This window comes from Sporosarcina sp. FSL K6-5500 (genome assembly GCF_038005665.1).
GTDB classification, from domain to species: Bacteria; Bacillota; Bacilli; order Bacillales_A; family Planococcaceae; genus Sporosarcina; species Sporosarcina psychrophila.
The window spans coordinates 2,468,207-2,525,518 of the sequence record NZ_JBBOTP010000001.1 but is presented as its reverse complement, the minus strand read 5'-3'; the positions used below and the strand labels follow the sequence as shown (position 1 = coordinate 2,525,518).

66 protein-coding genes, 1 tRNA gene and 1 other annotated feature (2 of these 68 only partly in view) are annotated in these 57,312 nt (G+C 41.8%); of the genes, 17 read left to right on the top strand and 50 right to left on the bottom strand.

The window, feature by feature from the left end; translation table 11 throughout:
* The 5 genes from MKX62_RS12110 to clpP all read right to left on the bottom strand — a co-directional run.
* Positions 1–755, bottom strand: the 5' portion of a protein-coding gene (locus tag MKX62_RS12110; protein WP_082786484.1) for a sugar-binding transcriptional regulator. It extends 280 nt beyond the left edge of the window; 755 of the gene's 1,035 nt are visible here — the first part of the coding sequence; the start codon lies at positions 753–755; the stop codon falls past the left edge of the window.
* A 136-nt stretch (positions 756–891) separates the two neighbouring features.
* Positions 892–1,119 (bottom strand): glutaredoxin family protein, encoded by a 228-nt coding sequence (locus MKX62_RS12105; protein WP_340741513.1) that lies wholly within the window; start codon positions 1,117–1,119, stop codon positions 892–894.
* A 96-nt stretch (positions 1,120–1,215) separates the two neighbouring features.
* On the bottom strand, positions 1,216–2,016 hold the full coding sequence (locus tag MKX62_RS12100; protein WP_067206005.1) for a TPM domain-containing protein: 801 nt from the start codon (positions 2,014–2,016) through the stop codon (positions 1,216–1,218).
* Positions 2,013–2,591: a LemA family protein gene (locus MKX62_RS12095; protein ID WP_340741512.1), complete on the bottom strand. Its 579-nt coding sequence runs from the start codon at positions 2,589–2,591 to the stop codon at positions 2,013–2,015. Before MKX62_RS12095 ends, MKX62_RS12100 begins: the two co-directional genes overlap by 4 nt.
* Before the next feature lie 179 nt (positions 2,592–2,770).
* The gene (clpP, locus tag MKX62_RS12090) at positions 2,771–3,391 is read right to left on the bottom strand and encodes an ATP-dependent Clp endopeptidase proteolytic subunit ClpP (RefSeq protein WP_067206000.1); all 621 of its coding nucleotides are present in this window, start codon (positions 3,389–3,391) and stop codon (positions 2,771–2,773) included.
* A 190-nt stretch (positions 3,392–3,581) separates the two neighbouring features.
* On the opposite strand from clpP, the gene MKX62_RS12085 reads away from it, so the two are divergent.
* From MKX62_RS12085 to MKX62_RS12075, 3 genes are all read left to right on the top strand, one after another.
* Positions 3,582–3,653: transfer RNA gene (locus tag MKX62_RS12085), tRNA-Arg, on the top strand.
* Positions 3,654–3,793: 140 nt separating this feature from the next.
* On the top strand, positions 3,794–4,000 hold the full coding sequence (locus tag MKX62_RS12080) for a hypothetical protein (RefSeq protein ID WP_340741511.1): 207 nt from the start codon (positions 3,794–3,796) through the stop codon (positions 3,998–4,000).
* A gap of 193 nt (positions 4,001–4,193) precedes the next feature.
* A complete protein-coding gene (locus tag MKX62_RS12075; RefSeq protein WP_340741510.1) occupies positions 4,194–4,775 on the top strand; it encodes a hypothetical protein in 582 nt (193 codons plus the stop codon).
* Positions 4,776–4,972: 197 nt separating this feature from the next.
* Here the strand turns inward: MKX62_RS12075 and lysS are convergent, their stop codons facing one another.
* The 13 genes from lysS to hprK form a co-directional block, all read right to left on the bottom strand.
* Positions 4,973–6,433: a lysine--tRNA ligase gene (gene lysS, locus MKX62_RS12070; protein WP_340741509.1), complete on the bottom strand. Its 1,461-nt coding sequence runs from the start codon at positions 6,431–6,433 to the stop codon at positions 4,973–4,975.
* 98 nt (positions 6,434–6,531) lie between these two features.
* Positions 6,532–6,800, bottom strand: a binding site (T-box leader).
* 597 nt (positions 6,801–7,397) lie between these two features.
* Complete coding sequence (locus tag MKX62_RS12065) at positions 7,398–7,655, bottom strand: HPr family phosphocarrier protein (RefSeq protein WP_067205987.1); 258 nt, start codon at positions 7,653–7,655, stop codon at positions 7,398–7,400.
* A gap of 36 nt (positions 7,656–7,691) precedes the next feature.
* Positions 7,692–8,639, bottom strand: a complete 948-nt coding sequence (whiA, locus tag MKX62_RS12060; RefSeq protein ID WP_149582292.1) for a DNA-binding protein WhiA — start codon at positions 8,637–8,639, stop codon at positions 7,692–7,694.
* 25 nt (positions 8,640–8,664) lie between these two features.
* Positions 8,665–9,648, bottom strand: coding sequence for a gluconeogenesis factor YvcK family protein (locus MKX62_RS12055; RefSeq protein WP_340741508.1), 984 nt, complete (start codon positions 9,646–9,648; stop codon positions 8,665–8,667).
* Positions 9,649–9,652: 4 nt separating this feature from the next.
* Positions 9,653–10,543 (bottom strand): RNase adapter RapZ, encoded by an 891-nt coding sequence (rapZ, locus tag MKX62_RS12050; protein WP_067205982.1) that lies wholly within the window; start codon positions 10,541–10,543, stop codon positions 9,653–9,655.
* A complete protein-coding gene (locus tag MKX62_RS12045; RefSeq protein ID WP_067205979.1) occupies positions 10,540–11,022 on the bottom strand; it encodes an NUDIX hydrolase in 483 nt (160 codons plus the stop codon). Before MKX62_RS12045 ends, rapZ begins: the two co-directional genes overlap by 4 nt.
* A gap of 196 nt (positions 11,023–11,218) precedes the next feature.
* The gene (trxB, locus tag MKX62_RS12040) at positions 11,219–12,169 is read right to left on the bottom strand and encodes a thioredoxin-disulfide reductase (protein WP_067205976.1); all 951 of its coding nucleotides are present in this window, start codon (positions 12,167–12,169) and stop codon (positions 11,219–11,221) included.
* 779 nt (positions 12,170–12,948) lie between these two features.
* Positions 12,949–14,469: a tetratricopeptide repeat protein gene (locus tag MKX62_RS12035; protein ID WP_067205973.1), complete on the bottom strand. Its 1,521-nt coding sequence runs from the start codon at positions 14,467–14,469 to the stop codon at positions 12,949–12,951.
* Positions 14,470–14,554: 85 nt separating this feature from the next.
* Positions 14,555–15,079 carry an acyltransferase gene (locus MKX62_RS12030; RefSeq protein ID WP_067205970.1) on the bottom strand — a complete coding sequence of 175 codons (525 nt, stop codon included), beginning with the start codon at positions 15,077–15,079 and terminating at the stop codon, positions 14,555–14,557.
* Complete coding sequence (gene ppaX / locus MKX62_RS12025) at positions 15,076–15,729, bottom strand: pyrophosphatase PpaX (protein ID WP_187046675.1); 654 nt, start codon at positions 15,727–15,729, stop codon at positions 15,076–15,078. The genes MKX62_RS12030 and ppaX overlap by 4 nt, the downstream gene beginning before the upstream one ends.
* Positions 15,722–16,666 carry a nucleoside recognition domain-containing protein gene (locus tag MKX62_RS12020; RefSeq protein ID WP_067205966.1) on the bottom strand — a complete coding sequence of 315 codons (945 nt, stop codon included), beginning with the start codon at positions 16,664–16,666 and terminating at the stop codon, positions 15,722–15,724. The genes ppaX and MKX62_RS12020 overlap by 8 nt, the downstream gene beginning before the upstream one ends.
* 15 nt (positions 16,667–16,681) lie before the next feature.
* Positions 16,682–17,491, bottom strand: a complete 810-nt coding sequence (lgt, locus tag MKX62_RS12015; RefSeq protein WP_067205964.1) for a prolipoprotein diacylglyceryl transferase — start codon at positions 17,489–17,491, stop codon at positions 16,682–16,684.
* A 30-nt stretch (positions 17,492–17,521) separates the two neighbouring features.
* Complete coding sequence (hprK, locus tag MKX62_RS12010; protein ID WP_338653539.1) at positions 17,522–18,448, bottom strand: HPr(Ser) kinase/phosphatase; 927 nt, start codon at positions 18,446–18,448, stop codon at positions 17,522–17,524.
* A gap of 206 nt (positions 18,449–18,654) precedes the next feature.
* On the opposite strand from hprK, the gene MKX62_RS12005 reads away from it, so the two are divergent.
* Complete coding sequence (locus MKX62_RS12005; RefSeq protein ID WP_340742576.1) at positions 18,655–18,783, top strand: N-acetylmuramoyl-L-alanine amidase family protein; 129 nt, start codon at positions 18,655–18,657, stop codon at positions 18,781–18,783.
* 400 nt (positions 18,784–19,183) lie between these two features.
* On the opposite strand, the gene MKX62_RS12000 is transcribed toward MKX62_RS12005, so the two are convergent.
* The 6 genes from MKX62_RS12000 to MKX62_RS11975 all read right to left on the bottom strand — a co-directional run bounded on the left by MKX62_RS12000 (position 19,184) and on the right by MKX62_RS11975 (position 28,003).
* Positions 19,184–20,386 (bottom strand): DUF4097 family beta strand repeat-containing protein, encoded by a 1,203-nt coding sequence (locus MKX62_RS12000; protein ID WP_338653541.1) that lies wholly within the window; start codon positions 20,384–20,386, stop codon positions 19,184–19,186.
* A gap of 184 nt (positions 20,387–20,570) precedes the next feature.
* On the bottom strand, positions 20,571–23,444 hold the full coding sequence (uvrA, locus tag MKX62_RS11995; RefSeq protein ID WP_338653543.1) for an excinuclease ABC subunit UvrA: 2,874 nt from the start codon (positions 23,442–23,444) through the stop codon (positions 20,571–20,573).
* A 7-nt stretch (positions 23,445–23,451) separates the two neighbouring features.
* Positions 23,452–25,434: an excinuclease ABC subunit UvrB gene (gene uvrB / locus MKX62_RS11990; protein ID WP_338653544.1), complete on the bottom strand. Its 1,983-nt coding sequence runs from the start codon at positions 25,432–25,434 to the stop codon at positions 23,452–23,454.
* Positions 25,435–25,591: 157 nt separating this feature from the next.
* Positions 25,592–25,828: an IDEAL domain-containing protein gene (locus tag MKX62_RS11985; protein ID WP_067205951.1), complete on the bottom strand. Its 237-nt coding sequence runs from the start codon at positions 25,826–25,828 to the stop codon at positions 25,592–25,594.
* A 230-nt stretch (positions 25,829–26,058) separates the two neighbouring features.
* Complete coding sequence (locus tag MKX62_RS11980; RefSeq protein ID WP_067205948.1) at positions 26,059–27,270, bottom strand: ABC transporter permease; 1,212 nt, start codon at positions 27,268–27,270, stop codon at positions 26,059–26,061.
* Complete coding sequence (locus MKX62_RS11975) at positions 27,254–28,003, bottom strand: ABC transporter ATP-binding protein (RefSeq protein WP_067205945.1); 750 nt, start codon at positions 28,001–28,003, stop codon at positions 27,254–27,256. Before MKX62_RS11975 ends, MKX62_RS11980 begins: the two co-directional genes overlap by 17 nt.
* Before the next feature lie 305 nt (positions 28,004–28,308).
* On the opposite strand from MKX62_RS11975, the gene MKX62_RS11970 reads away from it, so the two are divergent.
* From MKX62_RS11970 to MKX62_RS11950, 5 genes are all read left to right on the top strand, one after another.
* On the top strand, positions 28,309–28,734 hold the full coding sequence (locus MKX62_RS11970) for an HIT family protein (RefSeq protein ID WP_067205943.1): 426 nt from the start codon (positions 28,309–28,311) through the stop codon (positions 28,732–28,734).
* A gap of 113 nt (positions 28,735–28,847) precedes the next feature.
* Positions 28,848–29,372 carry a tryptophan transporter gene (locus MKX62_RS11965; RefSeq protein ID WP_067205940.1) on the top strand — a complete coding sequence of 175 codons (525 nt, stop codon included), beginning with the start codon at positions 28,848–28,850 and terminating at the stop codon, positions 29,370–29,372.
* A gap of 349 nt (positions 29,373–29,721) precedes the next feature.
* Positions 29,722–30,084 (top strand): YtxH domain-containing protein, encoded by a 363-nt coding sequence (locus tag MKX62_RS11960; protein WP_067205937.1) that lies wholly within the window; start codon positions 29,722–29,724, stop codon positions 30,082–30,084.
* Between the two features lie 347 nt (positions 30,085–30,431).
* The gene (locus MKX62_RS11955) at positions 30,432–31,040 is read left to right on the top strand and encodes an HTH-type transcriptional regulator Hpr (protein WP_340741507.1); all 609 of its coding nucleotides are present in this window, start codon (positions 30,432–30,434) and stop codon (positions 31,038–31,040) included.
* A gap of 60 nt (positions 31,041–31,100) precedes the next feature.
* Entirely contained in the window at positions 31,101–31,286 is a 186-nt protein-coding gene (locus MKX62_RS11950) for a hypothetical protein (protein ID WP_067205932.1), read from the top strand.
* An 84-nt stretch (positions 31,287–31,370) separates the two neighbouring features.
* Here the strand turns inward: MKX62_RS11950 and MKX62_RS11945 are convergent, their stop codons facing one another.
* Positions 31,371–31,472 (bottom strand): YjcZ family sporulation protein, encoded by a 102-nt coding sequence (locus tag MKX62_RS11945; protein WP_082786481.1) that lies wholly within the window; start codon positions 31,470–31,472, stop codon positions 31,371–31,373.
* Between the two features lie 144 nt (positions 31,473–31,616).
* Here MKX62_RS11945 and MKX62_RS11940 point away from each other — a divergent pair, with 144 nt between their 5' ends.
* Complete coding sequence (locus MKX62_RS11940; protein WP_340741506.1) at positions 31,617–32,528, top strand: peptidylprolyl isomerase; 912 nt, start codon at positions 31,617–31,619, stop codon at positions 32,526–32,528.
* 911 nt (positions 32,529–33,439) lie between these two features.
* Here MKX62_RS11940 and yhaM read toward each other — a convergent pair.
* The 7 genes from yhaM to MKX62_RS11905 all read right to left on the bottom strand — a co-directional run bounded on the left by yhaM (position 33,440) and on the right by MKX62_RS11905 (position 41,341).
* Positions 33,440–34,378: a 3'-5' exoribonuclease YhaM gene (gene yhaM, locus MKX62_RS11935; protein ID WP_338653546.1), complete on the bottom strand. Its 939-nt coding sequence runs from the start codon at positions 34,376–34,378 to the stop codon at positions 33,440–33,442.
* Positions 34,375–37,275, bottom strand: coding sequence for an ATP-binding protein (locus MKX62_RS11930; RefSeq protein ID WP_340741505.1), 2,901 nt, complete (start codon positions 37,273–37,275; stop codon positions 34,375–34,377). Before MKX62_RS11930 ends, yhaM begins: the two co-directional genes overlap by 4 nt.
* Positions 37,276–37,284: 9 nt before the next feature.
* Positions 37,285–38,505 (bottom strand): metallophosphoesterase family protein, encoded by a 1,221-nt coding sequence (locus MKX62_RS11925; RefSeq protein ID WP_340741504.1) that lies wholly within the window; start codon positions 38,503–38,505, stop codon positions 37,285–37,287.
* A gap of 92 nt (positions 38,506–38,597) precedes the next feature.
* Complete coding sequence (locus tag MKX62_RS11920; protein WP_340741503.1) at positions 38,598–39,863, bottom strand: ABC transporter permease; 1,266 nt, start codon at positions 39,861–39,863, stop codon at positions 38,598–38,600.
* On the bottom strand, positions 39,856–40,755 hold the full coding sequence (locus MKX62_RS11915; protein WP_340741502.1) for an ABC transporter ATP-binding protein: 900 nt from the start codon (positions 40,753–40,755) through the stop codon (positions 39,856–39,858). Before MKX62_RS11915 ends, MKX62_RS11920 begins: the two co-directional genes overlap by 8 nt.
* A 74-nt stretch (positions 40,756–40,829) precedes the next feature.
* A complete protein-coding gene (locus tag MKX62_RS11910) occupies positions 40,830–41,141 on the bottom strand; it encodes a hypothetical protein (protein ID WP_340741501.1) in 312 nt (103 codons plus the stop codon).
* Between the two features lie 2 nt (positions 41,142–41,143).
* Entirely contained in the window at positions 41,144–41,341 is a 198-nt protein-coding gene (locus MKX62_RS11905; protein ID WP_067205914.1) for a helix-turn-helix transcriptional regulator, read from the bottom strand.
* A 182-nt stretch (positions 41,342–41,523) separates the two neighbouring features.
* Between MKX62_RS11905 and MKX62_RS11900 the strand changes: the two genes are divergently transcribed.
* Entirely contained in the window at positions 41,524–41,709 is a 186-nt protein-coding gene (locus MKX62_RS11900) for a YhzD family protein (RefSeq protein WP_340741500.1), read from the top strand.
* 99 nt (positions 41,710–41,808) lie between these two features.
* Positions 41,809–42,213 (top strand): methylglyoxal synthase, encoded by a 405-nt coding sequence (gene mgsA, locus MKX62_RS11895; RefSeq protein WP_067205909.1) that lies wholly within the window; start codon positions 41,809–41,811, stop codon positions 42,211–42,213.
* A gap of 305 nt (positions 42,214–42,518) precedes the next feature.
* On the opposite strand, the gene MKX62_RS11890 is transcribed toward mgsA, so the two are convergent.
* The 5 genes from MKX62_RS11890 to MKX62_RS11870 form a co-directional block, all read right to left on the bottom strand.
* The gene (locus MKX62_RS11890; protein ID WP_338653554.1) at positions 42,519–43,298 is read right to left on the bottom strand and encodes an enoyl-CoA hydratase; all 780 of its coding nucleotides are present in this window, start codon (positions 43,296–43,298) and stop codon (positions 42,519–42,521) included.
* Between the two features lie 140 nt (positions 43,299–43,438).
* A complete protein-coding gene (locus tag MKX62_RS11885) occupies positions 43,439–44,944 on the bottom strand; it encodes a coproporphyrinogen III oxidase (RefSeq protein WP_067205904.1) in 1,506 nt (501 codons plus the stop codon).
* Between the two features lie 112 nt (positions 44,945–45,056).
* A complete protein-coding gene (locus MKX62_RS11880; protein WP_067205901.1) occupies positions 45,057–45,404 on the bottom strand; it encodes a YlbF family regulator in 348 nt (115 codons plus the stop codon).
* A gap of 12 nt (positions 45,405–45,416) precedes the next feature.
* Positions 45,417–46,574 carry a DUF445 domain-containing protein gene (locus MKX62_RS11875; RefSeq protein ID WP_335339515.1) on the bottom strand — a complete coding sequence of 386 codons (1,158 nt, stop codon included), beginning with the start codon at positions 46,572–46,574 and terminating at the stop codon, positions 45,417–45,419.
* Positions 46,575–46,637: 63 nt separating this feature from the next.
* Positions 46,638–47,030: a ferritin-like domain-containing protein gene (locus MKX62_RS11870; protein ID WP_067205897.1), complete on the bottom strand. Its 393-nt coding sequence runs from the start codon at positions 47,028–47,030 to the stop codon at positions 46,638–46,640.
* Between the two features lie 71 nt (positions 47,031–47,101).
* Between MKX62_RS11870 and MKX62_RS11865 the strand changes: the two genes are divergently transcribed.
* Both MKX62_RS11865 and MKX62_RS11860 read left to right on the top strand, forming a co-directional pair.
* On the top strand, positions 47,102–47,305 hold the full coding sequence (locus MKX62_RS11865; protein ID WP_067205894.1) for a YheE family protein: 204 nt from the start codon (positions 47,102–47,104) through the stop codon (positions 47,303–47,305).
* A 53-nt stretch (positions 47,306–47,358) separates the two neighbouring features.
* Positions 47,359–47,511: a hypothetical protein gene (locus MKX62_RS11860; RefSeq protein ID WP_156475954.1), complete on the top strand. Its 153-nt coding sequence runs from the start codon at positions 47,359–47,361 to the stop codon at positions 47,509–47,511.
* A 35-nt stretch (positions 47,512–47,546) separates the two neighbouring features.
* Here MKX62_RS11860 and MKX62_RS11855 read toward each other — a convergent pair whose 3' ends face one another.
* On the bottom strand, positions 47,547–47,783 hold the full coding sequence (locus MKX62_RS11855; RefSeq protein WP_187046664.1) for a hypothetical protein: 237 nt from the start codon (positions 47,781–47,783) through the stop codon (positions 47,547–47,549).
* A 266-nt stretch (positions 47,784–48,049) separates the two neighbouring features.
* Here MKX62_RS11855 and MKX62_RS11850 point away from each other — a divergent pair, with 266 nt between their 5' ends.
* From MKX62_RS11850 to MKX62_RS11840, 3 genes are all read left to right on the top strand, one after another.
* Entirely contained in the window at positions 48,050–48,250 is a 201-nt protein-coding gene (locus tag MKX62_RS11850) for a hypothetical protein (protein WP_340741499.1), read from the top strand.
* 89 nt (positions 48,251–48,339) lie between these two features.
* Entirely contained in the window at positions 48,340–48,939 is a 600-nt protein-coding gene (locus MKX62_RS11845; RefSeq protein WP_340741498.1) for an Ltp family lipoprotein, read from the top strand.
* Between the two features lie 318 nt (positions 48,940–49,257).
* Complete coding sequence (locus MKX62_RS11840; protein ID WP_340741497.1) at positions 49,258–49,887, top strand: hypothetical protein; 630 nt, start codon at positions 49,258–49,260, stop codon at positions 49,885–49,887.
* 53 nt (positions 49,888–49,940) lie between these two features.
* Here the strand turns inward: MKX62_RS11840 and MKX62_RS11835 are convergent, their stop codons facing one another.
* From MKX62_RS11835 to MKX62_RS11780, 12 genes are all read right to left on the bottom strand, one after another.
* The gene (locus tag MKX62_RS11835) at positions 49,941–50,276 is read right to left on the bottom strand and encodes a hypothetical protein (RefSeq protein WP_340741496.1); all 336 of its coding nucleotides are present in this window, start codon (positions 50,274–50,276) and stop codon (positions 49,941–49,943) included.
* A 70-nt stretch (positions 50,277–50,346) separates the two neighbouring features.
* Entirely contained in the window at positions 50,347–51,177 is an 831-nt protein-coding gene (locus MKX62_RS11830) for a peptidoglycan DD-metalloendopeptidase family protein (RefSeq protein WP_340741495.1), read from the bottom strand.
* The gene (locus MKX62_RS11825) at positions 51,170–51,535 is read right to left on the bottom strand and encodes a hypothetical protein (protein ID WP_340741494.1); all 366 of its coding nucleotides are present in this window, start codon (positions 51,533–51,535) and stop codon (positions 51,170–51,172) included. Before MKX62_RS11825 ends, MKX62_RS11830 begins: the two co-directional genes overlap by 8 nt.
* Positions 51,519–51,857: a hypothetical protein gene (locus MKX62_RS11820; RefSeq protein ID WP_340741493.1), complete on the bottom strand. Its 339-nt coding sequence runs from the start codon at positions 51,855–51,857 to the stop codon at positions 51,519–51,521. The genes MKX62_RS11825 and MKX62_RS11820 overlap by 17 nt, the downstream gene beginning before the upstream one ends.
* 35 nt (positions 51,858–51,892) lie before the next feature.
* Positions 51,893–52,276: a hypothetical protein gene (locus MKX62_RS11815; protein WP_340741492.1), complete on the bottom strand. Its 384-nt coding sequence runs from the start codon at positions 52,274–52,276 to the stop codon at positions 51,893–51,895.
* Positions 52,277–52,278: 2 nt separating this feature from the next.
* Positions 52,279–52,548: a hypothetical protein gene (locus MKX62_RS11810; RefSeq protein WP_340741491.1), complete on the bottom strand. Its 270-nt coding sequence runs from the start codon at positions 52,546–52,548 to the stop codon at positions 52,279–52,281.
* Positions 52,549–52,609: 61 nt separating this feature from the next.
* Complete coding sequence (locus tag MKX62_RS11805; RefSeq protein ID WP_340741490.1) at positions 52,610–52,813, bottom strand: XkdX family protein; 204 nt, start codon at positions 52,811–52,813, stop codon at positions 52,610–52,612.
* Entirely contained in the window at positions 52,813–53,022 is a 210-nt protein-coding gene (locus MKX62_RS11800; protein ID WP_340741489.1) for a hypothetical protein, read from the bottom strand. The genes MKX62_RS11805 and MKX62_RS11800 overlap by 1 nt, the downstream gene beginning before the upstream one ends.
* Before the next feature lie 15 nt (positions 53,023–53,037).
* Complete coding sequence (locus tag MKX62_RS11795; protein WP_340741488.1) at positions 53,038–55,305, bottom strand: glycoside hydrolase family 78 protein; 2,268 nt, start codon at positions 55,303–55,305, stop codon at positions 53,038–53,040.
* A complete protein-coding gene (locus MKX62_RS11790; RefSeq protein WP_340741487.1) occupies positions 55,292–56,356 on the bottom strand; it encodes an RNA-directed DNA polymerase in 1,065 nt (354 codons plus the stop codon). The genes MKX62_RS11795 and MKX62_RS11790 overlap by 14 nt, the downstream gene beginning before the upstream one ends.
* Before the next feature lie 258 nt (positions 56,357–56,614).
* On the bottom strand, positions 56,615–56,962 hold the full coding sequence (gene avd / locus MKX62_RS11785; RefSeq protein WP_340741486.1) for a diversity-generating retroelement protein Avd: 348 nt from the start codon (positions 56,960–56,962) through the stop codon (positions 56,615–56,617).
* A gap of 25 nt (positions 56,963–56,987) precedes the next feature.
* Positions 56,988–57,312, bottom strand: the 3' portion of a protein-coding gene (locus MKX62_RS11780; protein WP_340741485.1) for a hypothetical protein. It continues 47 nt past the right edge of the window; only the last 325 of its 372 coding nucleotides appear in the window; the start codon falls outside the window, past its right edge; its stop codon occupies positions 56,988–56,990.

Genomic DNA, 57,312 nt, shown 5'->3' with positions numbered 1-57,312 from the left:
TTACGCATAATTGCCATTGTTTGCGCGTCGCCTACTCCATGCAGAACACAATCTGTTGTGTCATAAAGTTCAAGCATTTTCAAGACGGAAGGTTCTTTTCGGAACGCTTCATGGGCTTCTTCGCTTAACGACTCTGGATAATAAAATGTACTATACGTACCTCCACATGCCGAGGCGAATGAGGCCGCAATGACATTCGCTTGCAATCCAATATCATCTCCTACACCGCCTCTTGCAGCGATGAATAGCAGATTATTGGTACCGCTAAATTTTTCGATATGAAGTGGAATCGATGCAATTGTACTTCCTCCAGTGACGGCGACTACTTTGCCCTCGTCAATTTTAGAAGAAAATTGTTTCGCTGCCTCCATACCAAGTAAGCTTTTCGAAGCGGTATCGGTATCGCAGTTACCTGCAACAACTTTGACTGATTGAATGCCAAGGAATTCCATTAGTCTCTTTGCAATAGACGTACGTCCCGACCAGTCTTCCATTGAAGACTCAAGAGCAAGTAAGACAGTCAATCCTTCAGTGGTGATTGAAGCTCCGTCTTTTGCAATAGTAATCAGATTTTGACCCCTTAGCGTATCCATCATGGTCCGCGTTTCCCGCTCCGATAAACCAGCCATCTGACCGAGTGGACGCCTTCCAATTGGACCAGCCATTTTTACAAGCTTTAATATCCGATATCTTTGCTGCATTAACTCCATCATTTCTGGTACGAGTTTACTCTGTGCATCCATCAAAACGTCCAATGGCTGCCCTCCTCTTTACCATAGGGACATATAACGACCCTACATACTGAATAGCGTCCCACATAAAGCAAAAAAATATTTCTAACTTCATTATAGCTCTTTTCATTCGACTTTACAAACAATACAGCATTAATTATCAGAATAAATCAATGATATCAGCGTAGCCAATTGACCCGTAAAGTATAACATCGCCATCTTTTTCAATGACAGGAATCAAAAACATATATTTCTCATGACTTTCATCATCAGTTTCTATATCTACTTTCGTCCACGTCAGCGGGAAATCCTCTTGGACAAGTTTCATCATTAATTCAGCTTCATCACAAAGGTGACAACCTGGTTTTGTGTAAAATTTCACATGCACTCTAATGCACCTCACTACCTCTATAATACCCTCATTATAAAAGAATAATGGGCGGCATGCACAGGATATTGCCTGTGCATGTCACCCGTTATTTTTTTACCAGCTTCGGCCTGCTCCGCCACCACCGCCGGAACCACCGCCACCGAAACCACCAAAGCCGCCGCCGGAATTACCGCCACCACTTCTGCCCCCAATAGAACCAGGGAAGAAAATTGGCCCTCCGCTACGCCGTCCGCCCGAACCGCCTCCGCCTCCTCGGCCTCCTCTATTACTGATAACACGGAAGACAATGTAAATAATGATGAAAAGGATGACGGGGAATGGAATACCGAATCCCCCATCACTTGAGTCGGAATCTATAGTTGTGACGGGCACATCCGCGCCATCCCAGCCATATTCAGCTGCGATTTCATTGTAGAATGATTTATATGCTTCCATGATCGCCATGTCAGGCTGTTGCTTATTCAAATAAGGAACAGCTACTTCATCCATTATACTTCCGACTTTTCCGTCCGGAAGGGCACCCTCTAATCCATACCCGACCGATAGTTCGAAATGTCGTTTACCATCGGAATTTTTCTCTGTTGTAACAACTAGCAAAGCTCCGTTATTTTTTTCCTTATTGCCTAATTTAAATTCCCTAAGCTTCTCTACTGCATATTCCTCAACTGGCTTATCGCCTATGCTCGGGAGGATCAATACCGCAAGTTCCGCTGTCGTAGCATTATTTAATTGAATCCCATATTGCTCAAGTTCCGCTTTCTGTTCAGCGGACAACACATTCGCAGTATCTTGAACGACCGGAACAGCAGCATCAGCCGAAAACACTGCTGAGTTTAACGATGTAAAAACAATCAGACATGCCGTCACCAGTATGCGGACAGCTTTTCTAATCATTCCTTGTCATCTCCAAAATCGACATTCGGCGCTTCATTTGCAGCTGCATCGGCTTTAAAGTATTCCTTTTCATCATATCCGAAAATGGATGCAACGATTTTTCCGGGGAATCTTTTCACTTGCCTATTGTAATTGGCGACTACGTCGTTATAATCCTTACGCGCAACGCCCAGACGGTTTTCAGTTCCGGCCAGTTCATCCATCAGCTTAGTGAAATTTTCATTTGCTTTTAAATCAGGATAATTCTCGACGACGACAAGGAGACGACTAAGCGCACCCGATAAGTCAGCGTTTGCATCCGCTTGTTCTACGGGCCCATTTGCTCCGGCAAGTCTTGCACGGGAATCTGCAATGTCACTGATAATCTCTTTTTCATGGCTCGCGAAACCTTTAACCGTGCTTACCAAGTTCGGTATCAGATCGAGCCTCCGTTGTAGTTGATTTTCAACTTGTGCATACGCCTGGTCCACATCTTCTTCTAAATTAACGAATTTGTTATAACTTGGAACCAGTATCATAGCCAAAACTGCAAGTATGATTACGATTACCGCAATTGGTCCTAAAACTTTTTTCATGTTAACACTCCTCACGAGTTAGTTACTTTCATTTACCCTCTCGAACACCGTGTCGAAACTTTTTCTACAGTAGTATATACAGTATGACGATTGAAAAGGTTTCATTTATTCTAAGGCAACGTTTTTTTATAGCCACAAAAAAACGGCTTCCCATAATGGAAAGCCGACTTTTGTAGAACTTATTTAGATTCAGGTTTAGTTTTAGCTCCGTCTTTCATGTCACTGCGTGTAATAATATGGTCAATTAAACCATATTCTTTCGCACGTTCAGCTGTCATAAAGTTGTCGCGGTCCGTATCTCTCGCAATTACTTCAACCGATTGGCCAGTACGTTCAGCAAGAATCAAGTTTAGTTTTTCACGAGTGAAAAGGATATGTTTTGCAGCAATTTCAATTTCTGTTGCTTGCCCTTGTGCTCCACCTAATGGTTGGTGAATCATTACTTCTGCGTTAGGAAGCGCATAACGTTTCCCTTTAGTACCCGCCGCTAGTAGGAACGATCCCATAGATGCAGCCATCCCCATACAAATTGTTTGGATGTCAGGTTTGATGAATTGCATTGTGTCAAAAATCGCCATACCAGCAGTGACGCTTCCCCCGGGACTATTAATGTAGATGGAAATATCTTTATCCGGATCTTCTGCTTCTAAAAATAGGAGTTGAGCAACGATAGAGTTCGCAACGTTGTCATCGATTCCACTTCCAAGCATGATAATACGGTCTTTCAATAGACGTGAATAGATGTCGTAAGCACGCTCACCGCGGCTAGTCTGTTCAATTACTGTAGGTATTAGATTCATTCTATTTCCTCCTTCAAGCTGGATAGTGTTGTCTACCTATTGAAACATAACTTCGTTTCAACTGTAACTTTATCATACATAGTATGGTCAACGAAGGTCAAATATAACGCTTTCAAAATAAGCATTGCATTCATTGAGCTACACCAGTATAATAAATCTAGTCTGCTGCAAAAGTTAGCCGATTTGTAACGCCCTCGTGGTGCAACGGATAGCACGTGAGCCTCCGAAGCTTAAGATGTGAGTTCGATTCTCGCCGAGGGCATATGATTACAACAATTTTACCCGTCATTGTTCATTCAATGGCGGGTATTTTCTATTCCCAATCACCACGTCATACTACCACGAATTCAAAACGCACCGGTTACAGTCATCCGCAGAAAGAATTGACGGGGTGATGAGAATATGAAAAAACGAAACCAAATTGATTCAGCGCTATTAAACGACATTCTAAGGGTTACCAATCAAGCCAAGCCGCAAACAATTCTATCGACCCAATCAGCCATTGACGAATTCCACCGATTCAACATGGCGAAAGGTTTGTCGGAATGGACAATTTCATCTTATGCAAAGGAAACAAAAACGTTCAACCTTTCGTTGTTTGCGTTATAAATGCATGATGTAAAGAAATATCGAGAGCGTGCTGGCAATGCGAAAGATGTCCAATTTTCACCGCATGAAGAACGACTAGCCGAGATAATAATCGTATTCATCCACAGAAAAATTCACATGGAATCGAACTTATATGAATCAGACTTTTCAAAATGGCGACTAAGCAATATATATTCTAGGAGGAAAAAACATTATGATCATCACACTTTTCTTATGGGGATTAGGGTTAACAGCAATAGCAGCAGTTATCGTAACGATTATAAAAGAAATCGATGGCTCTATTGGTAGGGGCAAGGCCAAGAAGACGCTAGAAAATGTATTGGTGGAACATAAGATAGTGGACTATTACTGGGAGCAATTTGAAGATGGTCAGATACTTCTGCACGATAGGACTTATGGTAGCTTTTATGTAATAGGAAGCAACGGTGGCGCTATTGGAATGTGGTATACAAACATACTGAACGTTGAATTAGTCATTGATGATTCAGTTGCATATCAATCTTCATTAACAAGCGCAACAGGTAGAGCAATTGTTGGTGACGTTTTAGCAGGTAGAGTGGGAGCGATTATTGGTGGAGTAACTGGAAAGAAAAATAGCAGGAAAGTTGTTCATAGGGTTGAAATGATACTTTCATTTAATTCATCAGATTATCCATACAGCAAAATAACTCTTCTCGATAGTCAGCAAGGCGAAGAAATTTCAGGCTATGCATACGAGACTGCATACGCAAAGGGATTACAGTGGAGTAGACGGGTATCAGCGTTACTGAAGTGAAGAGATAACTAATCTATAATAGAAGCCCAGAAACAACCACAGGACGGTTTATATCGATCTTTTAGAAGCCTGTTTATATGGAAGTTTATTATTATTATTGATGATTCATTAATAAAAAAAGGACCTTTTACGGTCCTTTTTTTTGGTACTCTGTCACAACGATCGTCGGCAAATTGTTCAACATTATCGAGAATCGACTATAGTTTTTTATTTAATGGAAATAAAACACAGTCTTTAATCGTATCACTATCCGTTAGTACCATTAATAATCGTTCAATTCCAAATCCCCAACCAGAAATGGGTGGCATTCCATATTCCATAGCTGTTAGATAATCTTCATCCATCTCCATAGCCTCCAAATCTCCATTACTTTTAAGAAGAGCTTGAGCCTCCAGTCTTCTTCTTTGTTCAAGTGGGTCAACCAACTCTGAATAGGCATTAATAATTTCCGCACCATTCACCACTAATTGGAACCGGTCTGTAAGAGCAGGGTTTTGATCATTGGCCCTAGCTAGTGGGGACAAGTCAATAGGATGTCGGATTAGAAATGTCGGTTTAACTAGTTGTGGCCGACACATTTTTTTGTAAAGAAGATCAATAAAATTACCTCTCCCTAAAGATTCAATATCAGTATGTTCCAAGTCCATATTAACCCTCAATGTTGCTTGATATAAATCCTCAACATCAGGATAAAGATCTATATCAATCCCTGTGTCTTTTAAGATTAAATCCCTGAAAGAGACAATATCCCATTCAAGTGAAAAATTTATTGTTTGACCCCGGATGGTAATGGTAGTCGTATTAAAGATTTGATCCAGGACAAACAGAACCATATTACGCATTAATTTCATTGTATCCTCATAATTCCAATATGCCGCATACCCTTCAACCATTGTAAATTCTTGAAGATGTTGAGGACTAATCCCCTCGTTCCTAAAACACTTTGCAAATTCAAAAACTTTGGTAAATCCACCTACAATTAACCTTTTTAAATAGGTTTCCGGTGCAATACGTAAATTTAGTTCTGTATCTAAAGAGTTATGATAGGTCCTAAAAGGCTTAGCTAACGCCCCCGAGGAAGTATGCTGTAAAACTGGTGTTTCTACTTCTAAAAATTCCTGGTCCTCAAAGAACCTGCGAATGGCACGTACCATTTTGGTTCTAGCTAGTAAGCGACTTTGTGTGTCTTTTGTCACCATTAAATCTAAATAACGCTGTCTATATCGAAGTTCAACATTGCTTAAACCGTGCCATTTTTCTGGAAGAGTCCGTAACGCCTTCCCAAGAAACACATAACTTTCGATACGAAGTGTTTTCTCATTCGTTTTAGTCGTATACATACATCCTTCCACACCGATAAAATCTCCCATATCCAATAAATTGTGAAACTGATTATAAGGTTCCTCACCAATCTCATCCTTTTTCAACAGAAGTTGTACGCTTCCTTGTATGTTTGAAATAGTAATGAAACTTAATTTACTGAAGTTTCTAATGCTCATTATTCTTCCAGCAACTCGGACCCCAGAAGTTCCGTCTTCGAGTTGAGCAGCTTCATAAATTTCATTATTTGTAGAAAACCTTTCAGGATATACTGAAATCCCTTGCGATTTTAAAGTCTCTAATTTCTCTATTCTTAAAGCTATTTGTTCATTGCTCATTCTTTTCACTCCATTCTTTTAGTTTGTTTATAATGCTTTTTAAATTATGGATTTATATTTCCAAACAACAAAAAAACTCCCACCCCCAAGACATTTGTCTTGAGGACGGGAGTTTATAGCTCCGCGGTACCACCTCAGTTTATTGATATGTCGCCATATCAACCTCTTCGAGTACGTCAATTTTCTAATAATTGATTATACCCTATCTCTTTAACGGGAGATCCCGTCGCAGTATCACTAAGAATGCTCTTAGATCCGTGCGAAGCTCCAAGACTTTTTTTCATTAAGATCATTATTACTCCTTCCCACCTACCGGAGCTCTCTGAAAATAATTAATCAAAATTACTCTTCTCTTCATAGCCGTACATTATATATTGATTGAAAATAATTTAGCATAATTAAATGGAATAGTCAATTTCTATTTGACGGGTTGCAGTGACAGTTCGACCTTGCCCTCGCAGTTTGTCAGGATGCCATGACAGTTCCCGACTTTGCCCTTACAGTTTAACACGTTGCCATGACAGTTCGCCCTTCCCCTCACAGTTTACCGTGATGCCATGACAGTTGCCGACTTTCCCCTCACAGTTTGTCGGGATGCCATGACAGTTCGACCTTGCCCTTGCAGTTTACCGCGTTGCCATGACAGTTGTCGACTTTGCCCTTACAGTTTGATGCGTTGCCATGACAGTTCGACCTTGCCCTCACAGTTTACCGCGATGCCATGACAGTTGCCGACTTTGCCCTTACAGTTTACCGGAATGCCATGACAGTTCGATCTTGCCCTCACAGTTTACCGCGATGCCATGACAGTTCCCGGCTTTCCCCTTACAGTTTGACAAGATCCCCTCACAATTCACCAAGCTACCATGACTTCAAGCCCTATCCTCATGACTAATACAATCCAGTCTCCATAAAAAAACCGTTACCACTTGTCGTTTGACAGCGCTAACGGTGATTGTTTTATTTAATTGCCATTTTCAACAAGTACTGCGAGTGATTCTAGCGCCTGTTCCTCGTCAATTCCTTCTGCAATCAACGTAACAGTCGTGCCGCGCGCGATGGCTAGGCTCATGATCCCCATTATACTTTTAGCATTTACTTGGCGTTCTTCTTTTTTCAAAAATACATCGGACAAAAACCTATTTGCCTCTTGGACAAAAAGTGCTGCTTGCCTTGCTTGCAATCCTGATTTCAACTTCACTTCAACTATTCGTTCTGCCATGACAGCGCCAGCTCCTCTCTTGGTTCGACAGCGGATTTACCGACTACCGATTCCCCCATTGCGAAGATTTTCCGCAATTTCTTCGATTTTTCTTAAGCGATGGTTCACACCTGATTTACTTACCATTCCACCCGAAACCAGTTCTCCAAGTTCCTTCAACGTAATATCCTGATTGTCGACCCGAAGCCTTGCGATTTCTTGTAATCTATCTGGTAATTCAGCAAGTCCAATCGTACTTTCAATAAACTTTATATTTTCAACTTGGCGCTGTGCTGCACCAATTGTTTTATTCATATTCGCGGTTTCACAATTCACAAGCCTGTTCACACTATTTCGCATATCGCGTATAATTCGTACATCTTCAAACTTCATTAAGCTCACGTGCGCGCCGACAATACTAAGGAAATCCGATATTTTTTCAGCTTCTTTCAAATAAGCAATATACCCTTTTTTCCGTTCAATCGACTTCGCATTCAAATGGTATTTGTTCATCAAATCGACTAAGTCTTCACTATGTTCTTTATATATCGAAAAGATTTCAAGGTGATAAGAAGATGTTTCCGGGTTATTCACGGAACCCCCTGCCAGAAAAGCCCCCCGCAGATAAGCGCGTTGACAGCATCTCTTTTTAACCAATTCCTTTGAAATCTCATTTTTAAATTGAAATGTTCCCGTCAGGATTAGTAGTTCTTCCAAAAGAGCTTTTGCTCCACCTCTAATCCGGCAAATGTAAACGTTGTTTTTTTTCAAGCGCATCTTTTTTCGAACAAGCAACTCTACTTTATAAGGATACAACCGTTTTAAATTCGTATACAGGCGTCTGGCAATCGCTGCATTTTCAGTTTGTACGTCCAAACTTAACTGTTTATTAGAAAAGGAAAGTGCACCATTCATCCTAATGAACGCCGCAACTTCTGCCTTTATACAACAGTCATCCGCTTCTATCTGTGTCATTTCCTTTTTTGTTTCTGAAGCAAAAGACATGATTCTTCCCCTTTCTCGGCGACGATCACGTCTGTTCCGTTTCGATCCCATTTTCCATATAATCTATAAGCCATTTAGCCACTTTCTCGGAATCATGTATGATTGTTCCATTTAATAATAAGCAAATGTCTTTTACTACGATATTTGGTACAAGTTGTTGAAGCGTTTCCAAATCGTTTTCGACAGGCCAGGGAGGTCCCGTCCATTCTACACCGCCCTGCAACGTAGAAAATTCTGTGCCGTTCAATAAAACCGTGTCGATAAAAGGTTCACCCGCATGATCATACAATGCCTGTACATGCTCCGAAGCGGTATAGCGGTGTGTTTCTCCTGCTTGTGTCGTCAAGTTGTTAATATACACCTTTTTTGCCTTACATGACAAGACCGCTTTACGAATTGATTGGACAAGAAGTGCGGGCAAGATGCTTGTATATAGGCTGCCTGGGCCAATAATGATCAGGTCAGCAGAATTTATTGCCTCTATTGTTTCAGGTAACGGTTCAACTTCTTGTGGTGATAAATACACTTTGCGAATTTTACGTTCGTAAACCGGTATTTTCGATTCACCCGTCACGATTGTACCGTCTTCGAGTTCTGCGTGCAATGTGATCCGCTGATTAGCGGCTGGTAATACTTTCCCTTTTATGTTTAGCACCCTGCTCATTTGTTCGACTGCACGTGCGAAATCACCTGTGATATCCGTCATAGCAGCCAGCATAAGATTGCCAAGTGAATGACCTTTCAAATCCTCTGAAGTAGCAAAGCGGTATTCAAACATTTCTTCGATTAATGGCTCCACATCTGAAAGCGCTGCCATCACTTTGCGAATATCACCCGGAGGTGGTATGTCATATTCGTCAAGAAGTCTGCCCGAACTGCCGCCATCATCAGCTACTGTAACGACCGCAGTCAAATCGACAGGGTAATTTTTCAATCCGCGTAGCAAAGTGGATAAACCAGTTCCGCCGCCTAACACAACGACTTTCTTCAAGTTCCCGGATTTCGGCATAGCGTCAATCCTTTCTTTTTTCAATATCCCTATGGGTGATGAGTGTCCGGTACTCGTCTTTGAACCGGCTTCCGAAAAATTCAGCGAGTGTTACAGAACGGTGTTGACCTCCTGTACAGCCGAATGCAATCACAACTTGTGATTTTCCTTCATTTTTATATTGTGGAATTAAGAACTTAAATAAGTCCGTTAGTTTTTCAATAAGGATTTGAGTATCTTTCCATTTCAGTACATAGTCATAAACTTCTTTCTCGAGTCCCGTCTTCGGTTTCAAATCCTCAATATAGAAAGGATTTGGTAGGAAACGCACGTCAAACACAACATCTGCATCAATTGGCATGCCATGTTTAAAACCGAAAGAAAGGAAGTTTAGTGTAAAACCAAGATCATCCTTAGAGGAGAACTCAGCCATTATTTTTTCTCTCAATGCCCTTGGTTTTAAACTTGTAGTGTTGAATATCGAGCGTGCACGGCCTTTCATCTCAGACAACAGCAGGCGCTCTTTCTTTATACCTGCTAAAGGCAATCCGCCTGCCGATAATGGATGTGACCTTCTCGATTCCTTATAGCGTCGAACAAGCGTCTCATCGTCTGCATCAAGGAATAATATTCGTGATGATACACCCTGCATTTCCAAAAGGTCATCCAGAGCACCAATGAGCGAATCAAATAGGTCACCTCCACGCGTATCCATTACAGCGGCTATCCGTTTCATTTGATTTTCCGATTTCATCATCAAATTCAGAAACATAACTAATAGCTCTGGAGGCAAATTATCGATGCAATAAAATCCAAGATCTTCAAAGCTCTGCACTGCAACCGTCTTACCTGCACCCGACATCCCCGTAATAATAACTATTTCAATATCGCTGCTTGGCTTCCCTATTTCAGTCATTGTCCATCACCTTCCACAGAATTTTGGATTTCCTCTTTCAAGAGTTTAAATTCTTCGGTATAAAAGAACGTTCCATACTGTATCCCACTCTGAGATACTGCAAACAGTAAATTGGTTCGATCCCCTTCTGCCATCGGAAGTGTCTCTAAGCTTTCAACAGGATGCCATTCCAATACTCCTTCAATTGTCGTTTCAAACGGTTTACCTACTAAGTCAAAAGCAATGAATGTGTGGAGCATCCATTCGTTTTTCACAGTCTCCCCAGTTTCATCTGTAATCATCATTGTGTAGACGCCTTTTAACAATGGACTAATCGGTACAGCACCGGTTTCTTCCGTGAATTCTCTGACGGCTGTTTCGTAAACCGATTCACCCGGATCCATCTTTCCACCAGGAGCTACATACCACCCGCGACGAGGTTTTTTTAACAGTAATACATGATTATCTTTTACTACAAGTAAATTTACGATTCTCTGCATTTGTCTAACCCCACTTTTTATAAACGCATAGTATCATTATACATCGAACCGTTGTAAAACGACAAAAAAAAGGCAACCCATCGGATAAACCGATAAATTGCCTTTCAAAATTTACTTTATCAAAAGGGGGGTCAATTGATACTTTTACTATACCCTTTAGACATTGCATTTCTGTTACAGCTACATTAAGGTTACATTAAGCTTTTGCGCCTAATTTCTCCATCAATTCCTCAACGTATTTCTGGACAGCCTGCGCAGCAATACTACCGTCTCCAGTAGCCGTTACAACTTGACGCAATAATTTTTCACGAACATCCCCTGCAGCATAAATACCAGGTACAGATGTTTCCATGATTTCGTTTGTTGCAACGTAACCATTTTCGTCAAGAATACCAAGTTTAGCAAATGGAGCAGTTAACGGGTCCATTCCGATATAAACGAACATGCCATCCGCTTCAAATACCCTTTCAGAACCATCGACAGTTGAAACAAGTGTCACGGAACCAACTTTTCCTTCTCTAGCATTTACTTCTTTCACAGATGAATTCCAGATGAATTCAATCTTGTCGTTTGCAAATGCACGGTCTTGAAGAATTTTTTGTGCACGTAATTCACCGCGGCGATGAACAATTGTCACCTTATCTGCAAACCGTGTCAAATAAGTTCCCTCTTCTACGGCAGAATCGCCACCGCCTACAACAACGAGCTCTTTCTTACGGAAGAATGCTCCATCACAAACCGCACAATAGCTTACGCCACGGCCTGTAAGTTCAGCTTCTCCGGGAATACCCATTTTTTTGTATTCAGCACCTGTCGTAATAATAATCGCACGGGCTTTATACTCTTTATCCCCGACGACTATCGTCTTGTAACTTTCTCCATCAATAACATCTGTAACATCGCCATAAGCATATTCAGCACCAAACTTACGCGCGTGATCAAACATTTTTGTAGAAAGGTCCGGACCTAGTATATGTTCGAATCCTGGGTAGTTTTCAATTTCTTCCGTATTAGCCATTTGACCGCCTGGAATTCCCCGTTCAAGCATTAACGTTGAAAGGTTCCCACGAGATGTATAGACAGCAGCCGTCATCCCCGCAGGGCCGGCACCAATAATAATGACATCATAAATTTTTTCAGTTGTCATGTGAATTTCCTCCTCTACAACATTTACACACCAAATCGTATAGGATACCTAAGTTCCATTCAACTTTTCTGCTTACAACGAAAAGCGGAAGGCGCCGTCTAGACGCGACAGGCATAAGTCGATCCAGCGACGTGGCGCACTTTGCCACATAGCTGGATTGCTTATGACCAAGCGGCTGGCGCCTGGAGTCTAGACACTAAGAAAAGCGTAAGGCGCCGTCCAGCCCCGACAGGCATAAGAAGTTTTGCGAGGAGGCGTACTTCAGCCCCCACAGCAAAATGGCTTATGACCCGAGGGGTTGGCGCCTGGAGCTAGACACCGAGAAAAGCGAAAGGCGCCTTAAAAAGGAACGCAGCCTAAGTACGCCACTTCCTGTGGCAACAGCTGCATGACCTACATCCTGTAGGCCCCCGACAGGCATAAGACGGGCGGGCTAAGCGGCGTTCTTTGCGGAATAGCCTGACTGACTTATGTCCCGAGGAGTTGGCGCCTGGAGCTAGACACCAAGAAAAGCGCAAGCGCCTTGGTAGACCCGAAAAGCGCTGGAGGGCCTTAAGATAAAGGCGCTCTTTGCCTTTAACTTAAGGACTGAAGCGACTCGAGGGTCTAGGCGCTGGAGCTAGACACTATTCTAAGTCAAAAAAACGTATACTCTCTTACCAATATATGTCGAACTAATGATTCTATATAATCTCCAGCGAAGGCGCCTCATAGGGGTAGCCGAGCGTTGTTGAGAGGATTCTTTATGTCAACATATATATTAAGAAAAGTGAAAGACATTAGGCATCAAATTGTGGTAAATACTCAATCAATTCTCCGACATACTTCGTCAGCGTCGGGACTGATATTCCGAATTCCTTTGCGATCGCTGTTTTTGTTACATCCGGATAACGGGATGACTGGAACATATAATCTGCTGCGGCTGCAAGTGCCGCCGGGTTTCTAAACAAATAAGATCGACTTAATGCAGTTTCGCAAAGTGTGAACCACATTTGAAACAGATGAGATGCTTGTTTATCGAGCGGACAATATTTGTTGTAAAGTAAGTCGGTCGTTTCAAGCGCTCGCATAAATGACTTATCAAAGTTGGTTTCCGGCATGAATTCATAATCGAGACCACTTGCCAGAAAAAGCCGCTCGTAGTCACTCAGTTTTTCCATTTCAATATAAGATGGATGTGAGATAATTTCCTGCTTGTGACCTGACTTTCCAAGAAGATAAAAACCAAACATCCTTTCACTTCTGTAGGTGTTGGCAATTTTACTTAGTAAAAATTCCCTATCCTGCTCAAGTGAATCTGACGTGATAATCTCTTGGACACCATTCCACGGCTCGTAACCCGCCTTCGATGGATCCAGTTCAATCAGCTTTGCATATGCTTCTCGCGCAACTTTTTCATGTCCAGAGAAATAAGCGGAATGGGACAGCCAGAAGTAGTAGCCTGTGTCCCCTTCAAACCCTCTCTTTTGTAGACTTCTGAGCCAATTATAAGCTTCTTTATGTCTTCCAATAAGCGCAAACGTCGCGCCGAGTTTATAGCGATTTTCAAATTGATACGGTTTAATTTTCACAAGCAAAGCAAGTAGGGACTCCAATTCCTCTTCCTTCTTTTCGTAATAATAAAAGACCGCCAGATTACAAAGTGCATGGATATTTCCTTTATTACGATTTAAAACATCATGAAGTAACTTACTAGCTCGCTCGTTTTCCCCGATATAAAAATAAGCCAGAGCTAAATTGTTATAAGCCGCCCAAAACTCCGGATAATCGACAATAATCGACTCAAGTAATTCCACGGCCGCCTTGAATTCACCTGACTCCATAAGTCGGCGTGCCTTTTCCTGTAAAAAGAATACTTCACCGTCCGGCATTTCATCATCATTAAATGACTCTTCCTGTTCTGCGAAATCAATAATTTCCATTGAATCATCAGCAAATGGACCATCAGGATCAATTAATATATATTTTTCCGCATACATTTTTGCATCCCGCAGCATACCAAGATGGGCATGCACTTCTGCCAAATAGAATATAATTTCCTCTTCCGAAGGTGCGAATGAGTTTGCAGTCATTAGCAGTTCATGAGCTTCCTCAAAACGTCCCTCTTCCATGACGAGCACGCCATATTCCATGAGGATTTTCCAATCTTCAGGACTAAGCTCTGATGCTCTTTTCAAATACCGCTGTGCATCTTCAAAACGATCGCGTTGCATCGCCTGAATCGCTTTATTATAATAAAATTCACCGTCTGGAATGAACGAAATAATTTTTTTATCATGCTTGTTACGTAGTTTATCCAATCATATTCCCCCGAAAAAATAAGAAGGAACGCAAAGCACGTTCCTTCTCGTATTGTCCCCCATTATACCATAAGATACATCGGCACTATCCGTTTTCATTTTTTTGTTGTCGCTCAATCATCTGCTCCAGTGTAAAGATGATCTTAACCGGATTGCCACCAGCAAACACACCTGGTGGGATATCACGGTTTACGAGAGAAGCAGCAGAAATAATTGCCCCATCTCCAATTTCCACTCCGGGAAGAATTGTCGTATTTGCTCCAATTAATACGTTCTTTCCAATAATGACATCTCCTATACGATACTCATCTATTAAGTATTCATGTGCAAGGATTGTCGTATTGAAGCCAATGATTGAATTGTCACCGACTTTTATCCTCTCAGGGAACATGACATCAGGCATCACCATAAGGGCGAAAGATGTCTTATTCCCAACTTCCATTTTCAAAAATGTGCGGAACAAAAAGTTCTTCATCGGGATGAAAGGTGTGTACCTCGATAATTGGATAACAGCAAAGTTTTTTGCAACTTTGAAAAAAGGAACCGTCTTGTAAATATGCCAAAGTGAATTTGCTCCCTCTCGTGCGGGATACCTTTCAGTACGTCTCAATCTTTTTCGCCTTTAACCAATTGGAGTAGTTCCGAAATATGCTGCAACATGTAATCTGGGTTGAATGTTTGTAAAAAGGCTTCCCCTTTTGCCGACCATGCGACACCCGCTGTACGGACCCCTGCATTTTGCCCACCAACTATGTCATGGTAGTTATCCCCGATCATAAGGGCTTCATCCGCGTTGGCTCCCAATCGTTCGAGTGCTAGTAAAATCGGTTCTGGATCAGGCTTCGTTTTCGTTACATCATCCATTGCAATGACTTCGTCAAAAACCCCTTCCACATCAAGGAGTTCTAACCCTCTCATAATCATATCTTTTCTCTTGGTCGAGACAATCGCCATTTTCATGCCCGCTGCCTTCAACAACCTCATCGTTTCAGAAACACCGTCAAACTCAATTGAAAGTTCGTCATGCATTGATTTATTCCATGCTCTATATTCTTCAATCAGTTGCTCCGTCTTTTCAGGTTCAACCGAATCGAATGATTCATACAATGTTGGCCCTAAAAACGGTAGTATATCGATTCGTTCATATTTCCCCGGGTAATGATTACCAAGGACATATTGGAATGTCTGGATGATCAATTCATTCGTATCCAGTAATGTTCCGTCAAAATCAAATAGTAGTGTAGTAATTGGTTTAGCCATCTGCAACCGGAACCTCCTTTTTTTTCTGTTGTTCAGCCCGTTTCCAGACATATGCGACAATGATCGTCAACACGAAAGCTGTTACGACCCGGATAATCAGTAATGGCAGAATCGGAATGCCTAGTGGGATAAAAATCAGTGTATCTTCTATAACTGCATGACAGGCGACTAGAAAGATGAATGCCAGTGTTGCGTCTTTCTTGCTCACACCATCCTCTTGTACGGCCTGTATCATAACGCCAGCACCATAAGCGAGACCGATAACCAAACCGGCAACAAGTGTCATCGACGCATTGGATTGTACGCCAATTACTTTCGTGAAGGGTGCCAGTTTCTCCGAAAATTTCTGCAAATAATTACGATCTTTCAAGAACTGAACAATAATCATAAGTGGAATAACAATTATGGCAAGCTGAAGAACTCCAAATGACGCTTTCTGAACACCTAACAGTCCAATTTCTAACCAACCATCTGGTATATCCGTAACTTTCGGAGTCATTCCGTAACGTGCTGTCTCTCCTCCGCCTTGCCACATCAAGTTAATGATAATACCTGACATCGCTGCAAGCCCAAAACGTACCACGAGCACAATCCATAACTTCACACCGACTTTCAGTGCAACGCCTGTTTCAATGAATAGATTATGTGAAAATGACAACATGATGGCGATGATGAATACTTCCTTCACAGTCATTTCCAACGATAAAATCCCTGCAATTCCCGCATATAAATTGAGTGCATTACCAAGCACTAACGGGATTGCAGCTTCTCCACTAAGACCGAATATCCCCATAAACGGTGCAACAAGTTTAATAAGCCACGGTAACACGGGTGTATGCTGTAAAATGACGACGAGTACTGTGATTGGAAAGATGATTTTCCCCAGCGTCCACGTTGTCCGAAGTCCTGCCTTTAATCCATTTTGAAGCGTCCCCATTCCCCAAACTCCTTCTTATTTATCTTGATACTTCACATTTACTTTCTGAACGTATCTTCTTACTATGAATACCGCGATAGCAACAATGATTGTGATAACCGATACTAGCTGCGCCGCCCGAAGTTCACCGATGACATATAAGCTGTCTGTTCGCATCCCCTCAATGAAGAAGCGTCCAGCAGAATACCAGACAAGGTAAAATAAAAACATTTCGCCGCGCTTCAAATTCACCTTGCGCAACAAGATAATGATGATAAGTCCCACAATATTCCACATAGATTCATAAAGGAATGTCGGATGATACGTCACGCCTTCAATCGTCATTTGGTTCATAATCCAATCAGGAATAATCGTTGTTTCAAGGAACTTTTCTGAAACAGGACCTCCGTGCGCTTCCTGATTCATGAAATTGCCCCAACGACCGATAATTTGACCAATCAGCAGTCCAGCTGCTGCGATATCGACCACTTTCCAGAATGAAATACCTCTCTTTTTCGTGAAGAAGTATGTCGTAATGAAGGCACCAATTAATGCACCATGGATAGCGATGCCGCCTTGCCAAATTTGAATAATTTGTCCCGGATTGTCTTTATAATAATCCCACGAGAAAATAACATAGTAGATTCGCGCACTAACAATCGCGATTGGAACGGCCCAAATGAGCAGATCCGTCAAAAAGTCCGGATGCATCCCGCGCTTAACCATTTCCTTTTGAACAACAATGAATGCGAGGACAATCCCCAGCGCAATTAAAATCCCATACCACCTGACTTCAAGCGAACCTAGCGAAAATGCAATCGGGTTTATTGCCAGTACATTAAACATGTATTAACCTATCCTTTCTCTATCAATCATTTACTTTCGATTCACTTTAATTTCATCAGCAAGTTTTTTCGTAAACTCCTCTGCTGCATTGACTCCAAGTTTTTTCATTCGATAATCCATTGCCGCAACTTCAATAATAACGGACAAGTTACGCCCAGGTCTTACCGGCACAGTCAGCTTCGTCAATTCTGAATCCATAATTTTCATCTTTTCTTCATCAATACCAAGCCGATCATAAATTTTATCCTGATCCCAAAATTCAAGATCGACGATAATTAAAATTCGTTTATCGCTCTTCACGGCGCTGGCTCCGAACAATGTCATCATATCTACAATCCCGACTCCACGGATTTCAAGCATATGTTCAAGTAGTTTTGGTGCATTTCCAATCAACACATTTTTTGCTACCTGTCTAATTTCCACAAGGTCATCAGCCACAAGTCGATGGCCCCTTTTCACAAGTTCAAGCGCTGTTTCACTTTTACCTACACCACTCTTACCCGTGATCAGTATCCCTATTCCATAAACATCTACAAGCACTCCATGAATGGCTGTCATTGGTGCAAGTCTGCCACTTAGATAATTCGTCAGCATGCCCGAAAATCGCGTCGTTGGAACATCCGTTTTCAAGACAGGAATGCCTTGATTTTCAGCAGCCTCAATCAATTCAACCGGCACTTCCATTTCATGCGCCACAATGATGGCCGGCGTAGTTTCTGAACAGAGTCTTTTCATCCGATCTATCCGTTCTACTTCGGTTAAGTTCGCGAAAAATGATAGCTCTGTCTTACCCAATAGTTGAACACGATCCGCTAGGTAGTAATTGAAATAACCAGCCATTTCAAGGCCTGGTCTTGAAATATCACTCGTATGTATCTCACGCTCGATGCCGGCTTCGCCTGCGCATAGTTCAAGAAAAAGTTTTTCTTGTGCGTCCTTTACTGTTACATAAGACATTAACTCGCCCCTTTTCTATATATTCCAAACGTCTATAGCCTATTTTACCATGCTCTTTTTCAAATGAAATGATTTAGTGCCGAAACTGTCTACCTCTATACTCTTTTTCCATATATAGAGGATAAGGAGGGGAAGATTTTGACGACAATAATGATTGATGCAGGGCACGGTCCCAAGACAGCGGGAACACACTAAACAGATGGACTATTGCAGGAATTCAGCTTTTAACAGCTTATAATCGAACAGACCGCGGCGTGAAGAAAGCGAACTACGCTGTCCTACGTGAAACCCCGACGCCTGCGATACTTATTGAGTGCGGATTCATGACAAATTGAGAAGAAGCCGTGTTATTAATGAAGAAAGCATATAGACTTCAGTGTGCAAGGGCAATTGCTCACACACTATCAACTTAGATTTATCAAGAGAATAAATATTTTTTGATAGGGAGTAAGCAATTGTCGTGGTAACTATCAAAACCGACAGAGTTCTTTTCCCGATTTAATGGCTTTATAATCAGCACTTATCAAATAGAATGTTCTTCCAATACCGCTTTATCGCTTGATGATGGCCTCACGCTTGTCGCTCCTTCGCTAGATTTGTTCATTATACTATTGAGGTATACCACCTAGTTAACTCCAAATAGGTAGTACCGAATATATAATCGGCAATTTCATTTCAATTAAAAAGGACTGTTGCTACACCGATTTCGGTGTAGCAACAGTCCTTTTTATTTCTTTATACTTTTTTCGCGTTATAACAAACGAGAACAGAACCCGTTTTCGCTTCACCAAAAATGTGTAACGGAGATGGATTTCCTTCTACGTCCTTTTTAAAACGAATTGTCCGATGTAGCAATTGTTCCTGCTCGACAGTCCGATCGACATCTTCAAGTTTTAAGTCCAATCGGCCCATATTGGACGCAATTTCACCTGACAGAGCGACTCCTGTTGGAATGTAAATTTCAACTGTACCGCTCATTGTTTTTGCTTCGATTTTCTCAGCTGCAAGATCTGTCGTTGTAACCACGACATGTCCGTTTAAAGATTGTGCCTCCACATCTTTCACAGCGCCATCGATGTACACACGGCCGTTGAGTGTTTCTGCTTCAATTGTAGTAGCAGTCACATCGTTTAGACCGATTGAGCCATTCACAGTTTCAAATTCACCATTTTTGAACGTCAAGCCAGCAATCTCGATTTTCCCGTTTGCAGTCTTCACTTTTACCTTTTCAGCAGTGGCATCTTTCATTTTAAATGAGCCGTTCAGCAAACGTGCGGAAATTCTCGCGTAATCCTTTTTCGGAATGAATAATTCAACATTTACTTGAACCATTTTCAAATCGCTTGAAATTCTTATTTTCCCTTCGTCATTAACAAACAATAACTTTTCAAGAAAATCTTTTTTCGCTTTTTCTTCTGACTCACTATTGTAGGTTTTCACCGTGAAATCTGCCCGTATTTCTTCTGTTTCACCAGTATGGATTGTCACTTTTCCGTTGTCGATATCAATGATAACTTCGTCGATTTCGGTTGCCGGCTTAGTTATTGTATGGTCAAACGTAACCGTATTACCAAATGGAGAATCAAATTCGAATGATTTCACTTTTTGAACAGCGCTCTGCATGAATTGCATGAATCTATCGCCGACGTTGGTAAAATCTTTAGTCAAATCTTCAAGGAATTCATCCATAGAAGGCTGATCTTGATCCTTGTCTTCGATAATAGGCTCAGCCTTTTCGAATGGATCTACTTTTTCTTGCTGTTTTGGTTCACTATATTGTTTTTCCAATTCTTGTGCCTTTACAGTGGTCTGTTTAGCTTCTGGGCTTTTTTCCACTTGACCAGTTTTCCCTAATGTTTCTAGAAGTGTCAATGCTTCCTCGGTCGTGATCGTACCGTTTTCCAGCATTGCTAAAATCCGTTTCCGTTCATTTTGCATCATTACGCCTCCTAGTATTGTGGTGTTCCGGATTTCTCCGTTATTTTATGACTAACTAGTAAAGGTTGAAATAAAGAATCCCATTAAATTCGCAACTGCTCCCCTTATAAGGCGCCTTCGCACAGTTTATATAGGTATTCATTTGTTCAACATACTATATATACGAATGGATGTGGAAAAGGTTTCATTTCGAAACCTTTTCTGCATCTTCAATCATCATATCCATTCGTTTTCGTTCTCGCTCAAGTACCGGTTTTAAATAATAACCTGTATAGGATACTGTCGATTCCGCTACTTTTTCCGGAGTACCTGTCGCAATAATTTTCCCGCCTTTATCACCACCCTCAGGCCCTATGTCGATAATGTAATCGACGGTTTTAATGACATCCAGGTTATGTTCGATAACGAGTACCGTATTTCCTGTATCGACAAGGCGCTGCAATACGATAAGTAGTTTGGCAATATCGTGGACATGAAGACCCGTCGTCGGTTCGTCAAGAATATAAAACGACTTTCCATTGGAGCGTTTGTGCAGCTCAGAAGCAAGTTTCACCCGTTGTGCTTCCCCGCCTGATAATGTTGTTGCCGGCTGGCCTAGATTAATATAACCTAGTCCCACATCAACAATCGTCTGAAGCTTACGGCTAATTTTCGGTATATTTTCAAAAAACACGAGTGCATCATCGACTGTCATAGCAAGTACGTCCGCAATGTTTTTCCCTTTATAGGTAACTTCCAGTGTCTCTCTATTATATCGTTTCCCATGACAAACTTCACAAGGTACATAGACGTCCGGTAAGAAGTGCATTTCGATTTTAATGATTCCATCGCCACGGCAGGCTTCACAACGACCACCCTTAACGTTAAAGCTGAAACGACCTTTTTTATAACCGCGGACTTTAGCTTCGTTCGTAGATGCAAACATATCCCGTACATCATCAAACATGCCTGTATAAGTAGCAGGATTGGATCTAGGCGTCCGTCCAATTGGAGACTGGTCGATTTCAATGACCTTTTCAAGCTCTTCAAGACCTATAGCAGATTTATATTGTCCCGGTTTCTGCTTGGAACGATTCAATTTCTGTGCGAGTACTTTATAAAGAACTTGATTGATTAGCGTACTTTTCCCTGATCCTGAAACACCCGTTACGGCGATGAATTGTCCAAGCGGAATATCTACATTTACATTTTTTAAGTTATTTTCAGATGCACCTTTAATGACGATTTTTCGTCCATCCAGTTTACGTCTTTCCAATGGAAGCGGGATAAATTTCTTACCACTCAAATATTGACCCGTCAGTGAGTTAGGGTCATTCATAACTTTTTCAGGCGTTCCTGCAGAAACGATTTCCCCCCCAGAAACACCAGCGCCGGGTCCGATATCAATTAAATAATCGGCAGCCATCATCGTATCTTCATCATGCTCAACAACAATCAGTGTATTGCCGATGTCGCGCATACTTTTCAATGTACCGATAAGCCGATCATTATCTCGCTGATGAAGTCCAATAGATGGTTCATCTAAAATATAAAGAACGCCTGTCAGCCTTGAACCAATTTGCGTTGCCAATCGAATTCGCTGAGCTTCTCCGCCGGATAGCGTTCCTGCCGCCCTCGATAACGACAAATAATCAAGTCCAACATTAATTAGGAATCCGAGACGTTCTTCAATTTCACGCAATATAAGCTTCGCAATTTGTGTATCTTTTTCAGATAGCACAAGGTTTTTGAAAAACTGGTCTGCTTCAGTAATGGACAATTCCGTCACTTTTCCGATATGGACGCCATTCACTTTTACCGCAAGTGACTCTTCCTTCAACCGGTAGCCAGCACAAGTTGGACATGGCCGCTGTGACATATACTTCTCCATCTGTTCACGGATATAATCTGAAGAAGTTTCTTTAAAGCGGCGTTCTACATTTGCCAAAACACCTTCAAAGTAAATATTGCTATCTCGCGTCCCACCAAATTCATTTGTGTAACGGAATCGAATTTTTTCATCTTTTGAGCCATTTAATATTTTATCAAGTTCATCGTCTGGCAATTCATTTACCGGTACATCCATTGATATGCCAAAATGATTCGCGACAGTTTTCAAAAGTTCCGGATAGTATTGGGAGCTTGTCGGTTCCCATGGCGCAATTGCATGATCTTTTAACGACAGCGTTGGATCTGGCACGATTAATTCCGGGTCTACTTCTTGCTTTGTCCCCAGTCCATCACATTCCTGACAAGCGCCAAACGGACTGTTGAATGAAAACATTCTTGGTTCAAGTTCGCCAATTGAAAAACCGCATAATGGACAAGCATGGTGTTCACTGAACAGGATTTCTTCCCCGTCCATGACGTCAACTAAAACAGTACCATCCGCGAGACGTAGAGCCGATTCAAGAGAGTCGCTCAGACGTGGCGCAATGTCTTCCTTCATAACAATCCGGTCGATGACAACCTCAATCGTATGCTTCTTGTTTTTGTTCAATTCAATATTGTCGTCAAGATCTATAATTTCACCGTTGACTCGAATTCGTACATACCCTTGCTTCTTAATATCTTCGATTAATTTCACATGTGTTCCTTTACGACCTGAAACAATCGGTGCCAGAACTTGAATACGCGCACGTTCTGGTAATTTCATAAGGCGGTCAACCATTTGCTCAATCGTTTGGGACGAAATTTCCGTTCCGTGAATCGGGCAGATTGGTTTGCCAACACGTGCATAAAGAAGACGTAGATAGTCGTATATTTCCGTTGCAGTTCCTACGGTCGAGCGGGGATTGCGGCTCGTCGTCTTTTGATCAATTGAAATTGCCGGTGATAGCCCTTCAATGACATCCACATCCGGCTTGTCCATCTGACCTAAAAACTGTCGCGCATAAGAAGATAATGATTCAACGTACCTTCGCTGCCCTTCCGCGTAAATTGTATCGAAAGCGAGGGAGGACTTCCCTGACCCCGAAAGACCTGTCATGACGACCAATTTGTCACGAGGGATATTTATGTTAATATTTTTCAAATTATTCGCTCGTGCGCCTTGTATGATGATTTCTTTATTCTTCATAAAAACCCTACCTTTCAGCCTTCAATTCCATGATTGTATCCCTTAGTTCAGCAGCACGTTCGAAGTCGAGTGCTTTCGCTGCCTCTTTCATCTCTTTTTCCAAAGTTACAAGCAGCTTTGTTTTTTCGTCTTTTGTCAACTTCTTGCCTTGTGTTACTTTTTCAAAATAGGAAATAGCTTCTTCTGATACTGCTGTTGCACGAATCACATCACGGATTTCCTTTTTGATTGTCGTAGGTGTTATGCCATGTTTTTCATTATATTTTCGTTGAATGTCCCGACGTCGCTCCGTTTCCCCAATTGCTTTCGCCATGGAGTCCGTCATTCTATCTGCATATAAAATGACATGTCCATTGGAATTACGGGCAGCACGACCCATCGTCTGAATAAGTGCTCGCTCAGAACGTAGAAACCCTTCTTTATCAGCATCCAAGATTACAACAAGCGATACTTCAGGAATGTCTATCCCTTCTCTTAAGAGGTTAATACCCACAAGGACATCATATGTGCCTATTCGCAGTTCTCTTAACGTTTCAATTCGTTCAAGTGTTTTAATGTCAGAATGAAGGTATTGAACTTTTATACCAATTTCCTTCAAGTAATCGGTCAAATCTTCGGACATTTTCTTTGTTAACGTCGTAATTAGAACACGTTCATTGTTTTTAGTCCGTTCTCTTATTTGACCTATCAAATCATCAATCTGCCCTTCAATCGGACGGATTTCAATCGTCGGATCTAGTAGACCAGTCGGGCGGATAATCTGTTGAATCATCTCAGGAGTATGCTCAATTTCGTAAGGGCCTGGTGTCGCAGAAACATAAATCGCCTCGTGGACATGGTTTTCGAATTCTTGGAATGTAAGCGGTCTGTTGTCGAGTGCTGAAGGCAAACGGAAACCATGGTCAACAAGGACATTTTTCCGTGCCTGGTCACCGTTATACATACCACGGATTTGTGGCAATGAGACATGACTTTCATCTACAATAATGAGGAAATCATCTGGGAAATAGTCAAGCAATGTATACGGTATCGCTCCTGCAGGACGGAGTGTTAAATGACGGGAATAGTTTTCAATACCCGAACAGAAGCCCATTTCTCGCATCATTTCAAGATCATAGCGTGTCCGTTGTTCAAGACGTTGCGCTTCCAATAATTTGTCCTGGGCACGAAACTCTTTCAAACGTTCTTCCAGTTCAATTTCAATGTTTTCAATTGCTTTCACCATTTTTTCTTCACCAGTAACAAAGTGAGATGCGGGGAATATGGCAACGTGTTCACGTTCACCGAGGATTTCGCCTGTCAGTGAATCCACTTCGCGAATTCGTTCGATTTCATCACCGAAAAACTCGATACGTAAGCAATGTTCATCCTGGGATGCTGGCAAAAGTTCAACAACATCGCCGCGTACCCGGAACGTACCTCGAGTGAAACTTACGTCATTGCGTTCGTATTGAATATCTACAAATCTGCGAAGCAGTTCATTGCGTCCGATTTCCATACCTGGACGAAGAGAAACAACATGTGCGCTGTATTCTTCTGGGGAACCTAGACCATAAATGCAAGAGACAGATGCAACAATGAGTACGTCATTCCTTTCAAATAAGGAAGATGTTGCAGAGTGACGTAATTTATCAATTTCATCATTGATGCTTGAGTCTTTTTCAATGAAGGTGTCAGTATGCGCGATATACGCTTCTGGCTGATAATAATCATAGAAACTGACAAAGTATTCGACTGCATTGTCAGGAAAAAACTCTTTAAATTCACTATATAATTGACCCGCTAACGTTTTGTTGTGAGCGATAACGAGAGTCGGTTTGTTAATCTCCGTCAAGACATTCGACACGGTAAATGTTTTTCCAGTCCCGGTTGCACCGAGCAAAGTTTGGTGCTTCTCACCTCGGTTATGTCCTTCTAATAGTTGTGCGATTGCAGACGGCTGATCGCCTTGTGGTGTATAAGGGGCTTGCAAATTGAATTTTCCGACCATCGGAAAAACCTCCTCTATCAGTTACATCTATCTTATCACTTTACCCATCTTTTGACGAGCAAAAAGCGAACGTACGTTTTTTCACTAATTTTCACTTTTATAAACACACAAAAAAAAACGCTGCATGTCTACTCAACATGTAGCGTCCTTGCATTTTTCAATCATTCTCTTCAAGTTTGCCCAGTCTTTTGGAATACAGTAGGAATGCGCTTTCATCCCTACTGTCAAGCGCAAGGTCAATCAATCCCATGAACCTACTCTTTGTCTGCTCTCTGTGTATATGTTTCAAAAAAAGATCTAAATAAATTTCATTCAGCAGTTTTTCCGCTTGGAGCGAAGTACTGTTTTTCCCTACAGCTTTTAAAAACTCGGCATATGAATAATTGTTCTCCATCCCTATCACCCCTGATGCCTTTTATTTAGTATATCTAATTTCAGAGATAAGTTGCAAGGTTTATTGGAATATTCTATTTTTATATTTAGTCATAATTTATCAAAGAAAAGCGTAAGGCGCCGTTAAGCCCCCCCCCGAGTCTAGACACTGTTCCATGACGAGAAATTCATACTTCCTTTTCTACAAACAAACGCCCCGTCTGCAAATGATTGCAAACGGGGCGACTTTTCTTAGTCATATTCTTTTTTCTCTACAGTCAATCTGATAGTAGCCTCAGAGATGATGAGAATGACAGCCCCGACAAGAAGAGGTGTTACAGAAACCCCATAGAGATACAGTGCAGCGCATGTGACTACTGCCGCCTGAATCCATTGGACTGTACGAACGATTCTTTTAATTGCATCTGGACGGGTGTCTTCCTTTTCAGGAAATAGCATATCCATCCGAAAATCGTCCCCTGCCCGCAATGCGTGGATAAGTTGTACGGCAGAGGCAAATGCAAGCGCTCCTGCGAAAATAAATACAACAATCGGAAACGGGATGAAAATCGCTCCAAGCGCCGATAAAGCAGTGAGCCTTACCCAGAGCCAAAAAATATCATCCGTGCGTATAAATGTACGTCTGATTAAATACGGTTGTGCTACAGGCTTACCGAAATTCGGGGATCCCATCGCAAAACCGAGCCATGCTCTTCTACTAATGGATCCTTTCAAATGCGGGACGTCTGTGAAGTAATTGGCAAAACGGTAAAAACGCATCATCCGATTCTGTTCGAGTGATATGAAATGATCGTAAGGGAATGGTTTTAGCATTCTCTTTTTTCGCCAATAGAAGTTGTACAGTACAATGAGTACACCAATAATCAGAAGTATAATTAGACTTCCTTCAAGACCTGCATAAATTATGGTTCCCGCCAATAAAAACCGGACGGCCCTATCTAGCCAGATCCCTTTTCCATCCAAAACATGTCTGAAATTATATTCCGACTCAATGAATACTCGCTTAATAACTAGTATCAAAACTGCGATAACGATGTATTCCATCTTTGAACCGGTCCCTGTAGCTGAAAGTAACGGCAACGCCACAATATATAAAATAAATGGTAATGGCAATTGGGAATAGAAGCTCCAACTCAAAGCCCGTTTCATATACGTAATAAGCTTTTGTTCCAGTGGTAGGAAATAAACCGTGTCAGCAGGTTTCAATAGCGTCACTGGCGGCGAAAAGGTGAGCGCTAATCCAAGGATGAGAGCCGTAAGCAACGCTGCAGGGAATTCCGCTGGCACTTCCTTCAACCATTCGCTATACGTAAAGCCCCCCGCCCCAATTGTGAAGACAAGGACAATTGCCAAATGGCCTGTAAATACATACTTCAAATACTTTTGGAGCTCGGTTATATAATGGACGAACCGAGATCCCCATATTTCACGCAAATTGTTCATTGTCGGTTTCCTCTGTCATCGCGATATACAAGTCGTCCAGTGACGCGCCAGGACGTCCGAATGCATTTCTCAAGTCATCCATCGTTCCTTCTGCTCGCACCCGTCCTTCGTGCAGCAAGATGATCCTGTCGCAATATTTTTCCGCAGTTGCCAATACATGCGTTGACATGAGAATGGAAGCCCCATTTTCTGTTCTCTGCGTCATCTGCTCTAAAAGTGATTTGATGCCGATTGGATCGAGACCCACAAATGGTTCATCAATAATATATAAAGATGGATTAACGAGGAAAGCACACATGATCATTACTTTTTGACGCATCCCTTTTGAAAAATGCGCTGGGAACCAGTTTAGACGTTTCTCCATCCGGAATTCCCGGAGTAACTCATCAGACCGTGCTTCAAACACTTCTTTATCAAGGTCGTATGCCATTGCTGTTAGTTCAAGATGTTCCCTAAGCGTCAATTCTTCGTAGAGTATCGGCGTTTCCGGTATATAAGTGAACGCTTTTCTATACTTTTCGGGATCCTCACTGAATGTCACCCCGTTGACACGAATTTCACCTTTATGAGGATTCATTAATCCAATGATATGTTTAATGGTTGTACTTTTTCCCGCCCCATTTAGTCCAATCAAACCTACTAATTCACCTTGTCCGATGTTAAATGACAAATCATACAGAACAGGTTTACGTGTATAACCGCCTGTTACGTCTTGTAATTCAAGAATTTCCATATCCATCCTCCATTCTTTCATTCATTTTAGCAAAAAACGCTACAAAAAGCTTTTTCCTTCATAACAACCGATATAGATTGAATGATTGCATCGAATAAAGCTTGGACCTGTAGGATGCAGGTCATGCAGTGGGGAGGGATTGACCTACATCCCTCCTTGTTGCGACACGACGTCGCGAACTTAGACTGCCTTCGTCTCCCCCTGTAAGGCTCCTACGCTAGTTTACCGTATTCAATATTTCAACCTATATCTAAAATTATGCTACACTTGTCCCATTCATGAAAATATGAACAGGAGTGTTGAAAATGACTGAATGTATTTTTTGTAAAATCATTGAAGGTACGATCCCTAGCGTTAAAGTTTATGAAGATGAGCACGTTCTTGCCTTCATGGATATTGTACCTGTAACGAAAGGGCATGTCCTTCTCATCCCGAAAACACATCGTGAAAATATCTATGATTTAACTGCTGAAGAAGCGGCACAACTATTTTCCGTCGTACCCAAAATCGCCAATGCCATAAAAGATGAATTCAAACCAGCTGGAATGAATTTACTACAAAACAATGGCGCATATGCGGGACAAGCCGTTTTTCATTCACACCTACACCTCATCCCTCGCTATGATGAAACTGACGGCTTCCAACTTACGTTTGAAACGAAGGAATCTGAAACAAGTATGGAACGAATTCAGGAAGTTGCAGCTGGAATTCGAATGAAATTACAAAAATAAGCTTGTGAATTATCTGAATACCGTGTATGATTCATAATAAGTTTTTCGCTGTCGATCATGAGGATACGACAGGAAAAACACAAAATACTAGATGAGCCGAGGAGAGATTAGAAATGAAAACGAAAAGTCTTGTGTTAATGTCTTTATTGACTGCTGTAGGTGCTGCACTTTACCTGATTATTCCCCCGATTGCTGGAGGAATGAAACCGGATTTCATGCTGACAATGATGTTTATCAGCATATTCCTGTTCCCTGAAGTACGCAATGTTTTGTTACTTGCTGGAACAACAGGTATTATATCAGGTATTTTTTCAAATTTCCCTGGCGGATTCATCCCCAATGTAATTGATAAGTTCATTACCGCATTCGTAATCTACGCTATTATTATCTCACTAAAAAAAGTTACAGGTAACTTGATTGCTTCCACTGTTGTCGCAGGTATTGGAACTGTATTGTCAGGAAGCATCTTCCTTTCAATCGCCATTTTCATTCTTGGAGTAGATTTACCGTTCGGTGGTTTGTTCTTGGGGGTTGTACTTCCAGCTGTTGCGATGAACGGAATTGCATTTTTCTTGATATACCCGATTGTTAAGGGCTTGGTCAAACGCTCCTCGTTTAAAACTGCATTTTCCAATTGAAATTTTAGCGAAAGCTTTCCGTCTCCACGAGGAGAGCTTTTTTTGTCGCCTGTATAATATACCCGAAGATGAAATTTCGGGCACCCCTCCGCTTTTACTAAAGAAAAGATCATACAAGTAACAGTGCTACGCTATATTGAAAGTGACACTGCCCCTAATTCGAAAAGGAAATGCTATAGAAAAGGAGTAAGCAGTCATTTACTGGTTACTCAACACATGTAGTTTAAAATATAAAGTAGCGTCTAAACAGGTCACTTGCGCTTGTTTTTATTGCTCAGGCACTTTTTAAATGTTTTAATAAAACTAGAGTAAGGAATACTATTCATAACAGGAAGGAGTGTATTATACAATGAAAGCATCTACATTTTTCATCGGACTCGCAGCAGGTTCAGTTGCAGCTGCTGTTACGGTATTGTATTCGACTCCCCAATCGGGAAGTCAACTTCGGACATCCGTCAGGGATGCTTCAAGCGACATGAAATTTTTGTTCAAAGATGTAAAAGTAAAAGTCGATGATTTAAAAGAGTCCATTTCCCACCTTACGAAAGAAGCAAAAGAAACAGTTCCAACAGCAATTGATGGAATTAAAGGTTCAGTAGATCAGTGGCAACAATCAACGGAATCTAATCGGGAACGCATGGAAAAAGAAATTGCAGCAATCCAAACCGCTATTGAAGAGCTTGAGCAGAACTTCGCAAAACAGCAAAAGTAATGTCAATTATGCCTAGGCGTAATTGCGTCCAAAATTTGTAATATCCCTCGGAGGCTTGGACCAGCAGGGAATTTGTTCCCACTTATAAAAGCTGGGGTTGAATGCTAATTCAAGTAAAAAGTTAAAAGTAAATACTATCCACCAGTAAGGAATGCAGTCAACCCTCCACGAGAGACCTACATTATATAGGTTTTAACTAGTGGATACGGCCGCATTCCTTATTTTCATACCCATTTCCCCAAATATTATTATTGAATCGAAAGCTTTTTCACAATTTTTACTTTTCTCTTCTTTGCTTTCCTGCTATAATAAAAGAAGCGGGAAAATATAGAAAGAAGGTGTTTCCAATGTCAGAGCAAAAGTACTCTCCGAAAGAAGCAATGATTTTCAGTCAAAGGGTTGCACAGATGTCTAAAGCTCTTTGGAAAGCAGTAGAAAAAGATTGGCAGCAGTGGATAAAACCTTATGACTTGAATATTAATGAGCATCATATTTTATGGATTTCTTACCATCTTCAAGGCGCAACCATTTCTGACATCGCTAAATTTGGAGTCATGCATGTTTCGACAGCTTTCAACTTTTCGAAGAAGCTAGAAGAACGTAATTATTTACGATTTTATAAAAAAGATGATGACAGAAGAAATACATATGTTGAAGTTACAGAAGAAGGGGAAAAACTGATACTCGAGATGAACATGAACTACTATGATTCTAAACATGATATTTTAGAGGGATCACTCCCTATTAAAGACCTTTACGGAAAGTTCCCAGAATTTCTCGAAGTAATGTCCGTTGTCCGAAATATTTATGGGGAAGATTTTATGGAAATATTTGAGCGCGGCTTTGAGAAAATCAAAGAATCATATGATGACTCCACCGGTGAAATGATGGCTATTAATCATACGAAAAATAACGAAGAACTTAAAAACCCAGTATTTAGCGCAGAGGAAAATTAATTTCATTTTAGAAGGACTTCTGCTATGATTGCCTTGGGAAGTTAAAGAGGAGGAATAGATTTGATCCTTATTATTACAATTCTGTTCTCGTTATTATATCTGTTTCAAATCAATAAAATGACGTATGCACTATGCGAATCTAAGGAAATCCCTGAAGAGAAGCAACAGAAAATATACACAACCGTTAACGTTCTTGTAACCATTTTAATCGTGTCATTTTACGTCGAGATTCTGTTACAAGTATAAAAAAGTCCATTCCCTTTTTTACGGGAAATGGACTTTTTCCATTATCGATACCCTCAGCGCCTAACGCCTTGAGCTTTTCTGGAATTAATTCAGGAAGGCTGCACCGACAATGATTAATAAAATGAACAAAACAACAATCAACGCAAATCCCGAAGTACCATGGGAACCTTGGTCATATCCGCTCATAGGAGCACCCCCTCTCTCTATGTATCCTATGCAAAACAATTGGCTCGTTGTAGGCAGTATATTCTAGGGGAACCTTTTTGTTTTAGATACGTTTTTATGGTATAGTGTCTACTGTTGCACATAAAAGTTAGGGGAGATTTCAAAATGAAAAAAACTATTTTAGCACTTACAATGGCCGCATCTGTACTTGCACTTTCAGCGTGCAGCGACAAGAATGCCGGTGATGAAGTTCTTGTCAAATCAAAAGCCGGAAATGTAACACAAAGTGAACTTTATAACGAAATGAAGGATGCTCAAGGTGAACAAACATTACAACTACTCGTCCTTGAAAAAGTATTAGATGCAAAATATAAAATCTCTGATAAGCAAGTCGATACAGCAATCAATGAAATGAAAGAACAATTAGGTGAAGGTTTCGATGCTTATATCGCTCAACAAGGTCACACTGAGAAGAGCTTGAAAAAAATCCTTCGTATCAACATGTTACAAGAAGCGGCTCTTACTGATGGCGTTGAAGTAACAGATAAGGAAATCGAAGAGCGCGTTAAAATGATGGCTACAGAATTGAATGCCAAACACGTCCTAGTTGCGGATGAAGAGACTGCACTTAAAGTCAAAAAGGAACTTGAAGGCGGAGCTGATTTTGCTGAAGTAGCGAAAAAGAATTCGACTGAACCGGCTGCAAAAGAATCCGGTGGGGATCTTGGGTGGTTTGGCTACGGTAAAATGGTCAAAGAATTCTGGGATGCTGCATATGCACTTGAAGTGAACACAATCAGTGAGCCGGTCCAATCGGAACACGGGTTCCACATTATTAAAGTTACAGAAAAACGTGACATCGAAGCTAAGGAAATGACTAAAGAAGAGAAAGAAAAACTCACTAAAGAAATACAACTTGAGAAAGCAGATCCAAGTACAATTATCCCGAAAGTATCTAAGCTAATGAAAGATGCTGATGTAAAAGTTGAAGATAAAGATTTGAAATCAGCACTTGATGTATTCTTGGAAGAACCTAAAGTAGAAAAAGAAACAGAAACAGATAAAGAATCTAAGTAATACTAATAACAATTCAAGACTCCTTTTCAGGGGTCTTTTTTTATTGGGGTATTTAAATGTACAAACAAACACCTCCAAAAGACGCCTGTCCTTCGGAGGTGTTTGCTAGTTCAATATATGTTATTACACGTCTGTTGATTAACCATTTTCTTGCATAAGATACTGGTAAGGTAGGTGCAAAAGTCTTCATTTGGACTAGTACGTTTCCGGCTCGCTTTCGGCTAAACTAATCACTACATTTTTATCGTGGGAAAAGGGGGTGGCTAGAAGTGACTTCGTCACTTCTAGCCACCCCCTTTTCGATAATTCTGTTGCGATTAGTTGCCTGTCGCGTACCTACAACGTTCTAGTAAAAATTGCAATTGCTTGGAAAATAAGAATAGATAACTTTTCACAGAAGGTATAAGTGCCCGAAGATACAATTTCGGGCACGCTTACATTTTCTACAATGCGTTCCTTACTGACTCTTAGCAAAATCAGGCTTGGCAACATGTGATATCCTTTAGAAATTGACACTTCATTAAAAGATCTAAAGTACTAGTGTCTGGACGTAAAATCTCAATGTTCTAACTCATCCACGGTACGAGATTTTATAACCTCCTAGACAATAAAAAAGAAAAAACCATAAAGAAGGAGTGAGCCGCCAAAATTGTATCTTTGGCGGCCTTTACCCAGATAAGAACCAACTATTCTTTCATCCCAAAAAGCTTTAGCACTTCGTGTACTTGTGTCTTAGAAGGGCGACGGATGAATGACCACCATACGATTACCGAAAAAATCTATAGGGATACGACAAAGTCGCATCCCTATAGATTAAGATATCACGGTAATTGTGTAGGAGCCGTTTAATCCAAAGCGATCTAAAACAACTGTACTCGGAGCGCCTTGTGGTTGATTGCGTTATTTACTGGTTAGTCAATTGATGGATTATAAAATGACCTGTTATCCAGCGGGAAAATTCTTTCAGTGAACTCACCAGGAGCCGTCTTGCCAAGTGCACGATCCAACATATTCATCTTCGCATCAATGTTATCGATGTAATGAAGAATTTCCGCTTCTTTCAGCATTGGACGTTTCGGGCTTCCCCATTCTTCCTTACCGTGGTGAGATAAAACCATATGTTGCAACAGCATAACTTCTTCACCTGTAATTTCAAGTTCGTCAGCCGCTTTTGAAATTTCATTGACCATAATCGTAATATGACCTAGCAGATTCCCCTCAATCGTGTATTGAGTTGCAATTGGACCTGAAAGTTCAATTACTTTCCCAACATCATGCAAGATAATTCCCGCGTACAATAAATCCTTATTGAGTGATGGATACAGATCCGCTAACGATTTTCCAAGTTTCAGCATGGAAACAACATGATCAATAAGACCCGATACATAATCATGATGATTTCTTGTCGCAGCAGGATACGTCATGAAAGCTGTCTGATGCTTTTTCAATAAATGACGCGTAATTCGTTGAATTTGTGGATTTTGCATTTCAAAGAAATACTGCATCAGCTCTTCGTATAGCACTTCTTTACTTGTTGCCGATGACGGAACTAGGTCGGCAATCGCCACCCCTTCATCCTCTTTTACGGGACGTATACTTTTAATGCGCAACTGATTTTTCCCACGGTATTCATGTACTTCCCCGCCAACTTTGACAATCGATGCTGCGGCATATGTTTTCGCGTGTTCATCTGTTGTATCCCATAACTTCGCTTCAATATCCCCACTTTTATCCTGCAAAATAAGCGTCATAAACGGTTTACCTTGTGTGGTAACTCCTTTTGTTGATTGCTTAATTAGCAAGAAAAGATCAAACGGCTCACCTGCATTATATTCTGCAATTTTCTTCATAAGACCATCGCTCCCTGTTCGCTTCCGATATCGGAAACGTTTAGTATTGTTGCCCCCTGCCATTTATCCTTCATCGCTTCGTGGCATGTAAAATAAATGAACTGATGCTTGTTTTGTAGATTGTCTAGTAGTTCAATCATACGCGAAAGTCGCTCTTCGTCAAAGTGAACGAATGGATCGTCCAACATTAATGGAAAAGGTGCCGTATTCATTATAGATGCCGCAAGCGCCAATCTAAGCGAAATATAGGCTTGCTCTTTTGTAGCCTGGCTCAGCTCTACAATGGGATAACGCATTCCATTTTTCGCTACTACTTCGAAATGACCCGTCTCCGTTACACTCAGTGATTCATAATTCCCACCCGCCAGTTCACAGAACATTTTTTCTGCCGCTTCAAGTACTTCTGGCAATTTCTTTTCTTTCAACTCCGACATTGTTCTTCTGATTGCTTCAGTAATCGCTTTGCGCTCAGACCATTTTTTTACGAGTTCTGCGAGCTCCGATTTTTTCATTTCGAAGTGTTGCAGTTTACGACCGTAATTTTCATCTGTCAGTAGTCGTTCCGTTTTGTTAACAAGCGCCGCCTTGTCATTGATTAAGACATTTAGCCTCTCGCTAATCGACGATAGTGTTCCGCTAATATCATTCACTTTTTTTCGCAACTCTTCATCCACAACGCCATCAGGCAATTCAAGAGGGCCATATGATGCTAATTGAGCATTGACATCCTCAAGTTGCCCCTTTAAACGAAACGCTTCCTGGTGGCTATTGTATGCGGCGTAAAAGGCCTCTTCCGTTTCTACTGCTGCTTCAGCAAGCAGAGCCTGCACTTTTTCCAACAACGAGTTTACAAGGCTGGATGTCTCTTTCAGCGCTGATTCTTTGCGTTCCAAAGCAACTGTCAATGACCTGATTGTTTCTGCCTGTTCATTTAGGTGAATGAATTCCCTTCTCAGCATCTCATAAACTGTTTCTTGTGGTGCAAATTTCCGCACTATTTTTTCAGCTTCTGCTAACCTCACAGCAATCTGTTGTTGAATCGTTTGTCGCCGTAACAAGGCATCATTCAACTCTCTAGTAACTTCCTGAACTTCTCGAATCATACGGAATAATTCCGGGATAATCCCGGTTGAAGGTATTTCATCGAAACCATAAAGTCCTAAAAAATCGACCAGTTCCAATTCGATTTTCCGTCTATTGCTATAGGTATTTTCAAGCTCGGATGTCAACGATTGAAATTTCCTTTCAAGTACCATAAACGCTTCTTGTAAATCTTCTTTCTTGCGCTTATACATGCCAATTCGGTCTGTCAGTTCTTCCATTTGATGCTCATTTCCATCATATGCGGCAATGATTTTTTCCATCTGCTTCAGTTTTGCTGAATCCGGCGTTTGATGCTGTTTTTTCGAATAAATTAGAATACCTAATCCTATAACAATAACACCAGCTATAATTATGAACCATTCTTTTTGTATGAAACCGAAAACGATGAACGCGACAGCAAGTACGACAAGAAGTGCAGGTATCATCAGTGATTTCTGTTCAACCGGTCTTCCGCTTAGTGAAATATAGGCTTTCGCTTCAGCAAGTTGCTGACGAATTTTCGGCCACTGCAGTACACGTTCTAATTCCTCTACGGCAGGTGCAGTGCGTTCAATTCCACCAATTTCAGTTTCCGTATCAGCTAACTCATTTTCCACTTGGATGAGTTGGCGATTCACAAAGCCAATTTGCTGATCGCCTTCAGTAAGTTCTTGAATAATTTTGTGCATCTGTTCTTCCTTTTGGATTGAAACATCTGACTCCAAAATAGTATTTTCCGCTTCAAGCCCTTTGACACCAAGTCTATCAAGCAGACGTCTCTTTGAACTAGTTAGCTGACTCACGTTTTCTTCTTCAAAAGTAACCGCTGTTTGCCATCTATGCCACTCTGTTTCTTTCGCCAGTAAAATTTCAAGTTCAGCAATGCGCTCAAATTCGTGCTGTTCAGGCATTCGTGTCATTAGCTCTGCTAATTCTTCTTCCAATCGTCGTTTAGTAACTTCGGCTTCCGTTAACTTCCCCGCAAGCATTTCATAGCGCCTGATACCATCTGTGGGAAAGTTTATTTCACTTAATTGCGATAGTCTTGCATCCAATGCTTGTTTCTTTTGATGAAGGGGAAGTAGCTGTCGCACGAGAGCGAGCTTCTGTGATTCTTGCATAAGTTCCGCTTCCTGTCCTCGCAACTCTGTAAGCAAGTCATCGATTTCCCGTATTCGTTCAATCGAGGGTGCATATTCTCCCACTTTTTCCTGCTCTTCTTTCAACTCTATTTCCAATTCCCGAAGTTCCATGATCTTGACGTTCATCTCCGGAATTCTTCCCGACTTTTTGAACAAATCCCCCAGTTCTTTTTCCATTCGATTTCCAAGCTGTAACAAAGAGTCAACACCAGTAGTACCCGAAGCAAGAAGTGTCCTGCTTAATTCGTCTTCATCCATCTTTTCAAATCCCTGCAACTGTAACAAAGAGAATGAAAAAATGGATTCGAATGAAGCACGGTCATACTGGCGAAGTAGCGTGTTCAATTGCTCTTCTCCACCCTTTGTTCCATCTTCGAAATAGACGGTAACATCACCAGCAGATTTTCCACGGATCCGTTCGACGATGCATTTCCCATATGTTTCATCTATAAGATGAACTTGCCCACCGTACTTGCCGCCCGATTTCGGTTCGTAGCGTAAAAGCGCATTATTTTTCGCAGGAAATCCAAATAAAATATGCAGGATGAACTGCTGAATAGTCGTTTTCCCAGCTTCATTCAATCCATAAACTACAGAGATCCCTTGTCCAAAATCCACCGTGACATTTTCATGTTTTCCAAATCCATAAATGTTTAGTTTTTCAATTTTCATGTAAACACCTCATTCCATTCCTGACATTTCCGCCGCCAACAATGCTGTTGCTCCGGCTTTCACTTCATCTATTTCATCTGCAGTCAAAACATCCAGATATTTGACGCCACGTGCGTGCTGGTAAACATCTTTTAAAACATCCTTCCAGTCTTCCGTCGTCCAACCATCAATCATCCCAGCAACTGATTGCATCAGTGCACTTGATGCAATAGATGGATTCAACTGAGTCGCAAATGTAATCTTCTGCACCCAGACATAGGGTTCGCTTTCATCCACATAATCACGCAGGACCTCCAACCATTCTCCCTCCGACGATTGACTGAATAGATTCGCAGCTTCACTATCGATATCAGTCAGCAACAGCTCCACAATTCCCGCGCCATTGTGCTCTTTAAATAACTCTAGCACTTCCGAACATGCCGTCAGCCACTCATTCGCATGACTCATTCCTGCACAAGGCAATTCGAGTCTATCAAAGACAATTGCTGATGCCGGGATGAAATGAAGAGATGCTGTTGTTTTCGAGAGTTCAACTTCATAGAACCCCTTTGTACCACGCTCATTGCGATGACGCCCCTGTAAATTTCCCGGATAAACGATTGGTGGAGATTCATGCAGCTGTTGCCTCACATGGATATGCCCGAGCGCCCAGTAATCATACCACTTAGCTAGCAACTCATTTTTAGTGAATGGCGCATAAACGGCATGTGTTTCATCACCCGCCAAGCTACCGTGCAACATCCCGATATGTATCACATCCTGATCTTCAGCTAGAGGATAACGGTCAATCACTTTATCACGGATATGCCTTTCCTTATAACTAAACCCAGAAATCAACACTTCTTGACCATCCACGGTCAGACGCACTGTTTCAACATGCTCATCGAAAACATATACATTCGACGGCAAGTCAAATCGAGTCCACCTTCCACTAAGATGATCGTGATTGCCGTGTGAAATGAATACCGGAATGCCGACCGCAGCCAACTTTACCATCCCTTCCCGAAACTTCATCTGCGTACGCAAACTCCGATCTTCCCCATCGTAAATATCACCCGCGATTAACATGAAATCCGGTTTCGTTTTGACTGCGTGCTCAATCAACTTAGTAAATGCTGCAAAGGTACTGTCACGTAAATTATTCAGGCGATCTGTTGGTAAGCCAGTCATGCCTTTGAACGGGCTGTCGAGATGCAAATCGGCTGTGTGGATAAATCGGATTGTTGACAAGTTAGTCCCTCCTTCATTCGGCGAATACTTGTTCTTATTTTAGCATAAATAAAAAGACTCTGCGAATTAATCAGAGTCTTTCTATATCTCACTTATTCTTTTCCGAGCTGGATTGCTTTTTTAATATCTTTCAACGAACGAGATGGTCCGTACATAAGCACACCGCCACGGTAAACCCGTGCTCCGAAGAAGCCCAGAAGGAAAATTGTCACAAGCATAATCGCAATTGACAATAACGGTTCCCATACTGGTAACTCCAACATACCAACGCGCAAGAACATGACGAGCGGTGCAAAGAACGGGAAAAACGAAGCATATTTTAGATAGGCCATTTCAGGATTTCCGAGCCCAGTTGCCGCAATCATGAACCCTGCCACGATTAGCAACGTCATTGGCATGATAATCTGCTGTACATCTTCCGTGCGGCTGACAAGTGAGCCAAGAAGAGCTGCCAGCGTCGCGAAGAGGAAATAGCCCAACAGGAAGAAAACTAGCGCATAGACAAGCGTTCCCACATTCATATTCGAAAAGCCGAAGACGGAAAAGAAGCCATCTGCCATTTCAGAACCTGTTGTTTTCAATGCAATATATCCTGCCAGACCCAATAATACCATTTGCAAAAGACCAAGCGATCCAATGCCAAGTACTTTTGCAAACATATGTTTAACTGGTGATACGCTTGAGATAAGAATTTCCATCACACGCGATGATTTTTCCGCCGCAACTTCTGTCGCGATCATACTTGAATATACGATGACTGCAAAGTAAATAAGAAACATGAGTACATAGACGAGACCACGTGCCTGGCTCAATTCTTCTTGTGATTTCGCTGACGGAGATACAGATTGCTGTTCAAATTGGATAGGTGCGAATAGTGTCTGTACTTGCTCACCAGACAGTGAGAGCTCCTCCGCTTTCATTTCCGTTTGAATCGACTTAAGTGCTTCTTCTAGCATCATTGGAAGAGAAAAGTCCATGGCACTCATCGAGATGTAGTTCGCTTGAATTGTATTTGTGTCATCAAGTCCAAGCGTCACGAACGAATCGATTTCTCCCTCTTTCACTTGTTCTGTAAGCGCATTTTCCGATTTACTGGACAGTTCTACCTTAATACCTGATTCATTTGACTCTAGTTGCATTTTCAACCGCTCCGCAAGAACACCGCTTTCATCGAGTACTTGCAGCACTTCCGCCGAATCTTTATCTCCGCCCGTGGCACCTTTAACGGTATCAATGATTTTTTCCATGTTAGCAAAAAGGAAAACCGCCGCAATCATGATGGATGTTGTTATAATGAACGATTTCGTTTTCGCTTTTGTCGTAAATGCCTGTTTAAAAATGATCATGAATTCACGCATGCTGTTTCCCCACCTTTTCGATGAAAATGTCTTGTAGCGAAGGTTCCTCAATCCCAAAATGGCGAATCGGGCCCGACTTTAATGCGGCCGTCAACAAATCATTGGCCACTTGTTCAGATTCGACCTGGTAGAGTGCCCCTTCAACCGACTTATGGACAGATGTAACACCTGCAATCGCATTCAGATGTGCTAAATCATTGTCTGAATTTATGCGTACGTTCTGCTTGCCATATGACCGCTTCACATCGCGGAGTGTCCCGCTAACGATTTGCTTACCTTTATCGATGATACTAAGTTGCTCACACAATTCTTCGACATGATCCATGCGGTGGCTCGAGAATACGATAGTTGCACCATCATTACGAAATTGAATTATCGCCTCTTTCAACATCTCAACGTTTACCGGGTCCAACCCTGAAAATGGCTCATCTAGAATTAACAGTTGAGGATTATGCATGAGAGATGCAATTACTTGGATTTTTTGTTGATTTCCTTTTGATAGTTCTTCAACTTTTTTATTGGCATAGTGAGTGATTTCCATTCGTTCCAGCCATTTATTCATAGCTGTCTTGGCATCAGACTTTGTCATACCACGTAATTGTGCTAGAAAAATCAGTTGCTCTTCCACCTTCATTTTCGGATAAAGGCCGCGTTCCTCCGGTAAATAACCAATCTCAGGACTTGTTGCGTAAGAAATCGGTTTCCCATTCCACGTAATCCGTCCTTCATTCGCATTTAATAGACCAAGAATCATCCGAAATGTCGTCGTCTTACCTGCACCGTTCGCTCCAAGAAAACCGTACATCGTGCCTTTACCTACAGACAGCGTCAAATCATCAACCGCCGTGAAATCTCCAAATCGTTTCGTTACATTTTCAAGTAGCAATGACATTTGATTACCCCTTTCGTTTTACCCAATATTAACTATACGTATCTAGCACTCTGAAGTTTCACTTTTTTAGTTTTTCAGTTTTTACTACTGGCGATTGCTGTACCAATCGCATACGACGCCATGTGCACTACCCAAATTCCCGTTAGAATTAAAAATGCAAGTTGCGGTCCTTCAACAATAATGATAACTGCCCAAGCAATGAGTATCGCAACGGTTGTCGCACACCACGAAATTGAACGGGCATGTTGATGAATCGTTCTATATCGTTCGTCAAACCATCGTTCTTTCTTTCCCCTTTTCCGATTTATTAACATAGTAATGAAAATAATGACTACAGCAAGCGGCAGCCCTGCAAGAAATACCCATATATTAAACCCTTCGTACATTTTCAATCCTCCTCTGGTGTAAAAATATCTTCAATGCGACAATTGAATAACTTCGCAAGTTTGAACGCTAATGTCAGTGATGGGTTATATCTACCTTTTTCGAGGGAAATAATCGTCTGTCTCGAAACTTCCAGTTTCTCCGACAGATCATCTTGCGTTAGCCCCATCGCAGTCCGCATTTCCTTTATCAAGTTATTCATTTCAATGCTCCCCTTTCATACGAAAAGCGCAGGGCACCCGGAGTCTAGACACCGACTATTGTAAAGGTTACTTTACGTAAAGGTTACTTTACCATACTCAAGATGTCAAGTAACCTTTACAAATTTCCTTTTAGAATTTTTCATAGTATAATGAATGAAATAGAGTGGAAAGGGTGAATTATGTGAGAACATATAAACTAACAGCTTTTGAACCAACGGGGGAATTAATTACAGAAGAAACATTCACAGCTGAAACAGACGAAGCAGCAAAAGAAAAAGGCCAAGTAATGCTTGAGGATAAGGGTCTTCTTGAAAAGACACATCGCCTTGCATCTCCGGCAGGTAAGTTAATATTGTTCCATTCCTAAATAAAATTGCACTTCAGATGTTTACTTCCCTTCACTTATTATGTAATCCTAAACAGAAACAAAGCATTTCCATCATACAAATAGACAGGGTGTTGAGAAATGAAAATCGCATTAATTGCCCATGACGAAAAGAAAAATGAAATGGTAAATTTCACAATTGCCTACGAATATATCTTTTCGCAATACACATTATTTGCTACCGGTACAACGGGAAAAAGAATTATGGACGAAACCAATTTATCTGTAACCCGACTTAATTCGGGACCTTTGGGTGGTGATCAGCAAATTGGTGCAATGATTGCAACTGGCGAGCTGGACTTAATCTTGTTTTTCCGTGACCCACTAACTGCTCAACCACATGAACCCGACGTCAGTGCGTTATTACGCCTTTGTGATGTCTATGGCATCCCACTCGCTACGAATATTGCAACGGCTGAGCTGTTACTTCGCGCTGTTGAAAAAGGGTACTTTTCGTGGCGTGAAATGCTTGATAAATATAAGTAAGTTCATTTCAAAATAAAATAAAAAGTACCAAGCACTGATCCGGTTATTAAACGGACGCATGCTTGGTACTTTTTAAATTACGCAGGCTGATTCAGACTGCAAGCGCTGGATCAAATTGTTGATTTCCTTTCTTCCTTATGACCGCCATGAGCACTGTTATGCTCGCCACGACTTCCATTATGACCGGCATCAGCCGTGTTATGACCGCCACATGTTAATTGCACAAAATGTCTAGTACAAGAAAAGACACTGATTCAGGATGGCGTAAAAACTCACCCCTAAACCAGTGTCCATATTACAAAAAATCATTTCCCTGTAAATTCCGGCTTACGTTTTCCCACAAATGCCTGAATACCTTCTAGGTGGTCTGCTGTTTTCCGCATTGCCACTTGTGCTTCACTTTCCATTGCCAATATGCTTTCAAGTTCTTTCGTTTTTTGCGCGTGCAGAATATTTTTCGATGCAATCATTGCTGCAATCGGCGACGCAAGCAGTTTATGAGCAAACGCTTCGCCGCGTTCAGCACCAGTACCTTGCGCAGTCACTTCATCGATTAGCCCTTTTTCAAGTGCTTCTTGACCATTCATCACTTTTCCTGACCAAATGAGTTTTTTCGCTTGAGGCACACCTACGCGTTCTTTTAAGAAGAAATGACCTGCCCCGTCTGGAATTAGACCAATGCCGATAAAGTTCATCGCAAGTTTACTTTCCTCTTCCGCAATAATATAATCGCAGCCAAGCACAAGGCTAAATCCAAGTCCTGCCGCCGCACCATGGACGACCGCAATCGTAACTTGCGGTAATGTATAAAGTGCTTTCGCAAGACGTGACACGTCTACCATTACACTACCAATATCCATTGGGCTATCCGGATTTAACATCGCTTTAATATCCCCACCCGCAGAAAATGCACGACCGGCCCCTTGGATTACCAAAACTTGAACTGACACATCGCTTTTCAATTCCTCGAAAACATCCGCTAGTTCCTTCATCATGACACTATCCATCGCGTTCATCGATGCAGGCCTATTCAACGTAAGATGCGCAAGGCGTCCCTCTTTTTTTAATTCGACAGTTGTATACATAAAAAAACACCCCTTCGTAAGAAATGAATTACCATTCACTTCTTAGATTCGGTGTTTTTTCAGTAAACCCTTTATTTAAGAGCTAAGAAAGTATACGTTTTTCTACCTAGAGTAGGGTCTATCAAGGCGCTTGCGCTTTTCTACTTAACCATCTCCGGAAAAATCGCGTCAAGATGAGCGAGTTTCTTCACGATTGAATCTTCATATGTCAGGATATAAGCTGCTGGATCTTTTGGATTATAGAACTGCGTAATTTTCCCCGTTTCAGGGTCAATGAACTTACTTGAAGCCCCACAACCTACTCCAATGATCGTCTGTACCTCTTCCATAATAACTATGTTATAGATACTTTCTTCACCAGGCTTTGCGTACCCGACGTTTTCCAAGTTGCCTAAAATGTTCTTTTGACGGTATAAATAGTACGGTTCATAGCCGTTTGCAGCGTTCCACTCTTCTCCGAGTTTCATCATCTGCTCGACTGTTTCACGATTAGCTACTTTGTATTTGTCTTTATTACGGGTCATTTCAGATGCCCGTTTGAATGACAATGTATGAACTGTCAGCGATTCAGGTTGCATTTTTTCAGTCTCCGCAAGTGAATGCTTGAATTCTTCCATTCCTTCATTTGGCAAACCGATGATGAGATCCATATTAATATTTTTCATGCCCATATCGCGTGACAACCAGAACTTATCGACTGTTTCTTGAACAGTATGGTGACGACCGATTGCTTTTAGTGTCTCATCTGTATAGGATTGCGGATTGACGCTTATCCGGTCAATTCCCCATTTTTTCAGAACTTCGATTTTAGCAGGCGTAATCGTATCAGGACGACCTGCTTCTACCGTTACTTCTCTGACTTTATCCATATTAGGGAATGAAGCATACATCGTTTCATATAGCGCATCCATTTCTTCCGCTTCTATAGATGTCGGAGTTCCTCCACCGAAGTAAATCGTCGTAATGGCCATGTCTCGCTCTGTCAGCCATTTTCCCATTTCTCGGATTTCTTCATGCAATCCGTCTAGGAATGTTTCGACTCGTCCATTTTTTCGATTAATCGCATAGGCTGGGAATGTGCAATACGCACATTTCGTCGGACAAAATGGAATGCCTATATAAATACTTACTTCATTTTTTAATTCGTGTAAATCAGGCACCGTTCGCAACTGCACATTCGCTATTTTTGCTAGAAGTTCGCTTTTTTCGCTCGAGAGCCGATGGCGATTCATTAACAATTGCTGAGCCTCTTCCGTACTGTGTCCTTCGTGGCGATATTTATGGTACAGTTTCATCGGGCGAATCCCTGTCAGAATTCCCCACGATTGATGCATCCCTGTTGCTTGTTCAAGCGTTTCAAGGAAAACGTGTGAATAAATCCGCTTTAACTGGCGGGTAATCGCTTTATCATCGTCCGTCTCTTCTATCTCAGAAAACTCAGCAGAATATTCCACACCGTCCCATGTAAGGATTGCCTTTCCGACAAGTTGTCCATCAAGCGTCCGTTCCAACGTCAAATTTGCCAGTATCGCACCCTCTTCATCTTCATCGACTATTTTCGATTGTTCAAAGAAAAGGTTTGCTAGATGCGTAAACATCCTAATCCAACCCTGTTCGTAGTTTTCTTTCATGATGATTTTTTGCATTGTAAGTACCCAACTTTCTATTTATAAAACCGAAGTTTTTTCTCTAGATAAACATAAAATCATTATAGCAAATTTACGGAGTGAAAGAAGAAAAACCGGCCTAGGCCGGTTTTTAGATGGATTCGTATAATTGTTGTACTGGTTTCATCAGTACACGGTTTACTTCTTCAATCAAGCCACTCAATTTCATTTCTGCTTCAAGCATTTTCATAATCTTAGGATTTTGCTGCGCAAGTTGTGCAGTCTTTTGAGCATACTCAAGCTCTTCAGCTACTGGCTCTTCACCTTGCATCTGTTTTTCCTGAAGGCTCAATTGGATTTTACGGAAGTTTTTGAACAACGCTAGTGCATCGTCATCCACCTTCACTTCTTCTACCGCTTGCTGTACTTCTAAAAACTCTGCAGTTTTTCGGAATGTTGCTTCCAATTTGTTTAAATCATCGTAAATATTCACTGTCATGTATTGTTCCCCCTAGGATAAATTTGTTGCCAAGACAATAAGGCCTTGAACGATTCCAATCAAACCGCCGAGAAATGCTCCAAGTACGGTGATCATCTTGAATTCGCGTCTTGAAATGCCGAGCACTAGATCTTCCAGTATTGCAACTGGAAACGCATCGACTTGCTCTCTAACCATATCATCTAATTTAAGTTTGTGGAGCGATATCTCCATTTGTTTTTCTGCCTGTTCGAATGCAAAGCTAGTCAGCGCCGGCGTCAGATTAACAGCTGTCCATTCCGCCCCTGCAGGCCAATAATCCTGTATCGTCTTATTCAAGCGAGCTTCCAGTACAAGTTCTTTTTCTGCATAAGATCGGACTGAATTGAACAACCCATCCCAATCAAATCCTGAGAGAAGTTCTTCAACGGGACGTTTTTGAAGCTTTTCCCATTCATTAAGTATAATTGTGTTCACAAGATCGTACGTCCCTTGTGCTGCGACAAACTTCAGTGCTTCACGCTGTACTTTTACAACAAGCGATTCTGATTCTCCAAAAAACATATTTACCATACTTCCAAGTGTACCTTTTGATGCTAGGAAATCATCAATCATTTTATGGAACATTGCTTTTCCTTCATCTGATTCGAAGTAGGTTTCCGACCTGCCTAGAATATAGGTTGTTATGGCTGGAATGCGCCCTGCAGCTTCTACCCGCCACTTTTGCGGTAGCACCTCTTCTACCGATCCCGTCGTCATTTTTACACGAACGGCGTTAAGCTGGGCATCGAGTACTTCCAACACTTTCCGCTCTGCTTTCTCTGCAACATTCATCGCGCCGGCAGTATTAAGCCAGTCATTCAATGTTTTATCAGAGAGAAGGATATGCTGCTCAAGTTTTTGTTGGAGGAAATCCTCTGCTTTCTTCTCCATGTCAGGCGTCAATAATTTCTTTCTGAACGTTTCCGGTGTTAATAAATAATTCGTCACCGTCTTACCGAGTTGCACTGCCAGTTCATCGCGCCGTTTCGGTATCAATCCCGGCGTGAATGGCAAACGCCATTTCCCAATATATTTCGCTTCATGTGGCCTGAACAGCATTTTAATCGCCAGATGATTTGTAAGTCCCCCGATTAATGCACCAATAAAAGCCATGAATAACAATGTCCATAAAATACCCAAATGCTTCACCTTTTTCCGTATCGTTAAGTCCTAATTATAGCAGAACTAAACCGAACGGAAAAATTCAAAGACTTATCTTAGTGCGTTGTACATTGTCGACATGCGAATAGCGTGTTCCATTTCATCATGCATTGCAATGAAAAATGGATTGTAGGCCTGTTGAAAAGGAACGGTTAGTAGCATTTCCTTATACATTTCAACCGCTTCAAGCTCACTCACCAATGCCCGCTGAACACACTCTTTTAAGTTATAACAAGGCAACGGTCTCTTTGGATTTGGTACAAATGTCCCCGTCATCATATAATAGAGCTGTTGAAACATTTCATAATGGCTTTTTTCATCTTCATACATATGTCTGAGGAAGTCTTGCCAAAGCGGATCATTGGTCATGTCGTGCATTGATTTATAAAAATAATAATCTTTGTACTCATCCTCGATGGCCTGCTTTAATTTATCAACAAACAAGTCAGCACCCTTTCGCTTTCTTTTCTTGATATTATGCGGTCGGGTAGCGTCTTATGAGAGGAGTTATTTACATGCTACAACATTTCAGTTTTAAACCGATGTTTGACAATACACAATTACCGGGTTGGACATTCTCATTTTTCTTCCGCAATACGAGGTATACCGGGGACTATTTACCTGAGGGTGTCATTGTTTGGACAGGAGAAACGCCGCCTGAAGAAGACAATTTGAAAAAAATGATTCATGAATTGATGATTTTTCACGTCTATGATTGATTCGTGAAAACTTCGGGAATACTGTCCTCCATGACGTATTAAGGAGGCGCAGTATGAATAAAGAAAAATCCCCTGAAGAGTTGCGTAAAGAAAAGGAACAGTTAAAAGTACAAGATCAGAAAACTGAAAATGTCTTTGAAGATAAGAGTCGAGTACCAGAAGAACAAAATGCCTGGAAAGAAACACAAGCCAGACGCGGTGAATAACAAAACTCCCTGCATATTGTATGCAGGGAGTTTTGTTATTCTACATTTCTCGTTTCCTCTATGCCAACCGCGTGCCTTGTATCTTCTTCCAAGTACTTATTACTGTTCGTGTCATTTGTTCCCCTCGTCATATCGTCATAAGGCGTAAAAGGCGTAAACATATTTCCTGACTTCTTCTTATTAAAAAGTGTCTTGTAGATTGCAAAACCAATCAACACCATACCTCCGAGTCCCAATACAATGGCAACAACAGCTATAATGGTAATGCCCATAAGAACACCCCTTTTTATTTATTATACCACTAATGAACCAGATTTTTCTGACACCCTATTCCTACGACAAATTTCTTCTGCCAAAAATGAAGTAATAGTACGTCGAGGAAACAACATAGAGTCCTGCTGTGATTGTGAATGCATAGGCATAGCCCCAATACGAACCACTTGCAATAACAAGCCCCGCTGCTACAGGCCCCATCGCTGCCCAAGCTTCGATTAAGATATAACCAGTATGATAAACAGGGCAAAAGGAGGAAACTAGATTGAAAAACTTGCATCCGGAAATGAAAGAGTTGTTATTAAAAGTACACGCTAAACATACTTCCGCAATGGGGTTTAAAGAAAAAGAAAAACACGCGTTGAATCGCATAAAAAAAGTCGTAGTTGATCAAAAGGAAATATGTTTGAAAGTATATTACGAGCATGATTGGTATCATTATACCCCTCAATGTACTTGGTATTGAATTAATAATTTGGGTTGCCGTCCAGGTATAGCCATTTCCATTATTTTACCGTACTATGGAACTATCACTATTATTAGGAGGAATTGAGCATGACAGAAAAAACAAAAATAAAAAAGCCGTTTTATAAAAAGTGGTGGGTGTGGGTAATTGTTATCTTAATCATTGGCGCAATCGGAGCAAATGGGAATGACGATACCGTTAAGGATAATTTGGAAAAAGTTGAAGTTTCAGCTGACAAAAAAACAGAAGTTGAAAAAGAGAAAGAATTAACAGAAGAAGAGAAAGCGGCTGCTAAGTTAAAGGAAAAAGAAGCTACTGAAGCTAAGGTGAAAGCAGAGGTTGAAGCGAAAGCTAAATCGGAAGCCAAAGCAAAAGAGGATAGCGTCCCTAGAGAACACAAATCAGCGTTAAAGAAAGCAGAGTCATACGCGGAAACTATGCACATGTCCAAGGTGGGAATTTATGATCAGTTGACTTCGGAACACGGAGAGAGTTTCCCTCCAGAAGCCGCTCAATATGCTATCGATAACATTGTATTCGATTGGAAAGAAAATGCATTAAACAAAGCACAAACATATGCAAAAACTATGAGCATGTCCGATTCAGCTATTTACGATCAATTGATTTCGGAGTACGGGGAAAAATTCACTCAGGAAGAAGCGCAATACGCGATAGATAATTTAGAATAAGTTATAAAAACGACCTTCCCTAATCGGGTTGGTCGTTTTTATATTCCGAAAACCTTTTTAAAATAATTCATTTCTTCTTCGGATTCTTCTTCAAAGGCAAGTGATATTTCTTAGCATTTTCGATTATTTTCCCTGCTAGCTTTTCGGCATCCTCTTTGGTCATCTTCGCCATAATAAAATCAATCCTCCTACTTTTTAATAGTTTGTCCACGTGTAGAAGGTTTTAAACATATCTCTCCCCCACCGTTCATATAATCCCAATATAGCAGAGTCACTAAGTCAGTGACTTAGACATAACGCGTGAAGGTAGGGAGTAAAATGGAAAGTGGGCAGGGTAGAAAAGTGCGGTCAGATAAAAAATGGAGTGTGCAACCAACGATTTCAATCGAACTAAGAGACTGTATTCATCGCTTGTCAAAGATTACAGGCGAACATATTAAAGATGTGATTGAAGCGATTTGTGTAAGTGGAATCGATAACAAAAAAGTTATAACCTACCTATCATCAAATTTCCGCCAGGATATACGAATTAATAACACTCTTTATATCGGGGATTCCAGTCGGGCATCTGTGAAAAAGAGGACGGCGCCTGGTCAGTCAGAAAGAGTTTCTACACGAGTTAGCGGAACTATGCATGTAAGCCTAAAAGCGCTCGCGTATTCGCTAGACTGTTCTGCTGCGCGCGCGTGCGCTCTACTAGTGGATGCGACCGTTCGAGATGCCGACTTCATAAACGAGTTCGTTAAGGAATTCCTCGAAAAACATGTGGACAGTGAACAAATGAGGGAATTGAAAAAGGTATTAAAATATGTGAAAGCAAACAACCCTTACGAAGAAGATGTTTCGTGGGCAGCACTTTTATCATATTTAATAGAGGAGGTCCGTACCGGAGCGGAGAAAGTACAGGATACCATAACGGGGTTTGTGATAAATAATTGGAAACAATGAACAAAAAAGGTGGCTGCTCAATTAAGAGTAGCCACCTTTCGCTTTCTTGCTATTTAGATGCTTTGAATTAATTCATCGCGCAGTTTCAGGAAAGCCGAACAAATCGCCAATTGCGCCGTCGCGCCTTCAGCAGCCATCGTAGAGAACACCGATTCGCCATCGTTTGATTTACGAAACAGTGTACATACCGCAGAATTATCTGTGTCAATTTCTATTTCCACAACAAATCTCATTCGCATTAGATTGACAAGCGTCCAAGCTGCCTCTATTTTAAACGCGTAATCCGGGGTGCCTTCGACTGCTTGATTGTATTCCTTCTCAACCACCATCTTGATAGACTCGTTCAAACGATTGTTTCCCGCTTTGATTGTTTTGATTTCTTCGCTCACGTATAATCTCCCCTTTTCCCGATTATACAATAAACTTTAACGGTTTCAACTAACTGCCTTTCGCGACTTACTATTTAATTCTATTACCACCGTTTAGTGCGGCTCCAGCAATCAATCCATTCAAAAAGATCGCTTTATCTTGCGTTATCTTGCCCGATTTAACATCAGCCTCATGCTCTGCCGATGAAAATACACCTTTTCCCCGCGCGTGTTTATATACGTTTGCTAGTTCTACCTTTTGCGTTTGTGACAGTTCCAATAATTTCTCCTCCTTTTTCGATGGCGCAATTGGCGCCGTCGGCTTTACAGCTTGCATTGATTGCACCGACCTTTCAACAGAAACCATCGTAGCGTTCCCGGCTACGCCATCCGCAATTAACTTGTTAGCCTTTTGATAAGTATTCACCGCTTTAATGGCGCCATCACCATACAAACCATCCACTGCAACTTTATGGCCGAGTTGATTTAGCATGGTTTGTAAGCGCCGAACATCCGGGTCGTCGATATAGAGTGCAGAGTTGACGTGTTGAGTGTACTTATTTGACCACTTTCCTTTGCTGATTTCAAAGTGCAAGTGGACGCCAGTACTATTACCCGTCGTGCCTTTCACACCAATCTTTTGCCCTTGTCCAACCCTTTGCCCTGCACTGACATTAATCACCGATAAGTGAGCGTACACTGTCTCCCAACCGTTATCATGCGTAATGATAACGTACTTACCAAATCCTGACGCGCTGTTAACCGCTATGCGGACTTTACCAGCCGCAGCAGCAATAATCGCGTTATCACTGTGACTACCATAGTCCGTCCCCCAGTGCGGCTGCACCCTCCCTGTAACTGGATTTTTACGCGCTTTATCATACAACGATGTAATATATCCGTGACACGGTTTTTTAAACATCACCTAAATCACCGTCCGGAGCCACAAGATCATAGACAGCTCGATTGGTAGCGAGCATGTCGCGCATTTCATCTAGCGCGTCATCTACTAAATCGCTAAACGCCTCGAAGCTTATTAAATACGCAAACCATTTGAATTTAGTAATAAATAAGTCGTAAACATATCTCAATTTCAAGCGGCCGGTCCCAGTCCCAAGTTCCACTTCCGCTTGTGTGACGGCGAACAATAGCCACTCCTTAATCTTTCGTAACTGCCCTTCTGACGGTTGCTTTAAAAACGCAAAAATCATAATTCCTACAAAGATAAGCAGTACGACGATTGCCACAATAACAAACCAATTATCAATCAAATTGTTCATGACCTTCTTCCTCCTGTTCGTATAGTGATGCATTTCTACCTTTTTCACGTTCAACATTCTCAGATTTCGCTTTCCAATAATAAAAGCCTGTCCCTGTCGCAACCTCTGCGCCGAGGACAGTCAATAACGTGATAACGATATTCGTATCACCATGGTAATCTCTCACGATAATGAGATACTGGATGCCCATTGCATACGCTAGGATGAACACTGCGATTACGGATGTGACAAGAAGAATCTTCTTGGAAAACTCCATTGGATATTTTAACACCTTTGGAGGTCGCTCTTTTTTAACCCACTCATGACCAAAAATAGCACTCACCCCCTTCGTTACAAAAAACCAGTTTTATCAAATTCTCACCTCAGCTCGGTCCTATCCACTTCAAAAATAGATATCAAACTGAAAAGCGCACTCAGTACAAACGCGCTGGCACCCACATAGCTACCAGCCACGTAATAGCAATATCCAAGCGTGGCATACAACACGATGCTCACCACTAAACCGACTTTACGAAGACGCTTCTGTCGCCACACTAACCCGCAGATATTTAGCAGCGCCGATAACGCGAAAGCGATTGACCACACAGTTTGCGTAGTAACCCCACTCATTATCGTGTAAACCATTCGGTTACCATCTAAAAAAGTGGCGTCTTTTAAAAGAATGATCGCCAACGTTGTAGAAAGAAATGATACATACATCTCAAAATAAGGTATCGGTTTTCTGACTTTCTCGTTTAGCATAATCACCCCCCCCACAATGCTTTAAGTGCAAAGAACGCGATTCCGACGCCCCCTGCAACGAGCGCACTTAAAAAGTAGCCCCTCATCTTGTCGCTGTTTTCGACCATTTTGTTGACGCTCTTTTCGATTTGCTTAACCGCTGAAGATGTTTCATAAACAATGGGCTTGATTGACTTCATGTCACTTTCCTGTTCTTTCATTCTTCGTTCAAAATCAAGTATTTTAACGGATATTTCGAAGTTGCTCATTTCTCCCAATTGTGCACCAGTCAATAGTCACGCCCCCTTCACTACTATAAAATAAAGCAAAAGACGCCCCAAAGGACGCCTTCCCTTATTCCTCTACCTGCACTTCTTCCGGCTCGGGAATTTCCGGAACTTCCGGTTCTGGCGTAACAGGATCAAAATCCTCCCCTGTGATTCGCTTAAATTCTTCCTTCGTAATCTCACCGAATGGCATTGTATCTGTAATCGTCATGATTCGCAATTGAGCAATAGTGGCCCAACCCCAACCGTAAGCAAGCTCCCAAAAATTCATTATGCTCCAACCCCCTTCAGCTCTGCTACATCGATTTTTAATTGCGTCATTTGCTGGCCGATACTTTGAATCATCATGTCTTTTTGCGCACTTTTAATCTTTTCTTCTGCAAGAGAAAAGCCCAAGCTTTGCAGCTGGGCGTCCTTCGCTTTTATCGCTTCCTCTTGCTGCCGAATCGTATCTAGTGGCGTTTGCGTAATTGCTTTCATTATGAGTCAGCTCCCTTAATCGAATGTAAGTCCAATAGCATCGACGCTGATTGGCGCCATTGAATCGTTGGCTTTAATCAATAAACGGACGCCAATCGCGAACTCAATTGCCGTTTTCACCGTGTTGGTGAAATTATAGTAATCCATCGACTTAAATTCTGCGGTTGCATCTTCCCACGTCGGATTAACATCGAGTGCATTATTGGAAAATTCAACTTTGATTGTCGCCTTGATTGCTCCATCTGCAGGCAATTCGTAATCAGCTGCAAATAGAATCCTGCGAGCCGCAACAGCCGCAGTGCTAATCGGATTTTTCACCCTGAATTCTAGCTCGTTGCCTGAACGAATTCGACGCGCCACCGACCACACGCCCCGTGCTTTAGTCTTCGCGTCCACTCCGGCCATCCGCCAGAAATACGTTTTGTTGCGATCTAGCGTAATCTGCATTGTATAAGCAATTGGTTGTCCTTGTTGGCCATTAAACACGCCATCTTCAGGGATGTCGTACCCATTGACTTGCCACCCAGTCCGCACTGTATCGCTTCGGAACGTCAAAGGATTTACGGCAAATGATATATCTTCTGCAATCTGAACCGCGAAGTGCTGCCCATCGTCTTCTGGATCTGTTCCGACGATACCCAAAAACGTCGGTTTTAGTGGTGTCCGATAATTGTCGACGGGTCCTGTTTGTATAGGAGCGCTCGGCGTTGCATTGGTTTGAATATACGCTCGTTCGCTATCTTTATGGAGTCCGTTCGGGTCCCATACAGTAACAATTGCATAGTAAGTGGTACCTTCCGCAAGACGCCCCACCGGGACCTGTTGCGTGTTCGTGTTCCGATTAACTCGGGACGAATCATAAGCAAGGCTGTCGTCGGATTTTTTGTAGACTCTTAATTGATATGCCGCTTGTGCCTCTAAATCCAAGTCCTCAAAGTCCCACGAGAATTCGGGGGCCATCCCTGCGCCCAATGGAGCGTCTGGATCATCGCTACCTGGTTGCAGATTCGTAATATTCGGCGCTCTGTTCGGCAAGATAAATTCAGAGAATGAATACTCGGATGGAACATCGAAGCGATCCCATACACGAACTTTCCATTTGTATTTTTTGCCCCATTCCAATTTCGCCGCTTCTGCTAGTTGGTAGAATGATTGAGTAGATAGTTTCTTACCCGAATCATGAACAACGGCATTGTTTAAATCTTCGATGATATATTGATAGGCTGATTGTGAATCGCCCGTATCAACATCATTAAAAGCGTGAACGAAAATAGGTGTCAACGTGTCAACGATAGCAATGCTGGATAAATCGCCTTTTGGCTCGACTGCAGTAGCAGTCGGTGGCGCATTTGTCTTAGTAAACGTGTATACACGCGTCGACTTCGCACCTTTCGAGTCTGTCGCCTCAACGGTAATTGTCGACGGTTGGTTCAGCGGGATTGTAGCCCATTGATTTAGCGTAATGACGATTTCTTGATTTGCACCTTGTGCAATTGCAGGGACCGTGCGTACCGTAGTTCCATTTAGTTTTTCGACAACATTTACTGCATCATTCTCCGGGTCTTTTACCTGATATACCACACTGAATGGAGCCGTCTTATTCCCTAAGTCCTGCGAACCTCCTGAGATCAGAGGGGAAGAATTCAGAACTTCAAGGACGGGGCGAAACCCGATATTCGTAGTGCGAGACGTCGACGTATTGTGGCCCCAGTTGCGCGCCGAAAGGCTGCCACGAAGCGCGCGGGACGAGCCACTTGCCGTATATACCTCTTGCGCCCATGAATACATGCTAGACCAATTCCAAAACTGATTATGAGCACCAGCCGTATTGTTCGAATTCAAATCTGCCGCTACCGGTTTAATAAGCCCTGGATAATTCGCTTCACCAGAAATAATTTGATCCCATTCATTCGCGACTGGCGTACCACCCGCATGGTTGTCACTTGTATTTCTGTAGTTCGAACCACCAGTCATCAATCGCAGTTTATATTGTTGACCGTCGATAGTAATTTCTTTGCCTTGAACTAAGCCTTGGGCGTTCAAATCATCCCAAGAAACAGAATGAAGAATGTTACGATCCGCTATTAATAACCTTTTTGCGCCGACGAGCAATTCACGCCAACGTAATTTATAGGCGTTATCTGTGTCGGTATTTCTAATCTCAATCGCTTGCCCTGCGGAAAACGCCGTAATATTTCCTCCGTTAACCGGATTGGTCGGCATAAGTCGTTTAGTGCCAGCCGTGTAGAGTGTTCCGAGTAAATGCAAATCACCTGTCGCCAAATTTCTCATCTCCTTCAACTTTTACGTAGGGGTAGGGTGCAAATATCTTTTTAGCAAGATTATAAGAATTTGAATGCCGCGAATGGCCAAGCCATGAATTCACTGATTGCTGCACCGCATGCAATTCAATTTCGCCGGCTCCTAGTTTTCGGTCCATCGCTTTAATCCGCCGCTTAACAGCTCTTTTGGATTGGTCTCGAACAAGTCGGTGCGTCGTCCAAATCTTGTAACCATAAGCGTTCACGCCTTGTGCGAGTGGGAATATTTGCGATTTCTTTGGATTTTCGACGAGATTCAACCGTTCACGTAAAAATAAGCACATAGCCGCTTTAAGGGCTTGCGCTGCTTCTTTGCCATCAACCACCGCTATCATGTCGTCCATATACCTCGTGTAGTATCTGATACCTAAATACCGCTTCACGTATTGATCAATTTCGTTTAAATAAATGTTCGCAAAATCTTGTGATGTGACATTACCGAGCGGAATACCTACGTCACCTTCTGGACTACTGTCGATAATTAAGTCAAGCAGCCAAAGCGTTTTGGCACACTTTATTTTCTTGCGTAATATTCGCTTTAAAATCTCGCGATCAATGGAATAAAAGAATCTGCTCACATCGACCGACACAATCCACGGGTCCTTGAATTCGCGCTCAGCAATCCTCAAATCACGTTGCACAGAATCTACAGCCCGATGTGTACCACGCCCATCCAAACAGGCGTACGAATCTGAGATGTATACATTCTCGTATACATGTTTAATGATGTGATGCGTCGCAAATTGAATGGTCTTGTCACGCACTCCTGGAGCGCTCACCCATCGAACCTTTGGCTCGTATACCAAGAAACGGATATACCCACCGATTCGATACTTGCCCCATTTCAAGTCATGCCACAGGTCTACTAGATTCTTATCCAAAAGCATAGAAAAAAGGATCGCGTCCTTCCGGAATTTGCGATCCCCTTTCGTAACTTGTGTAAACGCGTATTCAAGATTTTTAAACGCTGTTATTTTTCCGTACAAATTATCATATTGAAAAGTTTTTGCCATAATGGCTCCTTTCGGTCGGCACTACGACTATTCATGTATTTACGTCGAGGACGAAGGATTACGACTCCCTTGAAGTTAAGTCAAAGCCGTGTTGACACATCCATGAACGTGCCAATCATAATAGTAATAGTCTAACAAGGCGGGGCGAAACCCGATATTCGTATTGCGATTCGTCGACGTATTGTTGTTCCAGTTGCGCGCCGAATTGTTGCCACGAATAGCGCGGTTCGAGCCAAACAGTCATAACCCTATGTTTTATTAATTATTCGATTTCATCCAACCACCGAGAATGCGCCCGATTTCCGCAATACTCTTTTGTATTTGTGTATTCTTTGTTTGCGTAATATATTTTTGCTTTTTCGCAACATTAAAAAGGACAGGTATCAGTTTTAGATACGCGTCCACTTCTTCTTGATATTGTCGCCTTTTATGGCGAATGTTGTTCGCTAACATGATATTTCGTAACACTGCGTAAAACGCCTGTTTAATTTCTTGCGATAGCGCAAACTTCTCCGACTTCGGGAAATTGACAACAATCGGATATACGAAATCAAGTAACATTTCCGCTTTTTTATAAATCACTAGTTCAGCTGATGGTAAAGACAATTAAACCTATCCCCTTTTTCTCTCTTTACGGTAAATAGATACGTTGTAATACAGGTTCGTGCGCACCGGCAATCAAATCTATTCCGCCTAGTGTCTCGAAATTATCGACGAAGATATTTGACGTGAGCCCGCTTGTGACCGACGCTTTCAATAGCAGGAATTCAAAACGTAAATTCTTTTGTGTTCGATCTGAATCTTCGAGGTAATCGACAACGTTATTGACTCGGTCATGCGCGAGGTCGATGCCCTTCTCCATGTTGTTCCCTCGCTTAGCGGTGAACTTGACACCCGGATGACTGTTATCGCCCTCTGGATCGACCACCTTATCGTACCAAGTCGTTGGGCCATGA

Coding starts and splice junctions, on each gene's coding strand:
- MKX62_RS12100 (WP_067206005.1), bottom strand. CDS start 2,016: ATGATTAGAAAAGCTGTCCGCATACTGGTGACGGCATGTCTGATTGTT.
- MKX62_RS12095 (WP_340741512.1), bottom strand. CDS start 2,591: ATGAAAAAAGTTTTAGGACCAATTGCGGTAATCGTAATCATACTTGCA.
- clpP (WP_067206000.1), bottom strand. CDS start 3,391: ATGAATCTAATACCTACAGTAATTGAACAGACTAGCCGCGGTGAGCGT.
- MKX62_RS12080 (WP_340741511.1), top strand. CDS start 3,794: ATGAAAAAACGAAACCAAATTGATTCAGCGCTATTAAACGACATTCTA.
- MKX62_RS12075 (WP_340741510.1), top strand. CDS start 4,194: ATGATCATCACACTTTTCTTATGGGGATTAGGGTTAACAGCAATAGCA.
- lysS (WP_340741509.1), bottom strand. CDS start 6,433: ATGAGCAATGAACAAATAGCTTTAAGAATAGAGAAATTAGAGACTTTA.
- MKX62_RS12065 (WP_067205987.1), bottom strand. CDS start 7,655: ATGGCAGAACGAATAGTTGAAGTGAAGTTGAAATCAGGATTGCAAGCA.
- whiA (WP_149582292.1), bottom strand. CDS start 8,639: ATGTCTTTTGCTTCAGAAACAAAAAAGGAAATGACACAGATAGAAGCG.
- MKX62_RS12055 (WP_340741508.1), bottom strand. CDS start 9,648: ATGCCGAAATCCGGGAACTTGAAGAAAGTCGTTGTGTTAGGCGGCGGA.
- rapZ (WP_067205982.1), bottom strand. CDS start 10,543: ATGACTGAAATAGGGAAGCCAAGCAGCGATATTGAAATAGTTATTATT.
- MKX62_RS12045 (WP_067205979.1), bottom strand. CDS start 11,022: ATGCAGAGAATCGTAAATTTACTTGTAGTAAAAGATAATCATGTATTA.
- trxB (WP_067205976.1), bottom strand. CDS start 12,169: ATGACAACTGAAAAAATTTATGATGTCATTATTATTGGTGCCGGCCCT.
- ppaX (WP_187046675.1), bottom strand. CDS start 15,729: ATGGCTAAACCAATTACTACACTACTATTTGATTTTGACGGAACATTA.
- MKX62_RS12020 (WP_067205966.1), bottom strand. CDS start 16,666: ATGGGGACGCTTCAAAATGGATTAAAGGCAGGACTTCGGACAACGTGG.
- lgt (WP_067205964.1), bottom strand. CDS start 17,491: ATGTTTAATGTACTGGCAATAAACCCGATTGCATTTTCGCTAGGTTCG.
- hprK (WP_338653539.1), bottom strand. CDS start 18,448: ATGTCTTATGTAACAGTAAAGGACGCACAAGAAAAACTTTTTCTTGAA.
- MKX62_RS12000 (WP_338653541.1), bottom strand. CDS start 20,386: ATGCAAAATGAACGGAAACGGATTTTAGCAATGCTGGAAAACGGTACG.
- uvrA (WP_338653543.1), bottom strand. CDS start 23,444: ATGAAGAATAAAGAAATCATCATACAAGGCGCACGAGCGAATAATTTG.
- uvrB (WP_338653544.1), bottom strand. CDS start 25,434: ATGGTCGGAAAATTCAATTTGCAAGCCCCTTATACACCACAAGGCGAT.
- MKX62_RS11985 (WP_067205951.1), bottom strand. CDS start 25,828: ATGGAGAACAATTATTCATATGCCGAGTTTTTAAAAGCTGTAGGGAAA.
- MKX62_RS11980 (WP_067205948.1), bottom strand. CDS start 27,270: ATGAACAATTTGCGTGAAATATGGGGATCTCGGTTCGTCCATTATATA.
- MKX62_RS11975 (WP_067205945.1), bottom strand. CDS start 28,003: ATGGAAATTCTTGAATTACAAGACGTAACAGGCGGTTATACACGTAAA.
- MKX62_RS11970 (WP_067205943.1), top strand. CDS start 28,309: ATGACTGAATGTATTTTTTGTAAAATCATTGAAGGTACGATCCCTAGC.
- MKX62_RS11965 (WP_067205940.1), top strand. CDS start 28,848: ATGAAAACGAAAAGTCTTGTGTTAATGTCTTTATTGACTGCTGTAGGT.
- MKX62_RS11960 (WP_067205937.1), top strand. CDS start 29,722: ATGAAAGCATCTACATTTTTCATCGGACTCGCAGCAGGTTCAGTTGCA.
- MKX62_RS11955 (WP_340741507.1), top strand. CDS start 30,432: ATGTCAGAGCAAAAGTACTCTCCGAAAGAAGCAATGATTTTCAGTCAA.
- MKX62_RS11945 (WP_082786481.1), bottom strand. CDS start 31,472: ATGAGCGGATATGACCAAGGTTCCCATGGTACTTCGGGATTTGCGTTG.
- MKX62_RS11940 (WP_340741506.1), top strand. CDS start 31,617: ATGAAAAAAACTATTTTAGCACTTACAATGGCCGCATCTGTACTTGCA.
- yhaM (WP_338653546.1), bottom strand. CDS start 34,378: ATGAAGAAAATTGCAGAATATAATGCAGGTGAGCCGTTTGATCTTTTC.
- MKX62_RS11930 (WP_340741505.1), bottom strand. CDS start 37,275: ATGAAAATTGAAAAACTAAACATTTATGGATTTGGAAAACATGAAAAT.
- MKX62_RS11920 (WP_340741503.1), bottom strand. CDS start 39,863: ATGCGTGAATTCATGATCATTTTTAAACAGGCATTTACGACAAAAGCG.
- MKX62_RS11915 (WP_340741502.1), bottom strand. CDS start 40,755: ATGTCATTGCTACTTGAAAATGTAACGAAACGATTTGGAGATTTCACG.
- MKX62_RS11910 (WP_340741501.1), bottom strand. CDS start 41,141: ATGTACGAAGGGTTTAATATATGGGTATTTCTTGCAGGGCTGCCGCTT.
- MKX62_RS11905 (WP_067205914.1), bottom strand. CDS start 41,341: ATGAATAACTTGATAAAGGAAATGCGGACTGCGATGGGGCTAACGCAA.
- mgsA (WP_067205909.1), top strand. CDS start 41,809: ATGAAAATCGCATTAATTGCCCATGACGAAAAGAAAAATGAAATGGTA.
- MKX62_RS11890 (WP_338653554.1), bottom strand. CDS start 43,298: ATGTATACAACTGTCGAATTAAAAAAAGAGGGACGCCTTGCGCATCTT.
- MKX62_RS11885 (WP_067205904.1), bottom strand. CDS start 44,944: ATGCAAAAAATCATCATGAAAGAAAACTACGAACAGGGTTGGATTAGG.
- MKX62_RS11880 (WP_067205901.1), bottom strand. CDS start 45,404: ATGACAGTGAATATTTACGATGATTTAAACAAATTGGAAGCAACATTC.
- MKX62_RS11865 (WP_067205894.1), top strand. CDS start 47,102: ATGCTACAACATTTCAGTTTTAAACCGATGTTTGACAATACACAATTA.
- MKX62_RS11860 (WP_156475954.1), top strand. CDS start 47,359: ATGAATAAAGAAAAATCCCCTGAAGAGTTGCGTAAAGAAAAGGAACAG.
- MKX62_RS11855 (WP_187046664.1), bottom strand. CDS start 47,783: ATGGGCATTACCATTATAGCTGTTGTTGCCATTGTATTGGGACTCGGA.
- MKX62_RS11845 (WP_340741498.1), top strand. CDS start 48,340: ATGACAGAAAAAACAAAAATAAAAAAGCCGTTTTATAAAAAGTGGTGG.
- MKX62_RS11840 (WP_340741497.1), top strand. CDS start 49,258: ATGGAAAGTGGGCAGGGTAGAAAAGTGCGGTCAGATAAAAAATGGAGT.
- MKX62_RS11830 (WP_340741495.1), bottom strand. CDS start 51,177: ATGTTTAAAAAACCGTGTCACGGATATATTACATCGTTGTATGATAAA.
- MKX62_RS11825 (WP_340741494.1), bottom strand. CDS start 51,535: ATGAACAATTTGATTGATAATTGGTTTGTTATTGTGGCAATCGTCGTA.
- MKX62_RS11815 (WP_340741492.1), bottom strand. CDS start 52,276: ATGCTAAACGAGAAAGTCAGAAAACCGATACCTTATTTTGAGATGTAT.
- MKX62_RS11805 (WP_340741490.1), bottom strand. CDS start 52,813: ATGAATTTTTGGGAGCTTGCTTACGGTTGGGGTTGGGCCACTATTGCT.
- MKX62_RS11800 (WP_340741489.1), bottom strand. CDS start 53,022: ATGAAAGCAATTACGCAAACGCCACTAGATACGATTCGGCAGCAAGAG.
- MKX62_RS11790 (WP_340741487.1), bottom strand. CDS start 56,356: ATGGCAAAAACTTTTCAATATGATAATTTGTACGGAAAAATAACAGCG.